The sequence below is a fragment of the Flavobacterium aquidurense genome, assembly GCF_002217195.1.
Taxonomy (GTDB): Bacteria; Bacteroidota; Bacteroidia; order Flavobacteriales; family Flavobacteriaceae; genus Flavobacterium; species Flavobacterium frigidimaris.
Genome location: NZ_MUGR01000034.1, coordinates 57,672 through 115,342, shown reverse-complemented (window position 1 = coordinate 115,342; position 57,671 = coordinate 57,672). Strand labels below are relative to the sequence as shown.

General features: G+C 34.0%; 45 protein-coding genes and 2 riboswitches (2 of these 47 cut by a window edge). Of the genes, 31 read left to right on the top strand and 14 right to left on the bottom strand.

Annotation, left to right across the window (positions count from 1 at the left end):
* A protein-coding gene (tamL, locus tag B0A67_RS17045) for a translocation and assembly module lipoprotein TamL (RefSeq protein WP_072954801.1) crosses the window boundary here: on the bottom strand, positions 1 to 1,758 show its 5' portion. It extends 816 nt beyond the left edge of the window; only the first 1,758 of its 2,574 coding nucleotides appear in the window; it begins with the start codon at positions 1,756 to 1,758; its stop codon lies off the left edge, out of view.
* 37 nt (positions 1,759 to 1,795) lie between these two features.
* On the opposite strand from tamL, the gene B0A67_RS17040 reads away from it, so the two are divergent.
* Complete coding sequence (locus B0A67_RS17040) at positions 1,796 to 2,524, top strand: TrmH family RNA methyltransferase (RefSeq protein ID WP_072954799.1); 729 nt, start codon at positions 1,796 to 1,798, stop codon at positions 2,522 to 2,524.
* A gap of 9 nt (positions 2,525 to 2,533) precedes the next feature.
* On the opposite strand, the gene porT is transcribed toward B0A67_RS17040, so the two are convergent.
* From porT to B0A67_RS17020, 4 genes are all read right to left on the bottom strand, one after another.
* Positions 2,534 to 3,244 (bottom strand): type IX secretion/gliding motility protein PorT/SprT, encoded by a 711-nt coding sequence (gene porT, locus B0A67_RS17035; RefSeq protein WP_072954795.1) that lies wholly within the window; start codon positions 3,242 to 3,244, stop codon positions 2,534 to 2,536.
* 1 nt (position 3,245) lies between these two features.
* On the bottom strand, positions 3,246 to 3,977 hold the full coding sequence (gene ubiE / locus B0A67_RS17030) for a bifunctional demethylmenaquinone methyltransferase/2-methoxy-6-polyprenyl-1,4-benzoquinol methylase UbiE (protein WP_072954792.1): 732 nt from the start codon (positions 3,975 to 3,977) through the stop codon (positions 3,246 to 3,248).
* A gap of 579 nt (positions 3,978 to 4,556) precedes the next feature.
* On the bottom strand, positions 4,557 to 5,039 hold the full coding sequence (locus B0A67_RS17025; RefSeq protein WP_072954789.1) for a dihydrofolate reductase: 483 nt from the start codon (positions 5,037 to 5,039) through the stop codon (positions 4,557 to 4,559).
* Between the two features lie 13 nt (positions 5,040 to 5,052).
* Complete coding sequence (locus tag B0A67_RS17020; protein WP_072954786.1) at positions 5,053 to 5,397, bottom strand: 2TM domain-containing protein; 345 nt, start codon at positions 5,395 to 5,397, stop codon at positions 5,053 to 5,055.
* A gap of 237 nt (positions 5,398 to 5,634) precedes the next feature.
* Between B0A67_RS17020 and B0A67_RS17015 the strand changes: the two genes are divergently transcribed.
* Positions 5,635 to 5,931: an isoamylase early set domain-containing protein gene (locus B0A67_RS17015; RefSeq protein ID WP_072954782.1), complete on the top strand. Its 297-nt coding sequence runs from the start codon at positions 5,635 to 5,637 to the stop codon at positions 5,929 to 5,931.
* A 60-nt stretch (positions 5,932 to 5,991) separates the two neighbouring features.
* Here B0A67_RS17015 and B0A67_RS17010 read toward each other — a convergent pair whose 3' ends face one another.
* From B0A67_RS17010 to B0A67_RS16995, 4 genes are all read right to left on the bottom strand, one after another.
* Positions 5,992 to 6,843, bottom strand: a complete 852-nt coding sequence (locus tag B0A67_RS17010; RefSeq protein ID WP_072954780.1) for a thymidylate synthase — start codon at positions 6,841 to 6,843, stop codon at positions 5,992 to 5,994.
* A gap of 117 nt (positions 6,844 to 6,960) precedes the next feature.
* A complete protein-coding gene (locus B0A67_RS17005; protein WP_072954777.1) occupies positions 6,961 to 7,584 on the bottom strand; it encodes a bifunctional nuclease family protein in 624 nt (207 codons plus the stop codon).
* A 166-nt stretch (positions 7,585 to 7,750) separates the two neighbouring features.
* Positions 7,751 to 8,719 (bottom strand): electron transfer flavoprotein subunit alpha/FixB family protein, encoded by a 969-nt coding sequence (locus tag B0A67_RS17000; RefSeq protein ID WP_072954773.1) that lies wholly within the window; start codon positions 8,717 to 8,719, stop codon positions 7,751 to 7,753.
* A 136-nt stretch (positions 8,720 to 8,855) separates the two neighbouring features.
* Positions 8,856 to 9,602, bottom strand: a complete 747-nt coding sequence (locus B0A67_RS16995; protein WP_072954770.1) for an electron transfer flavoprotein subunit beta/FixA family protein — start codon at positions 9,600 to 9,602, stop codon at positions 8,856 to 8,858.
* A 492-nt stretch (positions 9,603 to 10,094) separates the two neighbouring features.
* Between B0A67_RS16995 and B0A67_RS16990 the strand changes: the two genes are divergently transcribed.
* Positions 10,095 to 11,072, top strand: coding sequence for a pyruvate dehydrogenase complex E1 component subunit beta (locus B0A67_RS16990; protein WP_072954767.1), 978 nt, complete (start codon positions 10,095 to 10,097; stop codon positions 11,070 to 11,072).
* 70 nt (positions 11,073 to 11,142) lie between these two features.
* On the top strand, positions 11,143 to 13,644 hold the full coding sequence (locus B0A67_RS16985; protein WP_072955561.1) for a DUF5686 and carboxypeptidase-like regulatory domain-containing protein: 2,502 nt from the start codon (positions 11,143 to 11,145) through the stop codon (positions 13,642 to 13,644).
* A 348-nt stretch (positions 13,645 to 13,992) separates the two neighbouring features.
* On the opposite strand, the gene B0A67_RS16980 is transcribed toward B0A67_RS16985, so the two are convergent.
* Positions 13,993 to 15,654 (bottom strand): hypothetical protein, encoded by a 1,662-nt coding sequence (locus tag B0A67_RS16980; RefSeq protein ID WP_072954764.1) that lies wholly within the window; start codon positions 15,652 to 15,654, stop codon positions 13,993 to 13,995.
* 437 nt (positions 15,655 to 16,091) lie between these two features.
* Here B0A67_RS16980 and B0A67_RS16975 point away from each other — a divergent pair, with 437 nt between their 5' ends.
* The 3 genes from B0A67_RS16975 (at position 16,092) to B0A67_RS16965 (ending at position 20,017) form a co-directional block, all read left to right on the top strand.
* Positions 16,092 to 16,691, top strand: coding sequence for a DNA-3-methyladenine glycosylase family protein (locus tag B0A67_RS16975; RefSeq protein WP_072954760.1), 600 nt, complete (start codon positions 16,092 to 16,094; stop codon positions 16,689 to 16,691).
* A 131-nt stretch (positions 16,692 to 16,822) separates the two neighbouring features.
* Positions 16,823 to 17,353: an inorganic diphosphatase gene (locus B0A67_RS16970; protein WP_056207787.1), complete on the top strand. Its 531-nt coding sequence runs from the start codon at positions 16,823 to 16,825 to the stop codon at positions 17,351 to 17,353.
* A gap of 114 nt (positions 17,354 to 17,467) precedes the next feature.
* Positions 17,468 to 20,017, top strand: coding sequence for a sodium-translocating pyrophosphatase (locus B0A67_RS16965; RefSeq protein WP_072954757.1), 2,550 nt, complete (start codon positions 17,468 to 17,470; stop codon positions 20,015 to 20,017).
* A gap of 114 nt (positions 20,018 to 20,131) precedes the next feature.
* Here the strand turns inward: B0A67_RS16965 and B0A67_RS16960 are convergent, their stop codons facing one another.
* Complete coding sequence (locus B0A67_RS16960; protein ID WP_072954754.1) at positions 20,132 to 20,746, bottom strand: deoxynucleoside kinase; 615 nt, start codon at positions 20,744 to 20,746, stop codon at positions 20,132 to 20,134.
* Positions 20,747 to 21,160: 414 nt separating this feature from the next.
* On the opposite strand from B0A67_RS16960, the gene B0A67_RS16955 reads away from it, so the two are divergent.
* The 3 genes from B0A67_RS16955 to B0A67_RS16945 all read left to right on the top strand — a co-directional run bounded on the left by B0A67_RS16955 (position 21,161) and on the right by B0A67_RS16945 (position 27,094).
* Positions 21,161 to 22,048 (top strand): GLPGLI family protein, encoded by an 888-nt coding sequence (locus tag B0A67_RS16955; RefSeq protein ID WP_072954751.1) that lies wholly within the window; start codon positions 21,161 to 21,163, stop codon positions 22,046 to 22,048.
* Between the two features lie 46 nt (positions 22,049 to 22,094).
* A complete protein-coding gene (locus B0A67_RS16950) occupies positions 22,095 to 24,782 on the top strand; it encodes a carboxypeptidase-like regulatory domain-containing protein (RefSeq protein ID WP_072954748.1) in 2,688 nt (895 codons plus the stop codon).
* A 92-nt stretch (positions 24,783 to 24,874) separates the two neighbouring features.
* On the top strand, positions 24,875 to 27,094 hold the full coding sequence (locus B0A67_RS16945) for a hypothetical protein (RefSeq protein ID WP_072955558.1): 2,220 nt from the start codon (positions 24,875 to 24,877) through the stop codon (positions 27,092 to 27,094).
* A gap of 39 nt (positions 27,095 to 27,133) precedes the next feature.
* Here the strand turns inward: B0A67_RS16945 and B0A67_RS16940 are convergent, their stop codons facing one another.
* Complete coding sequence (locus tag B0A67_RS16940; protein WP_072954744.1) at positions 27,134 to 28,915, bottom strand: DUF4153 domain-containing protein; 1,782 nt, start codon at positions 28,913 to 28,915, stop codon at positions 27,134 to 27,136.
* A gap of 181 nt (positions 28,916 to 29,096) precedes the next feature.
* On the opposite strand from B0A67_RS16940, the gene B0A67_RS16935 reads away from it, so the two are divergent.
* Positions 29,097 to 30,563, top strand: a complete 1,467-nt coding sequence (locus B0A67_RS16935; protein WP_072954741.1) for a M28 family metallopeptidase — start codon at positions 29,097 to 29,099, stop codon at positions 30,561 to 30,563.
* 259 nt (positions 30,564 to 30,822) lie between these two features.
* Here B0A67_RS16935 and metK read toward each other — a convergent pair whose 3' ends face one another.
* On the bottom strand, positions 30,823 to 32,073 hold the full coding sequence (gene metK, locus B0A67_RS16930) for a methionine adenosyltransferase (RefSeq protein WP_072954738.1): 1,251 nt from the start codon (positions 32,071 to 32,073) through the stop codon (positions 30,823 to 30,825).
* Between the two features lie 534 nt (positions 32,074 to 32,607).
* On the opposite strand from metK, the gene B0A67_RS16925 reads away from it, so the two are divergent.
* From B0A67_RS16925 to B0A67_RS16875, 11 genes are all read left to right on the top strand, one after another.
* Entirely contained in the window at positions 32,608 to 35,454 is a 2,847-nt protein-coding gene (locus B0A67_RS16925; RefSeq protein WP_072954734.1) for a TonB-dependent receptor plug domain-containing protein, read from the top strand.
* Between the two features lie 583 nt (positions 35,455 to 36,037).
* On the top strand, positions 36,038 to 36,235 hold the full coding sequence (locus tag B0A67_RS16920) for a hypothetical protein (protein WP_072954731.1): 198 nt from the start codon (positions 36,038 to 36,040) through the stop codon (positions 36,233 to 36,235).
* A 60-nt stretch (positions 36,236 to 36,295) separates the two neighbouring features.
* Positions 36,296 to 37,600, top strand: coding sequence for an O-acetylhomoserine aminocarboxypropyltransferase/cysteine synthase family protein (locus B0A67_RS16915; protein WP_072954728.1), 1,305 nt, complete (start codon positions 36,296 to 36,298; stop codon positions 37,598 to 37,600).
* Between the two features lie 207 nt (positions 37,601 to 37,807).
* The gene (locus tag B0A67_RS16910; protein WP_072954725.1) at positions 37,808 to 38,896 is read left to right on the top strand and encodes a homoserine dehydrogenase family protein; all 1,089 of its coding nucleotides are present in this window, start codon (positions 37,808 to 37,810) and stop codon (positions 38,894 to 38,896) included.
* 612 nt (positions 38,897 to 39,508) lie between these two features.
* Positions 39,509 to 39,712 (top strand): hypothetical protein, encoded by a 204-nt coding sequence (locus B0A67_RS16905; protein WP_072954723.1) that lies wholly within the window; start codon positions 39,509 to 39,511, stop codon positions 39,710 to 39,712.
* Positions 39,713 to 39,900: 188 nt separating this feature from the next.
* Positions 39,901 to 40,009, top strand: a riboswitch (SAM riboswitch).
* A 71-nt stretch (positions 40,010 to 40,080) separates the two neighbouring features.
* Positions 40,081 to 41,070 (top strand): alpha/beta fold hydrolase, encoded by a 990-nt coding sequence (locus tag B0A67_RS16900; RefSeq protein ID WP_072954720.1) that lies wholly within the window; start codon positions 40,081 to 40,083, stop codon positions 41,068 to 41,070.
* Position 41,071: 1 nt separating this feature from the next.
* A complete protein-coding gene (thrA, locus tag B0A67_RS16895) occupies positions 41,072 to 43,486 on the top strand; it encodes a bifunctional aspartate kinase/homoserine dehydrogenase I (RefSeq protein ID WP_072954718.1) in 2,415 nt (804 codons plus the stop codon).
* Positions 43,487 to 43,511: 25 nt separating this feature from the next.
* Positions 43,512 to 44,069, top strand: a complete 558-nt coding sequence (locus B0A67_RS16890) for a hypothetical protein (protein ID WP_072954715.1) — start codon at positions 43,512 to 43,514, stop codon at positions 44,067 to 44,069.
* A gap of 18 nt (positions 44,070 to 44,087) precedes the next feature.
* The gene (locus tag B0A67_RS16885) at positions 44,088 to 44,513 is read left to right on the top strand and encodes an OsmC family protein (protein WP_072954712.1); all 426 of its coding nucleotides are present in this window, start codon (positions 44,088 to 44,090) and stop codon (positions 44,511 to 44,513) included.
* 150 nt (positions 44,514 to 44,663) lie between these two features.
* Complete coding sequence (locus B0A67_RS16880; RefSeq protein ID WP_072954709.1) at positions 44,664 to 45,836, top strand: trans-sulfuration enzyme family protein; 1,173 nt, start codon at positions 44,664 to 44,666, stop codon at positions 45,834 to 45,836.
* A gap of 254 nt (positions 45,837 to 46,090) precedes the next feature.
* Positions 46,091 to 46,501 carry an RrF2 family transcriptional regulator gene (locus B0A67_RS16875; protein WP_055097114.1) on the top strand — a complete coding sequence of 137 codons (411 nt, stop codon included), beginning with the start codon at positions 46,091 to 46,093 and terminating at the stop codon, positions 46,499 to 46,501.
* Between the two features lie 110 nt (positions 46,502 to 46,611).
* Here B0A67_RS16875 and B0A67_RS16870 read toward each other — a convergent pair whose 3' ends face one another.
* A complete protein-coding gene (locus tag B0A67_RS16870) occupies positions 46,612 to 47,394 on the bottom strand; it encodes a sulfite exporter TauE/SafE family protein (protein WP_072954705.1) in 783 nt (260 codons plus the stop codon).
* A 308-nt stretch (positions 47,395 to 47,702) separates the two neighbouring features.
* Here B0A67_RS16870 and B0A67_RS16865 point away from each other — a divergent pair, with 308 nt between their 5' ends.
* The 9 genes from B0A67_RS16865 to B0A67_RS16825 form a co-directional block, all read left to right on the top strand.
* Positions 47,703 to 48,623: a sulfite exporter TauE/SafE family protein gene (locus B0A67_RS16865; protein ID WP_242670980.1), complete on the top strand. Its 921-nt coding sequence runs from the start codon at positions 47,703 to 47,705 to the stop codon at positions 48,621 to 48,623.
* Positions 48,624 to 48,642: 19 nt separating this feature from the next.
* On the top strand, positions 48,643 to 49,353 hold the full coding sequence (locus B0A67_RS16860; RefSeq protein ID WP_072954702.1) for a phosphoadenylyl-sulfate reductase: 711 nt from the start codon (positions 48,643 to 48,645) through the stop codon (positions 49,351 to 49,353).
* Positions 49,354 to 49,641: 288 nt separating this feature from the next.
* Complete coding sequence (gene cysD, locus B0A67_RS16855; protein WP_072954699.1) at positions 49,642 to 50,547, top strand: sulfate adenylyltransferase subunit CysD; 906 nt, start codon at positions 49,642 to 49,644, stop codon at positions 50,545 to 50,547.
* Positions 50,548 to 50,660: 113 nt separating this feature from the next.
* Positions 50,661 to 51,905 carry a sulfate adenylyltransferase subunit 1 gene (locus tag B0A67_RS16850; RefSeq protein ID WP_072955552.1) on the top strand — a complete coding sequence of 415 codons (1,245 nt, stop codon included), beginning with the start codon at positions 50,661 to 50,663 and terminating at the stop codon, positions 51,903 to 51,905.
* 167 nt (positions 51,906 to 52,072) lie between these two features.
* On the top strand, positions 52,073 to 54,163 hold the full coding sequence (locus B0A67_RS16845) for a HEPN domain-containing protein (RefSeq protein WP_072954696.1): 2,091 nt from the start codon (positions 52,073 to 52,075) through the stop codon (positions 54,161 to 54,163).
* Positions 54,156 to 54,932 carry a uroporphyrinogen-III C-methyltransferase gene (cobA, locus tag B0A67_RS16840; RefSeq protein ID WP_072954693.1) on the top strand — a complete coding sequence of 259 codons (777 nt, stop codon included), beginning with the start codon at positions 54,156 to 54,158 and terminating at the stop codon, positions 54,930 to 54,932. Before B0A67_RS16845 ends, cobA begins: the two co-directional genes overlap by 8 nt.
* A 68-nt stretch (positions 54,933 to 55,000) precedes the next feature.
* Entirely contained in the window at positions 55,001 to 55,582 is a 582-nt protein-coding gene (locus tag B0A67_RS16835) for a precorrin-2 dehydrogenase/sirohydrochlorin ferrochelatase family protein (protein ID WP_072954690.1), read from the top strand.
* Positions 55,583 to 55,679: 97 nt separating this feature from the next.
* Positions 55,680 to 56,732: an NAD(P)/FAD-dependent oxidoreductase gene (locus B0A67_RS16830; RefSeq protein ID WP_072954686.1), complete on the top strand. Its 1,053-nt coding sequence runs from the start codon at positions 55,680 to 55,682 to the stop codon at positions 56,730 to 56,732.
* A 421-nt stretch (positions 56,733 to 57,153) separates the two neighbouring features.
* Positions 57,154 to 57,268, top strand: a riboswitch (SAM riboswitch).
* Between the two features lie 361 nt (positions 57,269 to 57,629).
* Positions 57,630 to 57,671: the 5' portion of a homocysteine S-methyltransferase family protein gene (locus B0A67_RS16825; protein ID WP_072954683.1), read on the top strand. It continues 963 nt past the right edge of the window; only the first 42 of its 1,005 coding nucleotides appear in the window; the start codon lies at positions 57,630 to 57,632; its stop codon lies beyond the right edge, outside the window.

Sequence of the window (57,671 nt, the reverse complement as noted above, 5' to 3'; positions counted from 1 at the left end):
ATTTGTTAATACATTATTAGTGAATCCTGTAGTTCCTGTAGGGATAGCTAGATCTTCTCTCGCTTGTTCTTCAGGTGTTTTTCCCCAATTGAGAGGGTCAAGATTATATTCTTTACCAATGCCATTTAACTCATTGTAAGAAGAAGTATAAACTTTGAAATAGTTGTCCGGATTTAAATTGCGTACAAATTGTACGTTAAGCAATTCAAGTTTTGCAGTGTTATTTCGTTTAGGAGACCAGTTATAAGCAAGTCCGCCGGTGAAGTTTTCCTTGTCTAAACCAATATTCCTTTGTTTAGAAAAACCTGCTGTAATGCTGGTAGAAGGGATCATTCTTTTCGGAATAATTTTTTCAGTTCCAAATGGCATCAGGATTCTCGGGAAATTTAGTTTTAAATCGACACCATATTCTGAAACGTTAAAGAAATTATCATTGGGATTGGCCATATCTTTAGAAGAACCCAGATTCAGACGGGTAGAAATTTCAAGCGTTTCTGCTCTGTTAAATACGTTTCTGATGGTTTCAGAAATACTTGCTCCAATACCAAAATCCTGAATGTTAGAATGGGTTACGTCGAAAGTAGTACCAAAACTATATTTTTTTCTTGGTGTCAGATAAATATTGGCAATTAAGGATTGCGCAGTTGAGTCGCGTTTGTCGACCTGATATTGAATCGAAGGATAATTGAAAATCTTCAGATTATTCAAATACCTTGAAGAAAGAGTTGTTCTCGTGTCAGAGAAAGTACTTCCTTTGTTGATAAAGATAGCATCAGTAATAGCACGGGGTTTGTATTTTAGTTTTTTGTAACTGTACAGATTGAAGTTGTTATAAGTGATACTATCTGTTATTTTACTTTTTGCATTTGCGGCAGAATAATCAGTATAGATGTTAACATCGCTTATTTTGTATAATTTAAAAGGCTCTGTTCTGCTGGAGTCTCTTTCCTGGATGTTGTTATTGTTGATAATTAAAGTAACATCAGCTTTGTGTTTTTTCCCAATTGTATCAATGTCAAAAGTAACATAAGTAGGCTGGAAAAAATAGGCACCGTGGTTTCTGAAATAAGTAGTAAGTCTGTTTTTTTCTTCTTCAAAATCGGCCGTTTTATATTGATTTCCGGATTTTAAAAGCGAAGGGTCATTGTTGGTTCTGTATAATGAATCTAAGGCCGGAGTCATGATGTTAGTTTTGATAGTGTCTAACTTATATGCTGGTCCGGTAGTAATAAGGTAATTTATTTTTGCCTTTTTTCTGGCAACACTATCAATGCTATAATCTGTTGCAACATTAAAATAGCCACTGTTGAAATAATAGAATTTTAAACGCAAAAGAGATTTTTTTGTTTTTGCGGTATCAATAACAACAGGTGGTTCTCCTGTATTTTTCAGGAATTCATTAAGACCTTTGTTCAAAAAAGATTGTCCAAGCCGGTCAACTTGTTTTGCTGATAATAATTTTGCCTGACGTTCATATAAACCCGGGTGTTTTTTGAATTTTGCCTGATAAGTAGAATCCGGATTCAGGTTGGCTAAATTGTATAAATTTAAGCGTAAACGATATCCCAGCAAGGTACCATTTGGTTTTTGATACATTTGGTTAGAGGCTATTTCGTCATTCGTTGCCTTTCCGTTTACGAGAATAGTATTTTTTACAAGAAGGTTTTTTCCATCAGGAACTCTTTTTACAGCATTACAACCGCAAATAAATGTTGCTATTAGAATAAATGCTGTTATTTTTGTGGAATTATTTTTCAAGTGTTTTTAAATATTTAATTCAAAAGTACATTATTTTATGGTTAGTAAAAACCAAATAAAGCTTATCTCAGGCTTACATCAAAAAAAGCAACGTTTTGCAAATCAATTATTTTTCGCCGAAGGAGTAAAAGTAATTCAAGAATTGTTGCTTTCCAATTTTGAATTAGAACATTTATATACGACTTTAAATGATTTTGAGGAAGTTTCTTCTTCAAAACGTACGCTTATTAATGAGCAGGAACTTAAAAAGATTAGTGCTTTATCAACTCCAAATTCATGTCTGGCGGTTTTTAAAATGCCAGCCGAAAATAAAATTATTACTTCAGGTCTGATCCTGGCTTTAGACGATATTCGTGACCCCGGAAATTTAGGGACGATTTTACGTCTTTGTGACTGGTTTGGTATCAAACAAATTATTTGCTCAAAAGAAACCGTTGATATTTATAATCCAAAAGTAGTACAGGCAACGATGGGGTCTATTGCGAGAGTAAATGTGAATTATATTGATTTGAAAACTTTTATTACAGCAACCGATCTCCCTGTTTTTGGAACTTTTATGGATGGCGAAAATATTTATCAATCAAATTTACCTCAAAACGGAATCATTATCATGGGCAATGAAGCCAATGGAATTTCGCCAGAGATTGAAAAAAAAGTTTCCAGCCGACTCACAATTCCCAGATTTGGAGAACTACAAAAAACCGAAAGTTTAAATGTAGCTACTGCAACAGCAATTATTCTTAGTGAATTTAAACGAAATAGTTAAGTTTTTGTTTTAATGAAAAGTAAAATTAATTAAAATAGCTCTTGATTTCATTGAATCGATATTGTCTGTCCACGGGCTAGGTCCGTTTGCAGGATTGTCGCGAATCAATTCATTAGTGATACCAAACATACCTCTGATCGAAGGAGAGAAAATAAAATATTCCGAGAAAATATCTATTCCAAAACCAACCTCGTAGGCAGCAGTCCATTGTTTAACCCTGAATTTCCCTTCGAAGTTATCGTCTTTCGATTTTGCGTTGCTGGATAGGTTTAATGTAGTCGACATTCCACCAACTAAATAAGGGCGGACGTTTCCGGTGCGTAATGCAGAGAATTTTAATAATAAAGGGAAGTGAATATAAGTGCTGTTTACTTCTCTTAAATAGTCTTTTTCTAAAGGTTGATTCGGATAATACAAGTCACGTTTTGTGTAGTACAAACCTGGTTCGAAACGTAAGTTGATATATTCCTGCAATCTTAAATCAGCAACAACACCAACATTAAAACCGGTAGTTTTTTTTACCTGAATATCAGGGCCCGGAGTTTTGTAGTCAAATTTAAAATCAAAACTGTTGAAGCCCAGATAATATCCAAAATAAAGGCGTTGTTTTTGCCAGTTTTCGAGATTGATAATAGGATCTTTACTAAACATGCTTTTGGCAAATTGAGAATATCCGTTTGTCGTTAAGACTAATAAAAGTAAGACTACAATTTTTTTCATACTATTTTTTAGAGGCAGAATAAATGGTGGCAACGCCAAAAGTTTGAGGCATAGCTACAACATCTATAAACCCGATTTTTCTCAAAATATTGTTTAAGGCTTCTCCGTACGGAAAAGCAGCTGCAGATTCAGACAAATAACCATAAGCAGAATTGTCTTTAGAAAACAGCTTTCCGATGATTGGAAGTATGTTTTTGCTATAAAATTTATAGCCTTGTTTGTAAGGCGTTTTGTCAGGAACCGAAGTTTCTAAAATTACAAACACACCATTTGGTTTTAAAACCCTTAAAATTTCAGCAAAACCTTTCTCCAGATTCTCAAAGTTTCGAACACCAAAACCTACAGTTATAGCATCAAAATAATTATCTTCAAACGGTATTTTTTCAGAGTCTCCTAAAACTAAATCAATAATGTTGGATAGTTTTTTTTCTTCAACCTTCTTTTTTCCAACTTCAAGCATTCCGGCAGAGATATCAAGGCCAATTATTTTTTCGGCATTCGTTTGTGCCATTAAAATAGCCAAGTCACCAGTTCCAGTTGCAATATCAAGAATAATTTTTGGTTGTTTGTCCGAAACTATTTTTAAAACCTTTTTGCGCCACTTAATATCGATTCCAAATGAGATGACACGATTCAAATTATCGTAGTTCCCCGAGATGTTATCAAACATTTGGGCAACTTGCTCTTTTTTACCTAAAGAAGAGTCTTTATATGGGGTTATTTTTTCAGACATTTTTTTTATTTACGCAAATATAATACAATCTGACTTAACTGTAATTGAGTTTTTTTATTTGTAAAATAAATGTTTTGGAAGACGGCTTTTTAATTGGTGTTTGCCCTGTAATTTTTGGCTATCACTAAAAGTGGGTATTTTGAAAAAATCACTAAAAGTGGGTATTGTGGAGTAGGTATTTTATGGCCAACTTTGCTACAGTTAAAAGATAAGATTTTAATGATTGATAGTAAAATAATGACTGAAATCAAATGAATGCTTTTTTTGCACTGGTGTTCGTTTGTTCTTGTAAGCAGTTTTGAAAGTATTGTTCTTGGGGACCAATACTCTTTTAAAGTGCGAAGTACGTTCTTAGGATTAAATTTGTTTTTGGAAATTTTAATTTTCTTGCCTTTAATATCTTAGTGGTATTTGTTATTAAAGGCTCTTTGAGATTCGTTCTCATTTAACATTATGTTATTCAGTTATTCAAATGTTTCTTAACATTTGAGATTTTTTTTACCAAAACTATTACCTGAATTAGTCAGATTTAAAAATCAATCGTTTTTTAAAAAACATCCTTCACAAGAGGATGTTTTTTTATTTCCTGATGTATGTTTCGTAAGTGTAGTTGTAAAGATGTTTCTCATCTTTCAGGTTTTCTTCAGATTCTACAAGTTGCCATTCGCTTTTGTTGATTTTCGGAAAAAAAGTATCCGCTTCAAAAGTGTGATGCACTTTTGTAATTTCTATGATATCTGTATAAGGTAAAGCCAGATTGTAAATTTCACCTCCTCCAATAACATAAGAATCTTCATTTTCGGGACATGCAGCAATGGCTTTTTCGATACTGTCCACTACAATACAACCTTCCGGATGATAGTCTTTTTGACGCGTTATTACAACATGAACTCTATTGGGAAGCGGTTTCGGAAAGCTCTCGAAGGTTTTTCGCCCCATAATAATGTGATGATTCGTAGTAAGCGATTTGAATCTTTTAAAATCATTTGGTAAATGCCAAACCAATTCATTGTCTTTACCAAGTGCATTGTTTTCGGCTACTGCCGCTATCATTATAATCATAGCAATTTAATAACTAAATTTTATTTTCAGTATCGTCATTTATTCTGGACTCTAATTGACTAATTCTTTTTTGCTGCAAACCAACAAGTCTGTCAATTTGTTCTCTTTCCCATTTTTTATTCATAAAACGATCTGTTATATACACTTTTATAAAGTGTAGAATAAAGATAAAGAACCATATGGTGATTCCCCAAATGCACCAGTTTTGTTCTGTGTTAGCACCAAGACCAAAAAACCTGTTGGCAATAAATAAAAATAAACTTCCTAGTAGAAAAAGTACAAAATGAAAATATAGAATTTTTTTTTGTCTAAGTCTTCTTCTGGCGTATTCATATTGTTCGTGCACTTCTTTTTCCATAAGATATAAATGAGGTTATAAAGTTAAAATTTATTTTGTAACCACCCTATTTAGATTCTGGAATATTTCTGCCAAAATAAGCTTAGAGTTTGAATTTCAAAATTTAATTAGGATTTAATTATTGATGTAATCAAAAAAATATTCTGTTTTTGATATTATCGTAAATCGACCGTGAAGGTATCGAAAGTTCGTGTGAATTTGTGTAATTTAGTCTATGAATCTAAAAATTAAATAGTTATGTCTTTGAAGAAACAATTTATCAAAACGAAACCGGTAGTTAAAGTTACATTTTCTATAGATGCTAAAGACGCAAATTCGGCAGCGGTTGTTGGTGATTTTAACAACTGGAATATCGAAGAAGGAACTTTAAGTAAGTTGAAAAATGGCACTTTTAAAGCTACTTACGACTTGGTTAAGGATGCGATTTACGAATTTAAGTATGTAATCGACGGAAGTTATGTTAATGATCCTGAGGCAGATTCATACAAATGGAATGATTTTGCAGGAAGTGAAAATAGTGTTTTGGTAGTATGAAAAAAGATATAAAAAAATCCGCTTAAAAAGAATTAAGCGGATTTTTTTATAATTAATATGTTATACAGCAACACTGCCTTTTATGCCGGCATGCGGTTCGTAATCTACAAGTGTAAAGTCGTTATAGTCAAAATCAAAAATGTTTTTAATCTCAGGATTTAAGATCATTTTTGGTAATGGTTTTGGTTCGCGTGTCAATTGCAATTCTAATTGTTCGAAATGATTGTTGTAAATGTGAGCGTCTCCAAAAGTGTGAATAAAGTCACCGGCGTCAAGGTCGCAAACCTGAGCAATCATCATGGTCAATAATGCGTAAGATGCGATATTAAAAGGAACTCCAAGAAATATATCGGCGCTTCGCTGATACAGCTGGCAGGATAATTTTCCTTTAGTTTCTCCTTTTTCAGGATCAGCACTCGAAACGTAAAACTGAAAAAAAGCGTGACATGGAGGCAAAGCAGCTTTGTTGTTGGCGACATTTTCTTCAAAAGATTTCGAAGTGTCGGGCAAAACAGACGGATTCCATGCTGAAACTAGCATTCTTCGGCTGTTTGGGTTTGTTTTAAGTTCTGTAATCAATTCAGAGATCTGATCGATTTCTTCACTATTCCAATTGCGCCATTGGTGTCCGTATATCGGTCCGAGATTGCCATCAGAATCTGCCCAGGCATCCCAGATTTTTACTCCGTTTTCCTGAAGGTATTTGATATTCGTATCGCCTTTTAAAAACCAAAGCAATTCATAAATAATAGATTTTAAATGTAGCTTTTTGGTGGTAACCATTGGGAAACCTTCACTTAAATCAAAACGCATCTGGTAGCCAAAAACACTTTTGGTTCCCGTTCCTGTTCTGTCTCCTTTTTGACAGCCGTTTTCTAAAACGTGCTGTACTAAATCTAAGTATTGTTTCATGATTGCTTTAAGCTTTAGGCTATAAGCTTTAGGCTTTTTCCTAATTGCTTATAGCTTGTTTTTTATGTTTTGCGCTTTAAGCTTACAGCCTAAAGCTTACGGCTTACTGCCTTAAAATTATCTTTTCGAGATTTCGTCTCTGATTTTAGCTGCTTTTTCATAATCTTCCTGAGAAACTGCCTGATCTAAAAGCTCGTTTAGTTCTTGCAGGCTATGTTTGGCATAAAGATCACCGGACTGATTGCTTTCTTCTTCCTGACCAAAAGTTTCCGGATTAGAAAGTACATCATCAATTTCCTGAGAACCCTGATCTGTTTCTGCAGTATTTGATTTTAAATAGATTCCGGCTTTGTCTAAAATGTTTTTATAAGTAAAAATAGGAGCATTAAAACGCAAAGCTAAAGCAATTGCGTCAGAAGTTCTGGCGTCAATAATCTCTTCGATTTTGTCTCTTTCGCAAATTAAACTCGAATAAAAAACACCATCAACAAGTTTGTGAATAATCACTTGTTTTACGACAATATCAAACCTTTCTGCAAAGTTTTTAAATAAATCATGCGTTAATGGGCGCGGAGGTTTAATTTCTTTTTCTAATGCAATAGCGATTGATTGGGCTTCGAAAGCGCCAATAACTATTGGTAATTTTCTTTCGCCATCAACTTCATTCAAAATTAAGGCGTAAGCGCCATTTTGAGTTTGACTGTATGAAATTCCTTTTATGGATAATTTTACTAGACTCATATATGTGGGTAAAAAAGGGCAATTAATGCCTCATTTTAATACTTTTTTTGATTGGAAAATAAAGGTGCAATTTTAATCAAAAAATATGGAACAAAAAAGCCACCTAAAACAAAGATACGATTATCTTGTTTTTAGGCAGCTATATTTTTATAGAGAATTTTTAATTCTAAGAATGTTGCGCTTTGAAAGCTTTTAATTTCTCAGTTAATTTAGGCACAATTTCAAAGGCGTCTCCAACGATACCGTAATCAGCAACTTTAAAGAAAGGAGCTTCTGGGTCGCTATTGATAACTAATTTTACTTTTGATGAGTTGATACCCGCAATATGCTGAATTGCACCGGAGATTCCGATAGCAATATATAAGTTGGTTGCAACTGGTTTTCCTGTTTGTCCAACGTGTTCGCTGTGAGGTCTCCATCCCAAATCAGAAACTGGTTTAGAACATGCTGTTGCAGCACCTAAAACTGCAGCAAGGTCTTCAACTAATCCCCAGTTTTCAGGACCTTTTAGTCCGCGTCCGCCAGAAACTACGATATCAGCATCAGCAATAGATACTTTTCCGCTTACTTTTTCTACAGATTCTACTTTTACTCCAAAATCATTGTCTCCAATTGATGGATTAAAATCTTCTTCGGTTGCAGATCCTGCACTTTCGAAAATTCCGTAAGAGTTTTTAGCTAAGCCAAGAACTTTTACATCGGTATTAATTTCTGTAATGTTGAAAGCTTTGTTTGAGAAAGCATTTCTTTTTACCTGAAAAGGTGAAGTGCTAACTGGTAATCCAACAACATTTGATGCGAAACCGGCATTTAAAGCCACGGCAACTAATGATGAAAGATAAATACTGTCTGTAGTCGAAGAAAGTAAAACTACTTTTGTTCCTTCTTTTTCGGCAGCTTGTTTGATAACATCGGCGTAAGCCTTTGCTGTAAAACCAGCTAATTTATCGTTGTTTACTTTTAATACTTTATCAACTCCGTATTTAGCCAATTCGCTAATGTCACTCGTGTTTACAGTTAAAGCTGTAACGGTTGTTCCTAGTGATTCTGCTACTTTTTTAGCGTAAGAAGCTAATTCAAAAGCAACTTTTTTAAATTTTCCTTCTGCAGATTCTGCATATATTAATATTGACATAATAATTTTAGATTTTAGATTTTAGATTTCAGGTTTTTAAAATTGAAATCTAAAAGGATTATTGATTTAGATTTTGAAGTGAATCAAATTTTGAATTTTAGATTTTATTGCAATCAGCAATCTAAACTCTACAATCTTAAATCACCTTAGCTTCGTTGTGTAATAAATTGATTAGCTCGTCTAAATTATCAGGAGAAATTAATTTTACTGCTGATTTTGGAGCTGGTTTTTCAAATTTCACCGCTTTTGTATTTACAGGAGCATCAACTGGCTCAAGAATAGTAAGAGCTTTTGTTCTTGCTGTCATGATTCCTCTCATGTTCGGGATACGAAGATCTTTTTCTTCAACAAGACCTTTTTGACCACCAATGATTAAAGGTAAAGAAGTGCTTACAGTTTCTTTTCCTCCATCAATTTCACGAACTGCTTTTACGTTATTTCCGTCAACAGTAATTGCTGTACAAGAGTTTAAAAAGTTAGAACCTAAAATTCCGGCAATCATTCCCGGAACCATTCCGCCATTATAATCAAGAGATTCTTTTCCTGCAATTACAAGATCATAACCTCCGTTTTTAATTACTTCGGCTAATTGTTTTGCAACAAAGAAACCATCAGTTGGGTTAGCATTTACACGAATTGCTTCGTTTGCGCCAATTGCCAATGCTTTACGTAAAGTAGGCTCAGTATCCGGTCCTCCAACATTTACTACAGTTACAGTAGCGCCTTGTTGTTCCTGGAACCAAATTGCACGTGTCAGACCAAACTCGTCATTAGGATTAATTACATATTGTACACCATTGGTATCGAATTCTGAGTCACCATTGGAGAAGTTGATTTTTGAAGTAGTATCAGGCACGTGGCTGATGCAAACTAATATTTTCATAAGTATATATTTTATATTTATAATATGCTTCTACAAATTTAGAATTTAATTTGGAATAATTATACTATGCACGCATAATATTTTTGAAAAACTATTACGATTTCGCAGATTATGAAATTTATAAGTGATTTGATCGTGTCAGAAGAGAGATAATGCATTCAATACTGTTGATTGTTAGGGATTTTGCAAAGTGTCGGATTGGGTTAAGTGTTAAAATTTGAGCTGCGCCATACTACTTTTTGATTTATTGCGTTCTAGAGAAAGTATTTTGAAAATACAGAATTAAACAAAAAGAGTTGAATTTGTATGATAAGTGTTTTTATAAGTGAAATAATTGCTATTATATCGATTTCGTAAATGTCACAAATTTTTTTAAAAAGTTAAAAGCGCAGGGCAGGAAGAAGATCATGTGATTTTAAATTCAATTTATGCTTTTAAGTTATTTAAAATAATTATTTTTGCTCTTCAGAAAATTCAACATACAATATAAATATGAGAACAATACAATTTAGAGAGGCCATTTGCGAAGCGATGAGCGAAGAGATGCGTCACGATGAATCCATATATTTAATGGGCGAAGAAGTTGCAGAATACAACGGAGCATACAAGGCTTCAAAAGGAATGCTTGCTGAGTTTGGCGAAAAAAGAGTAATTGATACTCCAATTGCTGAGCTTGGTTTTACAGGAATAGCAGTAGGATCAGCTATGAACGGTTGTCGTCCTATTGTCGAGTACATGACTTTCAACTTCTGTTTAGTAGGTATTGATCAAATTATAAATAATGCTGCTAAAATGCGTCAGATGACAGGTGGACAGTTTAATGTGCCTATCGTTTTTCGCGGACCAACTGCTTCTGCAGGTCAATTAGGAGCTACACACTCACAAGCTTTAGAAAACTGGTTTGCTAATACTCCTGGTCTTAAAGTAGTCGTGCCTTCAACTCCTTACGATGCAAAAGGACTTTTGAAATCTGCAATTCGTGATAACGATCCTGTAATTTTTATGGAGTCTGAGCAAATGTACGGTGACAAAGGTGAAGTGCCGGACGGAGAATACACAATTCCATTAGGAGTCGCTGATATTAAACGTGAAGGAACAGATGTTACTATCGTTTCTTTTGGAAAAATCATCAAAGAAGCTTTTATCGCTGCTGATGAATTAGCGAAAGAAGGTATTTCTTGTGAAATTATTGATTTAAGAACAGTTCGTCCAATGGACAAAGACGCGATCTTAAAATCTGTTAAGAAAACAAATCGTTTAGTAATTTTAGAAGAAGCATGGCCATTTGCAAGTATTTCTTCTGAAATCACTTATATCGTTCAGGAACAAGCATTCGATTTCCTTGATGCGCCAATACAACGTATTACAACTGCAGATACTCCTGCGCCTTACTCTCCGGTGTTGTTAAAAGACTGGTTGCCAAATGCAGGTGATGTAGTAAAAGCAGTTAAAAAAGTGTTATACAAATAATACACATTTAAAATACTCACAAAACTTCATCATTCATAGTTAATTGATGAAGTTTTTTTTTGCTCAGACAATGAAAAAAATAATTTTACTCAGCCTGTTTTTTGTATTTGCCTTCGCGAGTATCGTTACTGCACAAACTAAAGTGAGCGGAATTGTTTTGGATAAATCAAATCAGCCAGTTCCGTTTGCGAATGTTGTTTTTAAAGGATCAAATATAGGGATCGTTTCAAATGAAGATGGTCGTTTTTATCTGGAATCTCCAACTACTTATACCGCTTTATTGGTAAGCTCAGCAGGATTTTCAGATCGGGAAGTTCCTTTGGAAAAAACGGTGAATTATGATTTCAAAATTGTTTTAAGCGAAGCCGAAGCATTGAATGAAGTGGTAATTTTTACCGGAAAAACTTCTAAAAAAAATAATCCGGCATTAGATATATTGAGAAAAATTTGGGAACGAAAGCGTAAAAACGGTTTGTACCAGTTCAATCAATATCAAATGCAAAAGTACGAGAAAGTTGAGTTTGATATGAACACGATCGACAGTGCTTTTATGAAAAACAAACTCTTCAAAGGAATGGAGTTTGTGTTTAAACATGTTGACACCTCTGATGTTACAGGTAAAACCTATCTTCCCATTTTTATCAACGAATCAGTTTATGATGTTTACGGTGATAATAAATTAAAGAAGGTAAAAGAAAATATAACCGGGAATAAAATGTCTGGTTTCAACGGAAATCAACAGATTTTATCCTTTGTAAAAGACCTTTATTCAGATTATAATATTTACGACAATCACCTTAAATTTTTCGATAAAAGTTTTACAAGTCCGCTTTCAAGAACCGGAATTGACGTTTACAATTATGTCTTAAAAGACAGTGCTTTTATTGATAAAAAATGGTGTTATAATATTGTTTTTTATCCAAGACGTAAAAACGAATTAACCTTCAAAGGAGATTTTTGGGTAAACGATACCACTTTTGCCATCAAAAAAATTAATATGGGTGTTACTAAAAGTGCCAATATTAACTGGGTAAAAGATATCTATATCGAACAGGAATTTGAAGTAGAGAATGATTCGACTTTTTTGTTGACGAGGGATTATATGATGTCTGATTTTGCTTTAAATAAAAAAGAAAAATCAAAAGGAGTTTACGGTAAAAGAACTACTTTATATCGAGATCATAAATTTAATATTCCAAAACCTGAGAAGTTTTATAAAGAGGAAGTCAATTTTATTGATAACGCTGTTTATGACCGACCGCCTGAATTTTGGGAGGAAAATCGTTTTGAAAAACTAAATAAAGATGAAGCGGGTATTTATAAAATGCTCGACACGCTGCAAACGGTCAAAAGATTCAAACAGCTTTATAGTCTGGTTTCTATCTTAGGAAGTGGTTATGTAGAATTTAAGAATTTTGATTTCGGGCCAATATTCTCGACATTTGGTTATAATGAAGTCGAAGGTTTGCGACTTCGTGCAGGAGGAAGGACTTATTTTGGCCCTAATGATCCCTGGCGTATACAAGCGTATACCGCTTATGGATTTGATGATAATAAATTCAAATACGGAGTTTCAGGAAAATGGATGGTCGACAAGAAAAAACGAATCATTATCTCCGGAGGAAACAGGCGTGACATCGAGCAAATTGGTGCCAGTTTAACCACAACAAATGATATTTTAGGACGAAGTTTTGCATCCTCAGCATTATTTACAACAGGAAGCAACGGAAAACTGACAAACATTAATTTAAGTAATGTTTCGGTAGAAATGGAGCCAATGAAGAACTTTGTTGTTCAGGCAGGAGTTTCGTATAGAACGTTAGAATCAGCTTCGCCAACGTTTAGTTTAGATTATTATACCACTATGCCAACCGCCGCGAATCCTGCCGGTGTTGTTGCAAGTGCAGTAAAACAATCAGAAGCAAATATTCAGTTCGAATACATGCCCAATCGTAAAACAATTGGTTTTGGTGTAGAGCGCGATCTTGTAGACAGCCCGTTCAGCCATTTCTTTGTGAATTTTAGTTATGGACTAAAAGGAGTTTTAGACAGTGATTTTGCTTACGAAAAAATACAATTATTCTACAAACAGCCTATTATAATTGGACCATTAGGAAGATCGAATATTATTCTTGAAACCGGAAAAACTTTTGGTACAATTCCGTTAGGATTAATGAGTGTAATTCCGGGTAACCAGACTTATTTTACCATCGAAAATACCTTTAGTAATTTGAATTTCTACGAATTTGTAACAGATCAGTATACTACTTTGCAATGGAATCATGATTTTGGAGGAAGATTATTCGCCAGAATTCCATTTATGAGAAAACTAAACTGGAGAGAATTTGTGGGTGTAAAAGGAGTTTACGGAACAATTTCAGATGCAAACAGAGCAATCAATGCATCGGGACAACCTTATAATGCACCAGAAAATGTATATTGGGAATACAACGCCGGAATCGGAAATATCTTCAAAGTATTCCGTATCGACTTCTCCTGGAGGGGAAGTTACCTGAATACACCTGATGCTAATAAATTTGCAGTAAAAGGATCGTTCGGATTCTATTTTTAAGATAAAATAAATTGCCACAAAGACGCCAAGTCGCTAAGTTTAATTTCTAGCAACTTGGCGTTTTTTATTGATTAAAATTATTTAATACAATTGAAAAAATCTACTCAATCTGCGGGTAAAAAAATTATAACTTTGAGATATTTTTTATCTAATTTTAGAAGCTATTTCCCGCACCCAAGCCTGAAAGTGCGAATTGGCGAAGCAATCCGTTACAATCTTTTGTTTTTTAAGAAAAAAACAAAAGGATTTCCACTGCTATCGGGGCTAAAAATTACGTTATGCAAGTAGCCATCGATTTTTATCTTGGTACCTCTATTGCTTAATTGTATCCAGCTTAAAAGAATACCATTACTTTACTTCAAAATCATTAAATTTAAATAGCTTATTGTTTACTGTTTTTACAGTTATATAATATTTTCCCTGAGGTAAATTGAGTTGAATTTTGCCGCCTTTTGGTTTTTCAAGCCATAATAAGACAGGAACTAATAAGTTGGCACTTTTTGTTTTGTTATACTCTTCCCAATCAAAAACGCTGACCAATAGTTCTTCATTTTTATAAGAATTAAAATTGGGGTGTGAAAGCGTAACTGTTTTTATACTTTTGTCCGGATACACATTGGCTAATGTGGCTTCAAGATTATTTATCAGGAAATAATCAGCACTTGATTGCATTAAAGTATCCTTTGCAAAGAACGATCTCGGAATCAAAACAAGTTTCTCTTTTGTTTTCATGATTACTTTTTCCTGATTTATTGTGATAGGGTCAATACCAGAATATTCTTTAAGATAGCTAGCCATAAGGCGTTTCTTGGTATTGCTTTTTTCTAAATGGCCATGTCCTACGTAAATGAAAATTTTTGCATGCGGATCTTTTTCAAGAATCTTTAAAATGTTTTTTGCCTGCCCAATTTCACGATCAATAGTATTGTCATAATTTTCATGCCCTAAAATTGTAAAACCCAAAGCATTTGCTTTTCGTAAAAAATGTCCAAAATAGGGTTCCTTGGTGTACAATCCATTTTTAGAGTTTGGAATTATAATTTTATTGTCTTCAGTATTGGGTGTAAATGCTTCAATAGAAATATATTGAAATCCATTTTGCTTTAGAGTTTCTAAAAGCTGCATCGCAAATAAGCGATGCTTAGGATAATAATGATCTTCGTTGAGCATTATGATTTGATTTTTACTTGCCAGCTCTGAAATTGCTTTAAAAACATCATTGTCCTTTTTTATCTCTGATTGTGAAAAAGCAGGCCATATTGTTTTTTCGAAATTAATTTTTTTCTTTTCAGAATCTTTTATAATGCTGTCATACTCTTTATTATTAGACATAAATGAGTTGAGAGTTGTTATAAAACCATTTTTCCAAAGTTTTTTCCTGGAGTCTTTTATTGGTGCGGTTTTTAGTTTTTCCCTTCCCTGAAGATAGTTGGAGTAGACATTTGTATAATAATTGAAGATTTTTAGATAGGACAATTTCTTCACATTGCTTGAATCTAAATATATCCTTTTCATATTGGATTTGGTAATTTCTAAAACATTTACGCTGTCAGTGAAAGCTTGTGTAACCGTGGTTATTTTTTTTATTCCTTTTTGTTTTTCACCAATTGCGATTCTGTTATTTTCAGTCAAAATGCATTTTTCATGCAATAAAGTATCTACAGGATTATTTATTTTTTCATAGAAATAGTACATGGAGTATTTTTCATTGGGTTGGCAACTTACTATTAGATTGTTGACAGATATTCCTTTGATATTATGTAGTTTCCTCTCTATTTTTTTTCTGTTGATTTCAGACAGATCTTCAAAACCGGCATTTCCTAAAAAGTCTATAGAAACATCTATAGAATCGTTATAGAATATATCGGGCTGATCTTTTTCTCCAGTAATAAAATTGTGTTTAACAATATCATTTTTAATAGGTTTACAGCTAAAAATAGTAAAGACAACAAATGCCATAATATAAAGTGAGTAATAACTATTGTTTCCAAACGCCTTGATACGGATCATAATTGCAATTGGTATTAAATGTGTAATTGAAGTTTTCTTGTGTAATTCATGAAAATAATACGGCTCTAAATAGTTTTACTATTTATTATTTTAAAAAAAATATGATTCATTTTTTTTAGTTTATTCTCTAAATAATCATTTATGAGCTTAGTTTTTGTTATTGTAAATATTAGGAATTTAATTACAATAAAAAAAATAAGTCAGAATTATTTTGTAGTAATATGCCAATAATTTATAAATTGTATAAGAAATATCTTAAATACTATATTGTTGATTATTAACGGTTTGCGGACTGTGTTGTGGATGTTGAATGATGTTGAAACATCAATACTGAAAAATGCATATTTTTGATGTACAGAGTTTAAAGCATAATTATTTTGATGTTTTAAAAAAGGAAAAATTCTCAAGTACCACTATTTCGTTTAAATTTTGAATTTATGCAGGAAGCTATCGATTTTCTATCCGCTAAAAATCCGATATTTCAGGAAATCATTGATAAATACGGATTACCCCCAATCCCGAAACGGCCACAAGGTTTTGAAACTCTGGTATTATTGATACTTGAGCAGCAGGTTTCTATAGATTCGGCGAAAGCCACGTTCTTAAAAATTAAATCCTATACCACTTGCAATCCCGAAACAATGTCTGTCTTGCCAGACGAAGAATTTCGTGCTTTGGGAGTAAGCCGACAGAAAACTAAGTACATCAAAATTCTTGCTGATGCAGTTTTAGATAAAGAATTAAACATTGAAAGTTTAGCCACAAAATCAGCAAAAGAAGTTCGGGAAGAGTTAATTAAATTAAAAGGGATTGGAAACTGGACAATCGATATTTATTTAATGTTCTGCCTTCAGGAACCGGATTTGATTCCGTTAGGTGATATTGCAGTTATAAATACCATTAAGGAATTACTCGATATTCATGATAAATCGGAAATGGAAATCCATGTGCAGCAATGGAGTCCGTACCGATCTTATGCAACATATTTGCTGTGGCATTACTATTTAAACAAGCGAAATCGTAAGGTTACTTATTAACTCTCTGTTTCTTAAACGCAAAGTTCATTAATTAATGCATAAAGTGCATAGATTAATGTCGTTTTTTATTGTGAAAAAGGATTCTTTAGTTACTTTTGCAATCGAAATTATAGAAATAATAAAAAACGAAAATGACCGCAGACAAATTAACAACTTTCGATGTATTAATCGAAATACCACGTGGAAGTAGAAACAAATACGAGTACGATTTTGAAATCAAAAGAATGCGTTTCGACAGAATGTTATTCTCTTCAATGATGTATCCGGCTGATTATGGATTTATTCCTGAAACTTTAGCACTTGACGGAGATCCTCTTGATGTATTGGTTTTGGTAAATGAGCCAACTTTTCCTGGATGTGTTATGGAAGTAAAACCAATTGGTGTTTTCCATATGGCAGATGATAAAGGACCGGACGAAAAAATTATTTGTGTACCTGTTTCTGACCCAATCTGGAATTCTTTGACAGATCTTTCAGATATGAATCCACACTTAGTAAAAGAAATCGAACATTTCTTCCAGGTTTATAAAGATCTTGAAAACAAAAAAGTAGATGTTGAAGGTTGGGGAGACGTAAACGAAGCATTTGCAATTATTGCTGAGTGTACAAAACGTTTTGATGATATCGAAAACAAACCGGAGGGATTATTTAGTATTAAATAATTTTAACCCTGTTCTATTATAAAAAAAGCAATACTGCCGTCAGGAGTATTGCTTTTTTGTTTAAATTCGTTTTAGTTAGCTTATTGAATATTAACCAATAACCATTAAAATATTATGAACGAATTTATGATTTACTTGCCAATTGTTATGGCAATTATAGGATTACTTTTCATGGCAATAAAAAGGACTTGGGTTTTAAAGCAAGATGCCGGAGATGGCAAGATGAAAGAGATTTCAGATTACATTTATGAAGGCGCATTAGCATTCTTAAAAGCGGAATACCGATTACTTACTTTTTTTGTAATTGGAGCAAGTATAGTTCTGGCCGGAATTTCTTTTATTGTTCCTACTACACATATATTAATAGTGGTGGCATTTATTTTTGGTGCATTTTTCTCTGCTTTAGCCGGAAATATGGGAATGAAAATAGCTACTAAGACAAATGTCAGAACAACTCAGGCTGCGCGTACAAGTTTACCACAGGCTTTAAAAGTTTCTTTTGGCGGGGGAACCGTAATGGGACTTGGAGTTGCAGGTTTGGCAGTTTTAGGACTAACAGGATTTTTTATTGTTTTCTTTCAGATATTCATGCACGGGGTTTGGACTTCCTCTGAGGATATGACTAAAGTTTTAGAGACTTTGGCTGGATTTTCATTGGGGGCAGAGTCAATTGCTTTGTTTGCCAGAGTTGGTGGCGGAATCTACACAAAAGCGGCTGATGTTGGAGCAGATTTAGTAGGGAAAGTCGAAGCCGGAATTCCGGAAGATGATCCTCGTAATCCGGCCACAATTGCAGATAACGTAGGAGATAATGTTGGAGACGTTGCCGGAATGGGAGCTGATTTATTTGGTTCTTATGTAGCGACGGTTTTGGCAGCAATGGTTTTAGGAAACTATGTGATCAAAGATATGGGTGGAAACATTCAGGATATTTTTGGCGGTATTGGACCAATTTTATTACCAATGGCAATTGCCGGTTTTGGAATTTTATTTTCGATTATCGGAACTACATTAGTAAAGATATCTGATGATAATGCCAAAGAAGCACAAGTACAAAAAGCATTAAATATAGGAAACTGGGTTTCGATTGTTTTGACTGCAATTGCGTGTTTCTTTTTAGTACGATATATGTTGCCGGAAACTATGCAAATGAGCTTTTTTGGAGAAGGATCTAAAGATATTTCATCAATGCGTGTTTTTTATGCGACTTTAGTTGGTTTAGTAGTAGGCGGCGCTATTTCATCTGTGACAGAATATTATACGGGATTAGGTACAAAACCCGTTATGGCAATTGTGCAAAAATCTTCGACTGGAGCAGGAACAAACGTTATTGCAGGTTTGGCAACAGGAATGATTTCTACTTTTCCAACCGTATTATTATTCGCAGCAGCCATTTGGATTTCGTATGCCTTAGCAGGTTTTTACGGAGTGGCGCTGGCAGCTTCAGCTATGATGGCAACTACTGCTATGCAATTGGCAATTGATGCCTTTGGACCAATCTCAGACAATGCAGGAGGAATTGCCGAAATGAGCGAATTACCAAAAGAAGTTCGTACCAGAACTGATATTTTAGATTCAGTAGGAAACACAACGGCAGCAACCGGAAAAGGATTTGCAATTGCATCTGCAGCTTTAACCTCTTTGGCCTTATTTGCTGCTTATGTAACGTTTACTGGAATTGATGGAATCAATATCTTTAAAGCGCCTGTTTTAGCCATGTTATTTGTGGGTGGAATGATTCCAGTAGTATTCTCAGCTTTGGCTATGAATTCTGTTGGAAAAGCCGCTATGGATATGGTGTATGAAGTACGCCGTCAGTTTAAGGAAATTCCTGGAATTATGGAAGGAACCGGAAAACCGGAATACGGAAAATGTGTAGAGATTTCTACAAAAGCCGCTTTACGCGAAATGATGTTGCCAGGAATCTTAACGATTGGTTTCCCGATTGCAATTGTGCTTTTAGGAAAATTAGTTTACGCAGACAACAATCAGTTAATTGCTGAAATGTTAGGGGGCTATATGGCAGGAGTTACTGTTTCAGGAGTTCTTTGGGCAGTTTTTCAAAATAATGCCGGAGGTGCCTGGGACAACGCTAAAAAATCTTTTGAAGCAGGAGTTTTAATCAACGGAGAGATGACTTACAAAGGTTCTGATGCTCATAAAGCTGCTGTAACCGGAGATACAGTTGGAGATCCGTTTAAAGATACTTCAGGGCCATCAATGAATATCTTAATTAAGTTAACTTGTTTGATAGGTTTGGTAATTGCCCCTATTTTAGGTGAAGGACATGCTACAGCTGGTTTGGCTGAAAAAGGTTCCTGTTGTGCCAAAACTGAAATGCATGCAGGAGGAGTTTCTAAATGTGGAGATTTATCTGGCATGACCAAAGAAGAATGTATTAAAATGTGTAAAGAAAAAGGCTGCACGGCTGAAGAAACAGCGAAATGTCTGGCACATTATGATGCAAAAGGAAAATATGCATACCAAAAAACAGATTGTTTTGATACTACTAAATACAGTAAAAACAGACTTGAGGTGAATTTGTCTACTGTAAATGGAGTCACAACGGGAACCGTAACGAAAACAGAAAATGGCAAAACAACTACAGAAGTTTATGAAGGTACAGAAGCTGAAGTAAAAGCAAAAATTGAAGCTGCGAAATAAAGATAGCCGGATAGCTTTGTCAAAGTTTTAAACTTTGATAAAGTTTTGGAAAATAAAAAATGCCTCTAAAATATAAATTAGAGGCATTTTTTTATTTTGTGTAAATCCGTGTTTCTAAAACAACCCGTTCAATTCAGCATCAATTCTATTAATGATGTTTCCTAAATCTTCCGGATTATCTACAAAGTTTATATTATCAACGTCAATAATTAATAATTTTCCTTTAGTATACGTTTGTACCCAGGCTTCGTATCTTTCGTTTAGGCGGCTTAAATAATCAATAGAAATAGAGTTTTCGTAATCACGTCCGCGTTTGTGAATTTGTCCCACTAAATTAGGGATAGAACTTCTTAGATAAATTAATAAATCAGGCGCTTTTACTAATCCTTCCATTAATTCAAAAAGTGAAGTATAGTTTTCGAAATCGCGACTCGTCATTAATCCCATCGAATATAAATTGGGAGCAAAAATATAGGCATCTTCATAAATCGTTCTGTCCTGAATGATTTTCTTCCCGCTTTCGCGAATTTGTAATACCTGACGAAAACGACTGTTCAAGAAATAAATTTGCAAATTAAAAGACCAACGTTCCATTTGGTGGTAGAAATCATCTAAATACGGATTATCAACTACATCTTCATAATGAGGTTCCCATTTGAAATGTTTAGCTAATAATTTAGTTAAAGTTGTTTTTCCTGCTCCTATATTTCCTGCTATTGCTATGTGCATTACCGTCTTACGATTTTATAATTTGTTATTTCTTTAGCTGTAAAAATAGATAAAATTTGGTCTTAGTAGCAGAATTTGTCAAACGTTTTTTTTAAAATTTAAATTTCAGAAAATGTATCTGAATTTATACCTGTAATGTCTTTAAGATACAACAAATTAGCTTTGCCCAAAAGATATTGATCGATTGTTGATTATTTCGACTGAATCAAAATCAGAGACTTGTAGTAAGTCAGTTGACTCTCTGTAAATAATAGAGATTGAATCTATAGTCCTTATTTATTGTAATAGTCTAATTAATAGTCGGTTTTGTCTATAGCTTATCGGTATTGATATATTTAATTTTCTGTATTTTAAAATAAACAATACATTTGAGTATAGGTTTTCTATGATTTATCCAAATTAAAAAAAAATGTAATGAAAAAAACAATCTATTATATGTTCATGATGCTTGTATGTACTCAAATACAGGCTCAGAAAGATTTTCAGGGAATGGCCGTTTATGAATCTAAAACTCAAGCGCCAAAGTTTGAAGGAATGCGTGGCAATCGTGATATCACACCGGAAATGAAAAAGAACATGGAAGAGGGAATGAAAAAAATACTGGAAAAAACTTTTATTCTGAATTTTGACAAATCGGCTTCTATTTATAAAGAAGAAGAGAAACTCGAAGCTCCGGGACAGCAAAATGGTTTTCGTATAATGGTGGGGTCGATGATGGGAGGCGGAGGCACTTTTTATAAAGATGTAAAAACGAAATCGTATACGGTTGATAAAGAATTTATGGGCAAGGAATTTTTGGTGATAGATTCACTGCCAAAATTAAACTGGAAATTAGAGCAGGAAACTAAACAAATTGGCGGATATACTTGCTACAAAGCTACTGTGGTCAAAGAACCAAGCAAAACTGATTTTAGAAATTTCAGACCTAAAAAAACCGACGATAAAAAAGAGGAAGCTAAAAAAACGTCCGGAGAAACGAAGACCAATTTTGCAGACAATTTTGAGATGCCAAAAGAAATTCTTGTAACCGCTTGGTATACACCTGAAATTCCTGTAAACCAGGGTCCTGAAAATTATTGGGGACTTCCTGGTTTGATTTTAGAAATAAATGACGGAACCACTACAATTTTATGTTCAAAAATTGTTTTGAATGCAAAAGACAAAGCAGAAATAAAACCCTCTAAAAAAGGAAAAGTAATTTCTCAGAAAGATTACGATGAAACGGTTATTAAAAAAATGGAAGAATTTAGAGAAATGAATCGTGGTCGTTCAAGCGGACCGGCACAAACTATTGGAAGGTAGATCTTCTGCTTCAAAGTTTTATTTATTCTAATTTATTCATTTATCAATGAACAAAACACTTTTTATATTCGCCTTTTTATTTACTTCTATATGCTTTTCTCAAAGTGTTCGTTTTGAAGGATTTATTCAGGATGAGCAAAAAAATTCGTTAGAAATGGCCAATATTATGGCGGTAAATACTGCTACAAAAGCAATGGATTCTTACGGAATTACCAATGACAAAGGAAAGTTTCAGCTCACATTGAAGCCTAATACTTCGTACTCAATCAAAGTAAGTTATCTTGGAATGAAGTCGAAAGAGATTTCCGTTGCAACTCAAAGTACAAACATCGTTCAGAACATTGTTATGGATGGTGCGGGAATCGAACTTCAGGGTGTTGAGATTGTGCGCGAAATGCCAGTTTCTATAAAAGGAGATACGATTGTATATAACGCCGATTCGTTTAAATCGGGAACCGAAAAGAAACTGGAAGATGTATTGAAAAAACTGCCCGGAGTTGAGGTAAATGCTGATGGAGAAATTGAAGTGGAAGGCAAAAAAGTCACCAAATTAATGGTCGAGGGAAAAGATTTTTTTGACGGAGATACAAAGCTTGGCGTTAAAAATATTCCTGCCGATGCCATTGATAAAATTCAGGTTTTAAGAAATTACAATGAAGTAAAAGCACTAAAAGGTTTAGAAAATGATCAGGATAATGTAGCGATGAATATTAAGCTGAAAGAAGGTAAAAAGAACTTTTGGTTTGGTGATGTAACCGCCGGAACAGGAGTTGGAGAACTCGATAGTCGGTATATTATAAATCCGAAACTGTTTTATTACAGTCCAAAGTACAGTATTAACCTAATTACCAATTTTAATAATATTGGGGAATTACCGCTCACAGCTCAGGATTATTTTAAGTTTACAGGCGGATTTAAAAACCTGATGAAAAAAGGCGGAAGCAATTTTAATGTTTCCTCAAACGACTTGGGGATTTCGATTTTAAGAAACAATCGCGCAAAAGAAATTGAAACGAAATTTGGAGCGACAAATTTCGCTTATTCCGTTACTAAAAAATGGAATATTAGCGGTTTCGGAATATTGTCGACCTCAAAAACAGATCTTGAAACGAAATCTCAAACTACCATTTTAGATTCTGGAGATCAGCAAAAAAGAGACGAAGAAACGCATCAGAAAAATAATCTGGGACTTTTTAAACTGAGTTCAACTTATAAGCCAAGTGATAAATTTCAGTTTGATTATGATATTTTAACGAAGTTGTCCAAACAAAATGAAGACACAGACGTATTGCGTGAATCGGTGGTGAATACTGTTTCATCCTTAGAGACTATTTTGACCAATAAAAAGCAAGATCCCACATCAATAAATCAAAATTTGAGTTTGTATTATACGCAAAGCGACAAGAATATTTTTGCTTTTGAAATGCAGCATCTATATCAGGACGAAAACCCGTTTTATAATGCCAACCTAAGAACACAACCTTTTGATTTATCCGGCTATATTTCGGGACAAAACAGAAACGATCTGAATCAGGACCGTTATGTAAAAACAAATAAAGTAGATGCCAAACTGGATTACTATTATATGGTAACACCAAAAAGCAATATCAACATCACGTTGGGAAATACCTATTCGTATCAGGATTTTAATTCCCATATTTTTCAAATGTTGGACAATGGAGATAAAAACGACCTGAACAGTGCCGAAAATAATAATCAGGTAAACTATAATTTTAATGATGTGTTTTTGGCATTTCATTATAAAATTCTGGCCGGCAAATTTACCTTAACACCCGGTGTCAGCGTACATTCGTACAATATGAAAAATGGACAATTAGGAACGGATTATTCACAAAATTTCGTAAAAGTATTGCCTGACTTTTTCGCTTTGTATCAAATCAAAAAATCAGAAACCCTGACTTACAATTTCTCTTTGTCAAATGATTTTACAGATATCAACCAATTGGCCGCGGGTTATGTTTTGTCTGATTACAGCAGTTTGTTCCGCGGAAACCGTTTTTTAGAAAATGCTACGTCGCAAGTACATTCCCTGCGTTATTTTAAATACAATATGTTCAATTTCGAAAACATATTTGCCAATGCAACCTATACTAAAAAAGTAGATGCGATTAAAACCAGCGCAGATTTTACAGGAATCAACCAATCGTCATCGCCATATAATTCAAATTTAGCGGATGAATCTTTTAGCGGAATGGGAAATTATGGACGTTCATTCTTAAAGAATTACAAAGCCTCAGTGAATGCCTCTTTCAATTGGGCTAAATTCAATAATATTCAGAATAACGAATTGACAACTACAGAAAGTTTTAGTCAAAGTTATACCGTAAAAGCTTCAACAAATTATAAAAACTTTCCTAATATCGAATTTGGTTATAATGCCCTGATTAATAAATACAGCGGTTCTACTTATTATACGGACAAACCTTTTGCAAGGTTGGATTATTATTTTTTAGACAGTTTTTCGTTTGTTTCAGAGTATGAGTTTTATCATTATTACAATAGCAATAAAACAGTCAATAACGAATATGATTTTTTGAGTGCTAGTTTGACCTATCAAAAAAAGAACAGTAAATGGGAATATAAAATATCAGCTACCAACTTATTAAATACTAAATACCTTAATGATGACAGCTTCTCGCAGTTTTCTACAAGAGTTTCACAATACACAGTACAACCTCGCTACATCATCTTTTCGATGAAATATAATTTATAGTATTTCGATTACAAAACTTTGTGCTTTTTGGTGTTTTTTTAAATAAGAAAGAAATATCTTTGTCTGAAATTGTAACAACTAAAATTTTAAGCATGCGTAATTTTATATGGAGTTCCTTAGCGTTCTTTTGTTTAATATCCGTCTCTTTTTCTCAAACAAAAAAAATTGAGAAAGGATCTTATTTGTCTACCAATAACGGGCAAAAGATCAAGTTGAATTTATTAGAAAATAATAAATACGAATTGGTTTTCTATTCGGGTGATTATGTAGTCAAAGGCGATTCGTTATTGTTTACTCCAAATATAAAAGAAGAAAATGGATTTGAACTCGAATTTAAAAATGATAAAAAAGCAAAAAAAGTCAAAGTAACCTTTTTAGACCCCTCTTACTATTCTTTTTATATAGGAACACAAAAAGGTTCAGGTGATGTTCAATATCAGAGATTATCGGATATTAGAGATAAAGTGAATCCGGAAGGTGACAGACTTAATATAGATTTCGAAATTGACCCGGCAGATTTCCTGTATCTGGTTTATGAAGAATATGGGGGAGAAAGTAAGGTTTCGAAATTTGCTTTACCAAAAGATGTTTCAGAGATTACGATCAAGTATCAGTTGGATGTTGTAGGAGATTTAAAAATTACCGGATTTTTTGATCAGAAAACAAATGAGCTGATGATTGCAGAGCAGTCAGGAAAGAATCCGTTAGTTTTTCGTAATGTCAAAGATAATCAGCCTGAAAAAACGTCAAAAGTACTTCCGCTGGAAAATAAGACAGTTACAAATTGGACTTATCCGGGAAAAGAACCTTTGGTAAGTGATGATTTTGGTGTAGCAATGGATTCTGCCGTTGCAGGAGTGGAAGTTTATGATTTTAAATTAAAAATAGAAAACAATCTCAAAAGTGCTCTTTTGTCAAATAATAATGACAAGAATAAGTTTTTAGTCGTGGTAGCTGACAGCAAAAATCCTTCGGCAAAAGCTGATTTTGATGCTTCTGTTAAAGATCAGGAAACACAGCTTGGTTACAGCATGTATGATTCATATCATCCTGAATATGATTTATACAATTATTATCTGGCTACAGATGATGATAAGAAATGGCTTAAAGCAAATAAGATAACAGATGCTCCAAGTCTTATTATTTTGAATAATAACGGAGAAATTTTAGCGACGGTAAAATCTAATTTAAAAGAGAAACAATATCAGTTTAATTATTATGACGCTATCTATTCAAAGTTGCAGAGAGTGGACAAATTAGCTGCTTTTAGTAAAACAATAAAGAATAAAAAAGCAAGTGATGCTGATTTGATTGCTGCTTTTAATAAAGTTGCAATTCTTGAAATACCATATGATTATAATACAGACTATGAGGAAACAACTGATGAAAGTCAGGCTGAGTTTAAGTTTGTAAAGAATACCGTAGATAAAAAAGAGGTGGTGCAAATATGGAAAAAGTTAATTGAAGCGCATCAAAAAGATACAAAACCCAATATGTATCTGGTAGAAACGATTATAAAAGAAATTAAAAACCAAGGATTCTCGAAACAGTTTTTTAAAGACGATAAAATACTAACAGATACTGATTTTCTTTCTATAGATTATTTGATAAAACATTATGATGCCATCGATTCAGAACGTTTGGCATTTACTGAAAGAGAAGGAGAAACACATATAATAGGCAGTATTAATACTGAAATTGCGACAGCTTTACAACAAAATAAGTATGTTGCCGATAATAATGTTACTGCTGAAAAAGATGATAGTAAAACGATTGCAGTTTATAAAAAACTAATTGCTGCAGGTAAAGGAAATTTTGAGTGTTATCAAAACTATTTTACTTATTTGGCTGAGGTACAGGATAAAGACGGTTCCAGTACGAATTACTTAAAAGAATTCAGTATTTATTTTAATGCTAATCTGGCTGTAGATAAAGGAAGTATTATTGAAAAATTAGACACCATGTTTACTTCGATAGATTCTAGCTCTGAATATTCGTATAACGGATGGAATGCTTTTAAGGAATACCACTCGAACTTATGCAATGAAGCTGCCTGGACAGTAGTTTCTAAACCTGGTAATACTGCTTTTATAAAGTCAGCAATTACATGGTCAGAATATAGTTTGGTGATCAGCAAAAACAATACTTATTACCTGGATACTCTGGCGCAGCTGTATTATAAAGACGGACAGAAAGAAAAAGCAATCGCAACACAAACTCTCGCGGTTAAGTATTTAACCGATTATGTAGAAGAAGAAACTGCTGCAGACATTCGACAAACATTAAGTAAAATGCAAAACGGAATGTATTAAAATGACAAAGCCTTTGAATTATTTTCAAAGGCTTTTTTTTTAGTTCTTAATTTTTACCAGCACTTTTATAGTATAGCTGTTTAATATTTTTTTATTGTTTTTGATCTTGCCATTTGCACTGAGATAAGTAATCAAAATTTTATACTTTGGAGTTTCTGTTACCTGAGTTATTCTTTTATTTGAATTGTAATCGTAATTTTCAAATTCCGGATTTTTATTTACAAAAGCACTTATTTCCAGCGGAACAATATCCTGGTTAATCTGTAGTTTAAAGCCATAATTTTCAACTTTAGAGCTAACAGAATAGTTTTTGTTATCAATTTTTATGCAATCCTTACATTCGAAATTTTTATCATAAGAAGACATATTGAATGCCATATCATATCCCCTAATATTTTCGATCACATTTTGGTCATTGTCATAATAGTAATAATAAAAATCATCATTTTTACTGTCTTTTTTATCATAAGGAGATTTATATTCGTATCCTAAAGCTTTCATTATTGCGGAATCACTTGGAGTTTTTTCTTTTTTAAGAAGCGCTTCAAGTTTTGTTTTGGCGTACGGAACCATAACTTCTATACCATAATTGCTTTCCAGAAAAGAAACAATGCTGCTCAAATCCTGTTCTTGTTCAAAAGTTAGTTTTTTGTGATCTGGGTTTTGCATGTACGTTTCAAATCGGGATAACTGACTGTATTTTGAAATAGAATTGGCACTTTGCGGACCGGCAATAGAAAACAATCCGGCCAGACACATGCTTATTGGAATAAACTTAATTTTAGGATTTTTTTGAATTAGAAAATACGCCACAACAATAGAAAGCCAGATCGATAATAAGAGAACATAATAGCGTTCATGCGTAAATCCGTAAAGATTGATTCGGTATAAAATCGCCCAAAAAAGTAATGCAAGCAGCGGAATCAGCAGAAAGTAAAACCAACGATTGAATGTTCGCATCCATAGATTGCCAGTTTCGGTTGCAATGGGATGCACCAGTAAAAAAGAGAGAATCCCGAAAATAGCAAATACCAAAACAAGATACGAAACCCAGCCAACCGGCAAGGAAAGCGTAACAAGAATTTTAGCCTCGTAACATATTAAAATTACCAGATAAAGACTTATTAAGGGTAACAAAACATATTGTGTAAAGTTTTTAAGTCCTTTTGGATAATTCAGAACCAATGGAGCCTGGCTGTTATTCGTTTCCGGAACTCCGCTTAAAAAGAATATGGTATTAAAGACCCCCGCAATGACAAAAAAGATGTGAAAGTAAATATGATCATAGAATTCGACCGTAAACAATTTATCAACGGCTAATATGGCCAGTGCCAAACCGGAATAAAGTACAATACTGTACAATCCGGCAGTTAAAATTCTAAGAAAAAGCTGCTTGTTGAACTCCCAGAATTCATCCTGATTATAAGTCCTTGGCAAGAAACCTGCAAAAGAAACTAATAGATGCAAAGCAATATTAAGTACCAAAAATTGCTGTATTTCTATTTCTGTAATGTATTCATGAAAATTAAAAACAAAAAGAACGATAAGACCGCCAAAAACAAAACTGGTTATGAAGCGCAGGATAGTATTCTTTTTTGAAGCCAGGAAAAATAAACTGACAGAAAGAAATAAAACAAGACATAGAGAACAGCTCATTAATGCCTTTCGATAAAGCTCGTTGTCAGGATCATTATATTCTTTCTCATTAAGAATTATTGCCAGAATAGTGCCTAAAATGGCAGTTATGGTTTCTAACGGAAATCTAAGAACTGTTTTTAGTGTTGCGTTTAAAACATTTTGTAACGAAGGAAGTCTGCCCATTTTTTTAATCAGTTATTTTATATAAAGTAAGCTAAATTGTAAGGGATAAGCAAATAAAAATAATAATGACAAAAAAAAGGCAGGATCATTTTGTTGAATTTGCATTTCAGTACTATTTCAAATACAAATAAGCTTTTTTTTCTTTGTAAATTACTAAGTTTGGGTTACTAAATAATAACGTATGAAAAATAAAATGATCCTCGTTTTGATTGCCTGTGGAGGAGTAGCTTTTTCGCAAGCAATAAAAAAACCACTCGTTTCAGCAATTACAGATAAAGACCTTAGAACTGATATGTACCAGATGGCCGGTGATCATTTTAATGGTCGTGAAGCCGGAACTTTAGATGAGTTAAAGGTATCGATGTGGCTGGCCAATAAGGCTAAAGAAGCAGGAATGGCTCCTGCCGGTGATGATGGAACGTATTTTCAGTTTTTTGATATGTACAGGCATCAGGTGACTCCAAATACAAAATTCAAAATTGGACAAAAAGAATATAAATTGTGGAAAGATGTTCTGGTAGCTGAAACCACAAATGTTAAAGTCGATGCGCCTTTAGTATATTTAGGAGCTGCAACAAAAGAAGAAATCGAAAAAGCAGATATCAAAGGAAAAGCAGTTGTTTTATTAGCTTCGAAAGAAGGAATTGCAGATGATATTTCGCTTTTTGAAAGACGTTATCCGGGACTTGTTCGAAGTAAATACTATGAGCTTGTATCAAAAAAAGGAGCGTCAGCACTTATTTTCGTAGCAGATGCCTTGGCAGAAGAAAGCTGGTCTCAGGTCGAACCACAAATGACAAGAGGTATTTACGGAATTGAAGGAGTTCGCGATAAAATTGGATCAACTATGCCGGTTTTCTGGGTACATAATGATCAGTTGGCTTATTTGAAAAGCACCAAAGACCTTTTGTCTACAGAAGTAATTTCTGAAACTTATAAGTATCCTTCAGTAAACGTAGTAGGTAAAATTGAAGGAACTGACGCTAAATTAAAAAACGAATACGTACTTTTTAGCGGACATCAGGATCATGATGGAGTAAGACAAAAATACGGTCAGGATTCTATTTATAACGGAGCAGATGACAATGCAAGTACTTGTGTCGCAATGTTAGCAATTGCAAGAGCGTATAAGAAACAACCCGGAAAAAGAACTTCTCTGTTTGTATTTCACGGTGCAGAAGAAAGAGGCCTGTTAGGATCAAGATGGTACGCATCGCACCCAACAGTTCCGGAAAAGGATATTATTGCAGTATTAAACGGAGATATGATTGGCAGAAACAATGTAAATCAGGCAGCTCTTTTAGGTTCCAGTTCTCCTCACGAAAACTCATCAGATTTAGTGGCGATTGCCAAGAAAGCAAATGATGAAGGTCCTAAATTCGATTTGGATAAACTTTGGGACAGACCGGAACATCCGGAATATTTTTATTTCCGTTCAGATCATTTGCCTTATGCAAAAAGAGGAATTCCATCTGTTTTCTATACCAGTGTTTTACACAGTCAATACCATACTCCAATGGATGAATCTGAAAATATTGACTTCGTGAAATTGCATAAAATGACAGAGTGGATGTACCGTACAGGATGGATTTTATCAAATGATGCCAATCGTCCTAAAACATTACCCAATGTACAATTAGAGCGATAATTTTGTAGGTTTAAAAGACGCAGATAAAAACTGATTTTTTTCTTAAGCTATAGAATCAATCTTCTATTTTAATTTTTAGAACTGAGATAATATTTACATTAAATAAAATCCGTAAAATCAGCGTCGAATTAATACACAGATATAAATTACTGAAAATAAAAGAGGCTTTCTAAAATTTTAGAAAGCCTCTTTTTTATGTTTAAGAATAACTAGTTGTCAAAAAAAATCTAACAATCTAAGTTAGTCTAATAATCTAAATTTACAATCCAAATTCTGCTTTTACTTTGTCTACGAAATCAAGTTTCTCCCAGGTAAACAATTCAACAGTAACAGTTTTTACATTTCCTCCCGGAGCAGAAAAAGTTTTAGTTACCACTTCCGGTTTACGTCCCATGTGTCCGTAAGCAGCAGTTTCGCTATAAATAGGGTTTCTTAATTTCAAACGTTGCTCGATAAAGTAAGGACGCATATCAAAGATAGCTTCTACTTTTTTAGCGATTTCACCGTTAGTTAAATTTACTTTAGAAGTTCCGTAAGTATCGATAAAAATACCCATTGGTTCAGCAACTCCAATTGCATAAGAAACCTGAACTAAGATTTCGTCAGCAACACCTGCAGCCACTAAGTTTTTAGCGATATGACGTGTAGCATAAGCAGCACTTCTGTCTACTTTACTCGGATCTTTTCCAGAGAATGCACCACCACCGTGAGCACCTTTTCCACCGTAAGTATCCACAATGATTTTTCTTCCTGTAAGACCAGTATCTCCGTGAGGTCCTCCAATAACGAATTTTCCTGTTGGGTTAATATGGTAGTTGATTTTATTGTTGAATAAATGTGCGTGAGCAGGATTTTTAGCAATGATTCTAGGGATCAAAATATCGATAATATCTTTTTTGATTTTAGCAAGCATAGTAGCTTCCTCATCAAAATCATCATGTTGAGTCGAGATTACAATCGCATCAATACGAGTTGGTTTGTTATCATCGCTATATTCTAAAGTTACCTGAGATTTTGCATCCGGACGTAAATAAGTAATTTCACTATTCTCACGTCTTAAAATTGCTAATTCCTGTAATAATTTATGAGATAAATCAAGTGCCAATGGCATGAAGTTTTCAGTTTCGTTAGTTGCGTAACCAAACATCATTCCCTGGTCTCCTGCACCTTGCTCTTCTGGCTTAGCTCTGTCAACACCTTGATTAATATCTGCTGATTGCTCATGAATTGCAGAAAGAATCCCGCAAGAATTTGCTTCAAACATATATTCGCTCTTAGTATATCCAATTTTACGGATTACGTCACGAGCAATTTGCTGAACATCAAGATAGGTATTCGATTTTACTTCACCAGCTAAAATTACCTGACCTGTAGTAACAAGAGTTTCACAAGCTACTTTTGAGTCAGCATCAAATGCCAAAAAGTTATCAATTAATGCATCCGAAATTTGATCTGCAACTTTGTCTGGATGCCCTTCACTAACAGATTCTGACGTAAATAAATAAGCCATAATAATTTATTAAATTAAAATTAAGTGAGGAAAAAAATTGCTAAAAAGAGCTAAAGGAGAATGTCTGCTTTAGCATTTTTTACTACTGAAATTAAAATCTTTCAGTATTCATAACGAACCATTTCATTATGAAGAGGTTGCAATCAGTTCAAATTTTTCCTCTGTATTCGCGTGCAAAGGTATAAAACCATTTTGATTTGCAAATCAAAGTTTTGATTTTTTTGATTTTATAAGAAGAAATTTAACATAACATACTATTTTGATAGGGTAATAGAAATTATTTCAGTTTTTATTTGGCTGATTAAAAAATAGTTTGCAAATTTGCCTCATCAAAACAACAGAAAAGATGAAATTAACAGTATGCAATATGTCTTGTAAGATGCCGGAGCCTTCCGCAGAGATACTATTGTAGTTTTTGTTCAAAAACATATATATAGAAACCTCTGCAAAACCGCAGGGGTTTTTTTGTTTCAAAAAGAAATTAAATTGTAAATCACTTTTCAAACCAAAATAATAATAAATCAGAAAAAAGTAATGAAAAAAAATGTAGCACTCGCATTAGGTCTTTTAACATTTTCTGGAATCTATGCTCAGGATAATAAAAAAGAGCAGGATACTCTAAAGAATAATGAACTGTCTGAAATAACGATAGTAGGATCCAGAAGTAAAAACCGCGTAAAAACTGATGTTCCCGTTCCTGTAGATGTTTTTAATATCTCAGAGATCACGAAAGGTTCTCCGCAAACAAGCGTTACTCAGATCTTAAATTATGTCGCGCCCTCTTTTACCAGTAATGCGACTTCTACGGCGGATGCTACAGATCATGTCGATCCGGCACAACTAAGAGGTTTGGGACCGGATCAGGTTTTGATATTGGTAAACGGAAAACGAAGACATTCAAGCGCATTAGTAAATATAAACGGATCTCCGGGAAGAGGATCTGTTGGAACAGATCTAAATGCAATCCCGTCATTTGCTATCGAAAGAATCGAAGTTTTGCGTGACGGTGCAGCAGCTCAATACGGTTCAGATGCCATCGCCGGCGTTATTAATATTGTATTAAAAAAAGATGCTAAGTATATTTCAGGAGGTATTCAGTATGGTACCAACTTATCTTCAGGATCTAATAATTTTAAAGGAGGCGCTGACGGACAGAACTTACAGGTAGATTTAAATTACGGAACATCATTAGGTAAAGCAGGAAGTTTTCTGAATATTACCGGAAGCGCCGTAACCAGACAAGCAACAAGCAGAGCCGGAATTAGAAATAACGGTATTTTTAATGCTTATAATGCTGTCGAAAACAGAGCGGCTCAAAATGGAGTTAATATCAATTCATTGTATAGTAATATTAATAACACGCCAAATTCCGCACAAATTATAAGTTCATTACAGCAATATGCACCGCAGGTAAGTTATTTTACACCGGCACAGCAAACTGCAATTTCATCTGCTACTACATTAGCGCAAATGCAGACTGCTTTGAATTTTGATGTAACCAATAATGAAATTGCCTATAGAGGCCAGGAAAGAAGTGATTATAATATGAGTGTTGGTCAGTCAGAACTGGCTTCAGGACAGCTGTATTACAATGCTAAATATCCTGTGTCAGAGATTACATCTTTATATTCTTTTGGTGGTGTTTCGTATAGAAATGGTAAATCGTATGCATTTAACAGACTTCCTAATGGTTCCGGAACTTTTACGCAAGTATATGAAAACGGGTTCCTGCCGGAAATACAATCTAATATTTTAGATGCGTCTTCTGCTGTTGGAGTAACAACTGAATTATTTGGTTTTGATACCGATCTTAGTACAAACCTCGGAACAAACTCTTTTCAATATGATGTCAACAATACCATCAATGCTACTTTAGGAACTAATTCGGGTACCAGTTTTGATGCCGGTAAAGTTTCATTTTTGCAAAGTACAACCAATTTAGATTTCAGTAAAAAGTTAGATGTTTTAGAAGGATTAAACGTTGCTTTTGGTGGAGAGTTCAGATATGAAAATTACCAGATCAAACAAGGAGAAGAAGCTTCTTATGGATTATATGATACAAACGGAAACATAGTTCCGGGAATTCTGCCAAGTAATTCGCCATTAATTGTTACGGACTTTTTCGGAAACAAACGTGGAGCAGGAGCACAGGGATTCTCAGGATTTCAACCATCTGATGCTAAAGAAAAAGACAGACAAAGTGGTGCAGCTTATCTTGATTTAGAATTGAATGCCACTAAAAACTGGCTTTTGAACGGAGCGGTTCGTTACGAGAATTATTCTGATTTTGGAAGTACGGTGATTTTTAAACTGGCTTCTCTTGTAAAATTAAACGATAACATCAATTGGAGAATTTCCGGCCAAACTGGTTTTAGAGCGCCATCATTACAGCAAAAATATTTTGAGGCAAGTTCAACTCAGTTCATAAATGGTTCGCCTTATCAGGTAGGTTATTTTACAAACGATTCCCAGGCGGCAAAAAGTATTGGAGTTGAAAGCCTGAAACCGGAAAAATCTAAAAGTATCAGTACAGGATTTACATTCAAGATTCCTGAAGCAAATATTACCATTGCAACAGATGCTTATTTTACAAGAATCAATGAAAGAGTAGTGTTAACAGGGCAATATGCCAGACCTACAGATGCGCAAATAAATGCAGCAACAACGCCACAGCAAAAAGATGCATTGACTTTGTTTCAACAGGCATTTGATTTAAAAGGTGTTGAAAGAGCTTCGTTCTGGACGAACGGAATTGATTCTGAAACTAAAGGTATAGATGTTGTAATCTCTCAAAAATATGATGTAATTCAGGATTTTACCATCAGAAATGATTTTGCTTTAAGTTATAATACTACCAAAAGAGTAGGAAAGCTAAATGTTCCTCAATCTATCATTGATGCAGGTGGAGATCCTTATATATATTCTTTTTTCCCGGAATCAAGCAGAATTTATTTAGAAGAAGCAATTCCTAAATTGAAAGCAAATTTAATGACCACTTTCAATATCAAAAAACTGGATATTTATTTAAGAAACAGTTATTTCGGAAAAGTGACCGATCCGGGAGCAACAGATGTAAATTTAGATGGTTCATCATCAGTGTACGAACATCCTGAATACAGCTCAAAAATTGTTACTGATTTATCTTTCGGATATCAGATCAATGAGAAATTCAGATTGACACTTGGGTTTAATAATATAGGAGATGTTTATCCGGACAGAAACAATCCGTCAACTCCTGCATTTACCAATACAACGCCAACATTGTCTCCTGCGCCAAGCACTGATTTAACAAATGCCAATCAGTTTGCATATTCAAGAGCAGTATCCCAATTTGGATTGAACGGAAGATTTGGTTTCGCCAGATTAAGTTTCAAATTCTAAAACAGAAGATTGGCCACGGGTTTTACGGATTAAACGGGTTTACGCGGATTTTTTTTGTAATCATTTAAACTGTGGCTTAACTTTTTTTATTTTGGCTTCAATTAAACATGTCACAGATTAAAAATATTTACTCAGATTTTTTAATCATTTTAAACCTTTATCCCGATAGCTATCGGGAGAGGCTAAATTTTTTGAGACAATAGAAGAGGATAAAAAGAATCTGTGTAAACCCGTTTAATCCGTACAATCCGTGGGCTAATTTATAAAGAGAAACACCAGTATTTACAAGGCTTCTAAAAAAAATGTGTTAATTATCAATTTTTAATTTGGTAGTTCTGAAAATAGTTTCTATATTTACTCTATCAAATTAGTCGAGTTTAAAAAAGAATTAATATTTAAATAAAATAAAATGAAAACAATAGCGGATAATATGATGATATGTTGTGAGATGATGCAAATGTGCATCCCAAATCCCTGTTGCCAAAAGTAAAAGAGTAAATCTTTGTTATAGTTAGAACTATAAGCCCTTTTGGTAGCCATCCGAAAGGGCTTTTTTTAATTCAACACTTTTAAATTTTAAATTATGAAAACATTAAATTCAATCGCAATAGAATATTTATTGAGAAACGATTCTCAAAAAAACAATAATAAATCAGAAGATATAACAAGAGAAGTTATAAGAATAAATGCAGAGCAGAATATAAAAGGTCAGAAATCATTACTGTTTTACATGTATGATCTTGAAGAAGAAGCGGAAAATCTTTTGTTTAAATCAAATTAAAAATTATTTTTAAATAACAATATATATAAGTATTAACAATACCTAAAAAACTAAGAAATTATGAGCACACAAAAATTCGCAACAAACGCATTGCATGCAGGACACGATGTTACTAAAAATGCAGGAACCAGAGCAGTGCCAATTTATCAGACATCCTCCTATGTCTTTAATGATTCAGATCATGCAGCCAATTTATTTGGTCTTGCCGAGACCGGATTTATTTATACGCGATTAAACAACCCAACAAACGATATTTTAGAACAACGTCTTGCGGCACTTGAAGGTGGAATTGGAGCTGTCGTTACAGCATCCGGAGCATCTGCAATTTCAACAGCTTTACTGACACTTCTAAAGGCCGGAGATCATATTGTGGCTTCGAATAGCTTATACGGAGGAACTTATAATCTTCTAAATGTAACTTTACCTCGTTTAGGAATTACGACAACGTTTGTAGATCCGTCTCAACCGGAAAACTTTACTAAAGCCGCTAAAGAAAATACAAGAGCCTTTTTTGTAGAATCTTTAGGAAATCCAAAATTAGATGTATTAGACCTGAAAGGAATTTCGGCAGAAGCCAAAAACTTTAAAGTGCCTTTTATTGTAGACAATACAGTTGCTACACCTTATTTATTGAGACCAATTGAATATGGAGCAGATATCGTAATTCACTCCTTAACCAAATACATTTCAGGAAACGGAACTTCATTAGGAGGCGTTATTATAGATGCCGGAAAATTTGACTGGTCAAACGGAAAATTTCCTGAATTTACAGAACCTTCTGCAGGATATCACGGATTAGTATATCATGAAGCGTTAGGAAATGCAGCTTTCATCGCAAAAGCCAGAATTGAGGGATTACGTGATTTTGGTGCAGCTTTAAGCCCCTTCAATGCTTTTCAGATTATTCAGGGATTAGAAACTTTACCAATCCGAATCCAGAAGCATAGCGAAAATGCTTTGGCTCTGGCCTCCTGGTTAGAAAAACAAGATGAGGTAGTCTGGGTAAATTATCCGGGTCTTAAAAACAATAAATATTATGATTTAGCCCAGCAATATTTACCAAAAGGACAAAGTGGCGTAATCACTTTTGGACTAAAAGGTGGTTTTGATGCCGCTAAAAAAGTGGTTGATCAAACGAAATTGTTCTCGCTTTTGGCCAATATTGGTGATACAAAATCATTAATTATTCATCCGGCAAGTACCACGCACCAACAATTGTCAGATGCGGACCAATTAGAAACAGGAGTTTCAAAAGATTTAGTCCGACTTTCTGTCGGAATTGAAGATATCGAGGATTTAATAGCTGATTTGCAGACTGCTTTCGCAAGCGTTACTCAGTCGCAATACACTATTAATAAAAATTAGGTTTTTTTGTTTTTTGTTTGAAAAATTGCCTTTAGTAGCGTGAGTTCTGCTAGAGGTGATTTTTTATAAAAAACTAATCAATATAAAAGTTTTTTTACCATATAAGTGATATAAGTTCATATTAAGCGGTGTGCAAAGTTTCAGCTCTTTCTTAAGTTTACTTATATCACTTATATGGTTTAATTAACCCCCAATAAATTAAAAATTATGTCAAAGCTTAAAATAAATATCATCCTTTTTGGAATTGGGAATATCGGAAGTACTTTGATCAATCAAATTATAGAAAGTCAGGAGTTTTTTCTCGAAAGTAAAAATGTCGACTTTCACTTTCCAATAATTACAAATTCAACAGTAGCTTTTTTCGAGAAAGAAGGCGTAGGATATGCGTGGGAAACTAATTTTCTTGAATTGGCAGTTCCGTTTAAAGTCCAGGATATTATTGAATTTGCCAAAGAAAACGAATTTGAAAATTTGATCGCAGTTGATGCAACGGCAAGTGACGAGTTAATTCATCATTATAATACGCTCATCGAGAACGGATTTAATATTGTGGCGGTAAATAAAAAAGCCAATACATTGCCTATTGATTTGTATAAAGAAATTAGGGTAAATCTTAAAAAATACGATAAAGAGTTTTTATACGAAACATCAGTAGATACAGGTTTTCCGGTGTTACAGACCTTAAGGGATTTGTACTATTCCGGCGAGAAAATAACAAAAATACGAGGCGTTTTTTCAGATAACCTGAGTTACGTATTTAATAGATTCGCGACTGAAGATGCTACTTTCTCCTCTCTTTTAAAAGATGCAAGTTTACTCGGATTAATGCGCTCTACTTTTAAAGAAGATTTATCCGGAAATGATACAGCAAGAAAACTATTGATTTTGACGAGAGAGATAGGGAAAGATTTCGATTTTTCGGATATAAAAATTAATTCTCTTATTACTGAAGAACATCTGGAGAAAAACGGAATTCTTAATAAAGACGCGATCGATAAATCGTTTAAAATTGCCAAAATAGCCCAGGCAGATAATCATGTACTGAGATATGTAGGTGAATTTGATTTACAGAAAAATACTTTAGAAGTAAAATTAGTTTCAGAACCGGTTTGGTCAGCCATTGGTCAGCTAAAAGGATCAGATACCATTTTTGAAATTTATACACAATCTTACGCAGATGTTCCAATCGCGATTCAAAGTGCTTCAGCATGTAAACAAGCTATTTCAAGAGGGATAATAACTGACATTCTGAAAGTCGCTGAGAAAATTAAAAATAAAGAAGCAGTTTGGCTGTAAGTGGTTTCAAATAGTAGTTAGTTGTTCTTTGATATAATGAAACAGGAAAATTCATTAGTAATATTTTTGTAAGTTTTTACATTGTTTTTTTGAAATCTTAAATTTGTAAGATGTTTTTTAACGATAAAAAGATGTTTTTTAACGTTTTTTAAGATTAATTTGCTGATTTTCACTTGTGTAATTGAAAAAATATTCGCACATTTGTAATACCTCAAAACTACCAAAAGTAGATTTGCAATTCTAAGTAATAGTTATGTCGATTGGAACAAAAGTGGAATGACTTTATTTCTTATTGATTTAAATGAAAAGAAGAATAAAGTAAAAATATTCAATAGTTTCGAGAAGTTTATAAAATAAAAAAAATGCAGGAATTTTTTAAAATAGCAAGTAAATCACAGATGAATAAGTCCCTACAGATGAATAAGATGTTTAATGTCGCACGTATTTGTGTACGCGTCTGTTGATACTAAAAGTATATATAAGTTGTATAAAACTTAAACCCTTTTGGTATTCAAATCCAAAAGGGTTTTTTTATTCCATTTGGTTGCCATAACAAAAAATTAAACAAATAATAAAGATTAAAAAACGCAAACTAACATAAACTTAAATATCATGAGCAAATTAAACTACATAACAAAGACTTTTTCTACATTGAAAAACTTAAGAGCAAGAAGAAACAATCCGCCGCCGCCAATAAATGAATTAGTTCATCCTAGATTTGGAATCACGGAAGCAGATAAGGCAGCAGAGAAAAAAGAGCCAAACTCATTATTGTTTTTGATGTACTCAAAAGAAAATGAAACACTTTTTATCTAAATCAAAAAGTATCATAAAATAGGGGAATACCTGCTTAATTTTACTGGGCAAAATGTTCGGTAATTTTTTGCGTACAATAGTTTTTGTTTGAATTATATTTAAGAAATTGATCAATCAGTTTCGATAAAATTTGTTTGTTTAAGAAATTAGTAGTTAATTTGCACCTTTAAGTTCAAAAACGTATTGAAATGTTATAAAGAAAGGACGAGGGATTAGACCCGATGAATCCTTAGCAACCCTTCGTTAAATCGAAGAAGGTGCTGCATTCTACCACGCCCAAACGTGGAAAGATAACAACAAGAATTTTCTAGTTTCACTCTAGTACTTTCTTTCTAATATTTCCACATACAAATCAAAAATAAAAAGATTTGAAATTGGAAAATATACCAAGTCCCATTATAATTCAGGAATTCATCACAGAAAGTGGTGCATCATATCCTTCATTACCATTAAGTTTTACCCTTTCTGGCTTACCACTGTATAGCGCGCCTATCGTTTTGGTCAATCATGCTTTGACCGGAAATGCTCAGGTTACGGGTGAGAATGGCTGGTGGAATGACCTTATTGGTGACGAAAAAACGATCGATACCCAAAGATATACCGTATTGGCATTTGATGTTCCTGGTAACGGGAATAATTCGTTTTTAATAGAAAATTATCAGGACTTTACCACAAGAGATATTGCCAGAATATTTATAAAAGGTTTAGAAGCTTTCAATATTTCACAAGTACACACCATCATCGGAGGCTCTGTTGGCGGCGGAATTGCCTGGGAAATACTCGCATTAGAGCCCAACATTACCCAAAACTTAATTCCGATAGCAACAGACTGGAAATCGACAGACTGGATGATTGCGAATTGTTATTTACAAGAGCAAATTCTCAACAATTCTTCAAAACCTATAGAAGATGCCAGAATTCATGCGATGTTGTGTTACCGCTCTCCTGAATCATTCAAAGAAAAATTTCAACGCACGATCAATAATGACCTCTCTATTTTTAATATAGAAAGCTGGTTAGCACATCACGGCCAAAAATTGCAAAAGAGATACCAATTGGCATCGTATAAATTGATGAACCAATTGCTTAAAACCATAGATATTACAAGAAATAGTGAGAATTTCGAAACGTTATTGTCCAGAACAAATGCAGCGATTCATATTATCGGAATCAATTCTGATTTGTTTTTTACACCAAAAGAAAATCGCGAAACTTTTCAGGAATTAAAGAAGTTTAAAGACAATGTTTTTTACAGCGAAATAGATTCGGTTCACGGACATGACGCTTTTTTAATCGAGTACAAACAATTAGATCATTTACTTGCCGATATTTTTAAGGCAGAAACAATAGAAAAATAAAATGAAAATATTAAAATTTGGAGGCAAATCGTTATCAAACGGAGAAGGACTTAACAAAGTAGTTTCAATCATTTCGGATAAAGTAAAGCAGGGAGAGCAAATTGCTGTTGTTGTTTCGGCTCGCGGAAACGCAACAGATGAATTGGATTACATTTTGAAACTTGCCGCTAAAAATGGAAATTACAAACCATTATTTGAGAATTTTAAAACCTATCAGGTATCTGATTACCCACAAGTAGATTTATCTGAAGAATTTAATGTTTTAGAGAAACTTTTTGAAGGCGTTAGTTTAATTGGAGATTACAGCAATAAAATCAAAGATCAGATTTTGTCTAAAGGCGAATTGCTTTCAGCTAAATTATTAACCGCCATATTAAAAGAAAAAGGAGTTCCGGCTAATTTCGTTGATTCAAGAGAATTGCTCAAAACCGATTCAAAATTTGGTGATGCACAGCCTTTAGAGCAGCTTTCGAAGAAAAATGTCATCAATTATTTCAAAGAGCATAACGGTTCAACCGTAAATATCGTGACCGGTTTTATTGGTTCAAATAATAATAATGATACAACAACTTTAGGCAGAAACGGAAGTAATTATACAGCATCATTAATTGCTAATTATTTAAATGCCGAAGAACTTCAGAACTTCACCCACGTTGACGGAATTTATACGGCAAATCCTGATTTGGTGGCTGATGCTAAAAAAATCGAATTTTTATCTTTTAATGAAGCGAACGAATTAGCGAATTTTGGCGCAACAATTCTGCATGCCAAAACGATAATTCCTTTACTGGAAAAAAATATCCCGCTTCGTATTTTAAATACATTCAATCACGAAAATCGCGGAACGTTAATCACTTCAGATTCAGCTAAAGAAGGAATCAAAACCCTTTCGGTTTTAGAGAATCTGTCATTAGTAAATCTTGAAGGGCGCGGATTGCTTGGGAAATCGGGTGTTGATGCCAGAATTTTTAAAGTAATGGGCGATCATAATATCAGTGTAAGCATCATTTCGCAAGGTTCTTCAGAAAGAGGAATCGGATTGGTTGTGGCTACAGATAAAGCAACTACGGCCATGATCGAATTAGAAAAAGAGTTCGAAAATGATTTTTATTCTAAAGATGTAAACCAGATTACGGTAACAGATAATGTTTCGGTTATTTCGATTATTGGTCAGGATTTAAGCACTTTTCATAAACCTTATACTGCGTTAATCAAGAATAAAATTGTTCCAATTTTGTTTAACAATACCGTTACGGGTAAAAACGTGAGTTTGGTCGTTAAAAAATCAGAACTTAATAAAGCGTTAAATGTAATTCACGGGGAGATTTTTGGAGTTTCCAAGAAAATCAATATTGCCATTTTCGGTCACGGATTAGTGGGAGGAACTTTAATCAATCAGATTTTAGAATCGGCTGCTGCAATCGAAAAACGTAAAGACATTAAATTGAATGTTTTCGCAATTGCAAATTCTAAAAAAGTGCTTTTAAACAAAAATGGCGTAACTTCAAGCTGGAAAAATGACATTCAGAAAGACGGTCTTGAATATACCATCAATGATGTGATTGCTTATGCGAACCAACATCATTTAGAAAATTTAATTGCGATAGATAATACAGCAAGTGCCACTTTCGTAGAAAATTATATTTCTTTGATTGAGAGCAGTTTCGACTTGATTTCATCTAATAAAGTGGCCAACACATTAAGCTACGGTTTTTATAAAGAACTGAGAAAATCTTTAGCAGAAAATCAGAAAAATTATTTATACGAAACTAATGTTGGTGCAGGTTTACCATTGATTGACACGATAAAATTATTGCACCTTTCGGGCGAAAACATCACAAAAATAAAAGGAGTTTTCTCAGGAACATTAAGTTATTTATTCAATAATTTCTCTGCAAAAGATGCTCCGTTTAGTGAGATCCTGCAAGAAGCAATTGACAACGGATACACAGAACCGGATCCGCGTGAGGATTTATGCGGAAATGATGTGGGAAGAAAATTATTGATTTTAGCCAGAGAATTAGATTTGCAGAATGAGTTTGAGGAAATTTCAATTCAGAATTTAATTCCGGAACATTTACGTGAAGGAAACGTATCTGATTTCTTAACGAAACTAAAAGAATTCGACCCGATTTACGATAAAATAAAAGCAGATCAAAAGCCTAATCATGTATTAAGATACATTGGTGAATTGTCCGGAGATTTACAAAATGACAAAGGAATACTGGAAGTAAAATTAGTTTCGGTTCCTTCAGATACTGCTTTAGGAGGATTAAAAGGATCTGATTCTTTCTTCGAAATTTATACAGAATCTTACGGAGACAGGCCAATCGTAATACAAGGTGCAGGAGCAGGTTCTGCGGTAACGGCAAGAGGAGTTTTTGGAGATATATTGAGATTGTCAGATAAAGGGTAAAAATCAATTAATCAAGATTTAAAGAATGAAAAAATTACTGATTTTATTACTGTTCTCGAATATTATTACTGCTCAGATTTCTAACGTTATTAGAAATAAAGACAGTTATACGCAAGATGTTTTTCCTTATAAAGGAATTAGAGCGATTCAGATAGACGAAGTGAGTGCTGTTGGAAATGAGGATAATGTATTTATTTTTTCGAAGATTGAAAAAAATGCGAATCCTGATAAAATGTATTTTCAGCGGTTTACAAAAGTCAATGATAAATGGATCGTAAAATCTATTCTTGAAGTCAATCATAACGGAATCATTTCGGCCTGGGGAAGCAGAAAAGCTTTTGGTGATTATAATAAAGACAAGAGTGTTGATGCTCTTTTTATTTACGGATTATATGATTCAGATTTCAAACAGCAGTCCGTTCATTTGATTTTTTCGCAAAAAGATCAATTTTACACGATTGAATCAAGTGTTTCTGATGATTTTAAAACAGATAAATTTTCTCCTAATTTTAAATCTTTAGATGCAGCATCTAAAAAGCAGGTTTTAGAATATTGGAATAAATTAGACAAAAAAGACAAATAACTTAGGAAAACAAAAAACATGAAAGTAACCTTAAACAGAGTAAACGACGCGTTTCATTTTAAACTCAAAAATGAACGTGGACATGTAGTTGATGTTGATAGCAGAGCCGAATTTGGCGGAAGCGATTTAGGTGCAAGTCCAATGGAATTGGTGTTAATGGGTGTTGCGGGATGCAGCGCGATTGATATGATTTCGATATTAAAGAAACAACGTCAGGAAATAAAGGCATTTAATGCTGAGGTAGAAGGAGAACGCGTAAAAGTTGGAGAGGCAACACCTTTTAAAGAAATCAATGTGGTTTTTTATTTAGAAGGTGACATCAATCCGGAAAAGGCAAAAAAAGCAGCACAGCTTTCTTTCGAAAAATATTGTTCAGTAGCCAAAACGGTTGAGCCAACGGCTACAATAAAGTATAAAGTTGTTCTGAACAACGAAGAATTATAAATTAGAAAATGAGTCAATTTGAGAATTAGATAATGCTCAGATCGGGTATAAATGACATTGACTCGTTTTAGTTTAGATTTTAAGTTTTGTTTTTGCTAACCGTAAGACGCAAAACTTGAAACCTGAAACAAAAAAACAAAAAAACACACAATGAACGAAGAAGAATTTGGCTTTGAAACTTTAGCCATAAGAACACATTTAGAAAAAACCCAATTTCAGGAACATTCTACTCCATTATATTTATCATCAAGTTTTGTATTTGAGGATGCAGAGGATATGAGAGCTTCTTTTACAGAAGAAAAAGTACGTAATATTTATTCCCGTTTCAGCAACCCGAATACAACCGAGTTTGTAGATAAAGTTTGTGCTATGGAAGGTGCTGAATCTGGTTATGCTTTTGCAACCGGAATGGCTGCGATATATTCGACTTTTGCAGCATTGCTGGAATCAGGAGATCATATTGTTTCTGCAGGAAGCGTTTTTGGATCTACACACGCGTTGTTTATGACTTATTTTCCAAAATGGAATATCGAAACAACGTATTTTGACATTAATAAACCGGAAACGATTGAGAGTTTTATTAAACCCAATACCAAAATTTTATACGCTGAAACACCAACAAATCCTGGTGTAGATGTAATTGATTTAGAGTTGTTAGGTCAAATAGCAAAAAAGCACAATTTAATTTTAATTATCGACAATTGTTTTGCTACACCATATATTCAGCAGCCAATTAAATACGGCGCTGATATAGTAATTCACTCTGCAACAAAATTAATAGACGGACAAGGCCGTGTTTTAGGAGGAGTTGCAGTTGGAAATGCAGAGTTGATTCGTAAAATATATTTATTTTCAAGAAATACGGGACCGGCAATGTCGCCATTTAACGCTTGGGTTTTGTCGAAAAGTTTAGAGACTTTGGCAGTTCGTGTAGACAAACATTGCGAAAATGCTCTAAAAGTGGCTGAGTTTTTAGAAAGTCACCCAAATGTAAACAGTGTGAAATATCCATTCTTAAAATCACATCCAAAGTATGAAATCGCCAAAAAACAAATGCTTTTAGGCGGTAACATTATTGCAATTGAAATTAAAGGCGGAATTGAAGCGGGAAGGAAATTTTTGGATAAGATAAAATTATGTTCACTTTCGGCAAATATTGGAGACGTAAAAACGATTGTAACACACCCGGCATCAACAACACACAGTAAATTATCTGTTGAAGAAAAGTTGGCTGTTGGAATTACGGAAGGTTTAGTGCGTGTTTCTGTAGGTCTGGAAACCGTAAAAGATATTATCGCCGATTTAGATCAGGCACTTTCTTAAATAAATTAGATATTTGATTTTTAGATCAAATGTTGGTAATAGATTAGAAAAAGGCTTTTTGACTGTAGTTTGTCTACAGTTAAAAAGCCTTTTTTATTTGGATTTATTTAAACTATACTAATTTAGTAGAACTTAGTTTTTGATTGTGTTATTTTTCTCATTCAAAAAGCTTATTTTTGTTGCAGAAAAATATGAAGTTTGTAATTTTAGAAATAAATCTAAAATCTGCATGCTACAATCTAAAATATATATAAGTGCTTTCAAAGAAAACAAAATACGGAATTAAAGCTTTAACTTATTTAGCCAGACGTGAAAATAATGAACCTGTACAGATTGCCGAAATTGCTAAAAGCGAACATATTTCGATAAAATTCTTAGAAAGCATATTGTTATTGCTTAGAAATTCCGGTTTCCTGGGAGCCAAAAAAGGAAAAGGCGGAGGTTATTATTTGATAAAAGACCCAAAGGATATTAGTATGGCAAAAGTCTACCGTATTCTTGAAGGTCCAATTGCATTGTTGCCATGTGCCAGTCATAATTTTTATGAAAGATGCGATGATTGCGATGACGAAACTACTTGTGCAGCAAGACGTCTAATGATGGAAGTTCGTGACAATACTTTAAAAATATTAGAAAGTAATTCTTTGGCAGATATTGCGTTTTAAAGAAAATTTAAAAACATATTAGTCATATAAGGCAATATAATTTTTGCTTTATACAGGTAGTTTTATAAGCTTATATTAAATGAACTTATATAACTTATATGGTGGAGAAATTAAAAAATCAATTTATATCCCGCTAAGAAAAGCATTATCGCAATAGCGTTTCTAAGGAAAGCATCAGGTACTTTTCCGCTTAACATGCTCCCAACAAAAATTCCCGGAAGCGATCCTAATAATAGCTGACCTAATAAAATTAAATCTAAATTTCCCATTGAGGCGTGTCCAATTCCTGCAACAAGAGTCAAAGGAACGGCATGTGCGATCTCAGTTCCCACCAAACGAGGTGTTGGTAAAAGCGGATACAGGAAAAATAAAGTAACGGTACCTAATGCTCCGGCACCAATAGAAGTTAATGTTACGGTTGCACCCAACAACACACCAATCCCGATAGTCAGCATGTTTTGAGTATGGCTTTCGCTATGAAATTTATCGCCGGCATGTTTTTGAGAGTATACTAATAATCTCTTTTTGAATAAAATGGCAATTGAGGTAAAAAGCAATGCCCATCCCAGGCTGTATTTTATAACCGCATTGATGGTCGAGATATCCGTTTTGATGCTGTTTAATATCCATAAAGTCAACAAGGCTGCAGGGACACTTCCTAAAGTAAGCCAGCCGGTAATTTTCCAATTGATATTGCCTTTTTTATGATGTACAAATACGCCTCCCATTTTCGTAAAAGCAGCATATAGTAAATCGGTGCCAACCGCGGTTGTTGGAGAAATGCCAAACCATAACAAAATAGGAGTCATTAATGATCCGCCGCCAACACCTGTTAATCCAACCACGAAACCTACTACTAAACCGGCAATTACAAGACCTATGTGAAAATCCATGAATAAAAATTTGCTGTAAAAATAAGAACAATTTTATAATAATCCTATGGATTTGGTAGACTTTAAAATGTTATATTTGCAAATGAATATCATTATAGTTTTTATCTTGTTGGAATACAGTCTGATACGATTTTTAACTTCAGAAGCCAATTTGTTATATTATTTGAAGTTGGTATTTGCTTGATCAAAAGAGGATTAGAGTTGTAAAAAAATGGAATAATGTTTTGATATTTAGAAATAAGTACTAATTTTGCATAGTAATCTATTAAGCCGATAGGGTAATAGTTTTCTAAGCTAAAAACCAAGCCATGAATATGGAAAAAGAATTAAAAATAAATAATATTGGTATTAAGGCTTATACCGCAATAAATGCAAAGTTATGGGTTGTAATTCCTGTTATTTTATTAGCAGGTTTGTTAGTTACACTAATGTATAATCATCATGCAGATTTTTCCTGGAATGGGTTTGTTGAGGGATTTGATCAGAATTTTTTAGTGTTTTTTGCAATTGGAGCTTTTGCTCAACTGGTAGACGGGACTTTAGGAATGGGTTATGGGGCGACTTCAACTTCGTTTTTATTGGCTTACGGAGTTCCGCCAGTAATCAGTAGCACAGGAGTTCACGTTGCAGAAATGTTTACTACAGGAGCTTCAGCGATATCGCATCATAAATTTGGAAATATCAATAAAAAGCTCGTAAAGAATTTATTAATTCCGGGAGTTTTAGGTTCAGTTGCCGGCGCTTATTTATTGTCTGATGTTATTAATGGAGATGTTATAAAGCCATTTATTGCAGTTTATATGATTGTGTTGGCAGTTGTCATTATTAAAAAAGCATTAACAAAAACAATCGTTAAAAAGAAAACTAAGAAATTAGGTATTCTGGCAACTTTCGGAGGTTTTATGGATGCTGTTGGCGGTGGTGGCTGGGGACCAATTGTAACTTCTACATTATTAGGAAGAGGCAGAAACCCAAGATATACAATAGGTTCTGTAAATGCGGCAGAATTTGCGATTTCGTTTGCAAGTGGAATTACTTTTATGCTTTTTGGAGGAATTCACGGTTGGCAGGTTATTATAGGTTTGATTTTAGGAGGAGTAATTGCAGCGCCATTAGGAGCTTATCTGGTAAATAGAATCAAGAGAAAACCAATGATGGTGGCAGTTGGAGTATTAATTATATTATTGAGTTTGAAAACATTGTCTAAAATTATTGTAAATATTTTTTAGAAAAGGAAAGAAAGAGATTATGAGTGCGACGATTATAGAATCATTATTAGATAAAACAAAAGATTTTTCGCTGGAAGAAACGCTGGCTTTTATAGCAAATGAATATCCGGGAAAAGTAATCTTCTCGACTTCTTTTGGTCAGGAAGATCAGGTAATCACTGATTTTATTGCAAAAAGTAATCAGGATATAAGCATTTTTACATTAGACACGGGGAGATTGTTTCAGGAGACTTATGATGTTTTTCACAAGACATTAAAAAAATACAAAAAACAAATAGAAGTTTATTTTCCTGAAGCAGCGTCAGTAGAAAACCTATTGAAACAAAAAGGACCAAACAGCTTTTATGATTCAGTCGAAAATAGAAAAGAATGCTGTTTTATTCGTAAAGTGGTTCCATTAAGAAAAGCTTTGGCAGGAAATTCAGTTTGGATTACAGGTTTACGAGCTGAACAATCTGAGAATCGAAACGACTTGCAGTTGTTTGAATACGACGGAGGTTTCGAAATTATAAAGTTCAACCCGTTATTAAAATGGACTTTAGAAGAAGTTGAAACCTATTTATCAGAAAACAATGTTCCTCAAAATGCATTGCACAAACAAGGCTTCGTCAGTATAGGTTGTGCACCATGTACAAGAGCGATTTTCCCTGGTGAAGATATTAGAGCCGGAAGATGGTGGTGGGAATCAAGTCATAAAGAATGTGGTTTGCACAGCGCGAAGAAAGAATAAAGAGCAAAGAGAATAGAGTAAAGGAAATAGAATCAAGAAAAAAGAATATAGATTTAAAGTTCCGGCGGAACGGTTCATATTGTAGCGTTGGGTTTTAACCCGATGGTGGTGATAAAGAGACGACAAGGTTTCGGGATTAACCCTATCGAGATTGATGATAACAACGGATTGAAATCCGTTGAAAAAGACAGAAACAAAAAACACAGAATAACGATAGTTTAGAGGTTTTAGATCAAACTCACAGCGATTTGAAACTAAAAAACTGTCAAGCATTAAATAAAATATCAAATGAGTTCAAGTTCAGTATTAAAAACAAACGCTTTAGAGAGTGAAGCGATATACATTTTCAGAGAAGTAATCTCGCAATTTGACAAGCCTGTTTTACTTTTTTCCGGAGGAAAAGATTCTATAACATTGGTGCGTTTGGCACAAAAAGCATTTTTTCCTGCAAAAATTCCGTTTCCTCTTTTACACGTTGATACGGGACACAATTTTCCTGAAACAATTGCTTTCAGAGATAAACTGGTTGAGGAATTAGGATTAGAACTAATTGTTCGTAATGTTCAGGACGCTATTGATGAAGGAAAAGTAGTTGAAGAAACCGGAAAATATTCCAGTAGAAACAGCTTGCAGACAATCACACTTTTAGATGCTATCGAAGAATTTAAGTTTGATGCTTGTATTGGTGGTGCGCGTCGTGATGAAGAAAAAGCAAGAGCTAAGGAACGTATTTTTTCAGTTCGTGATGATTTCGGTCAATGGGATGAAAAAAATCAGCGTCCGGAGTTATTTGATATTTTGAACGGAAAAATAGAAAATGGTCAAAATGTTCGTGTTTTCCCAATTTCAAACTGGACAGAATTAGATGTTTGGAGTTATATCGAAAAAGAACACATCGAGATTCCATCGATCTATTTTTCACATAAAAGAAAAGTTTTTTTGAGAGACGGTTTGATCTGGTCGCATTCTCCTTTTGTGTATCAGGAAGAAGACGAACAAATCGAAGAAAGAATTGTTCGTTTCAGAACCGTTGGAGATATGACTTGTACTGCTGCTGTTGATTCTTATGCTGCAACAATTAAAGAAGTTGTTGGAGAAATCAGAGAATCAACTATTTCTGAAAGAGGAGCCAGAATCGACGACAAACGTTCTGAAGCCGCAATGGAGAAAAGAAAACAACAAGGGTACTTTTAAGCCCCCTAACCCCCGAAGGGGGAATAATGGGAAAATTAGGAAAAACGAAAACTAGTAATAATTTAAAATATATCTCAGCTCCCTTCCTTTTGGGGAGGGCTGGGGAGGGGCTTATGGAAGTTTTAAAAATAGCAACAGCAGGAAGTGTAGATGACGGGAAAAGTACTTTGATCGGAAGATTATTGTACGATACAAAATCATTGACAACGGACAAAATAGAAGCAATCGAAAAAAGCAGCAAACAAAAAGGATATGATTACCTTGATTTCTCGCTGGCGACTGACGGATTGGTAGCAGAAAGAGAGCAGGGAATCACGATTGATGTTGCACATATTTATTTTTCGACTGCAAAGAAAAGTTACATTATTGCCGATACACCGGGTCACGTAGAATATACCAGAAACATGGTTACAGGAGCTTCGACTTCTCAGGTTTCTATTATTTTAATTGATGCCAGAAAAGGGGTAATTGAGCAAACATACCGTCACTTTTTTATCAATAATTTATTGAGAGTAAAAGAGGTAATTGTTGCGATCAATAAAATGGATTTAGTTGATTATTCTGAAGAAGTTTACAATAAAATCAAAGCAGATTTTCAGGCTTTAAATGCTAAAAGTACTTTTAAAGAACAAAACGTAAGTTATATTCCGTTAAGTGCAATCAATGGCGGAAACGTAGTAGATCAGTCAAAAGATATGCCTTGGTACACTGGTCAAACCGTTTTAGAACATTTAGAAGGATTAGACGCTGATGATGTTTTCGAAACAGGAAAAGCACGTTTTCCGGTTCAGACTGTTATCCGTCCAAAGACAGAAGAATATCATGACTTTAGAGGTTACGCAGGAAAATTATACGGAAACTCAATTAAAGTGGGAGATGCAGTAACAGTTTTACCTTCTTTAACCGAATCAAAAGTATCAAAAATTCACTTTTTCGATAAAACATTTGATGAAGCTGTTGCAGGTTCTTCGATCACAATCGAATTAGAAAATGACATCAATGTAACGAGAGGCGATATGATTGTGAAATCATCAGAACTTCCGAAAATTGAAAAAGAAATCAATACAACCGTTTGCTGGATGGACAGTAAAAAACTGGTTGCAGGAACAAAATATATAGTACAGCATAATACCAATTCAGTTTTGGCAAAAGTTGAAAGCATCAAAAATACGATCTCAACTGATTATTCAGGAACGACAGAAGCTTCGCAATTAGCCATAAACGAAATAGGAGAAGTAAGCATCAAATTAAGCAAGCCATTATATTTTGATGCCTATAATGATAATAAATCAAACGGAGCTTTTATCTTAATTGATGCAGCAACCAATACCACCGCTGGAGTTGGATTTATTAGGTAGTTTTACTGCTGTAAGCAATAAGCAATAAGCTGTAAGCTTTTAGCAAAAAACGTATAAAAAGGCATGCAAGAAGCTTAGAGCCTATTGCCTAAAGCCTGAAGCAAGAAAAATACAAAGTTTAAAAAGCTTATAGCCTAAAGCTTAAAGCCTAAAGCATCAAAAAAAAAATGGAAAGTTTTAGAACAGAAATAGAAAATCCGATCGTTCAGAAAGAGATCATCGATTTAGAAAAAAAGATTCATTTATTCCGTGGAGGAAAAATTGATGATGAACGTTTTCGTAGCCTTCGTTTAGCGCGTGGAATTTACGGACAACGTCAGGAAGGCGTTCAGATGATTCGTATCAAGTTACCTTACGGTAAAGTAACGAGCGAGCAATTAGTACGTATTACTAAAGTTTCTGATGAGTATTCTACAGGACGTTTGCACATTACAACACGTCAGGACATTCAGATTCACTATGTAAGTTTAGACAGAACTCCGGAACTTTGGGCAAATTTGGCTAAAGACGATGTTACCTTGCGTGAAGCATGTGGTAATACCGTAAGAAATATTACAGGAAGCGAATTGGCAGGTGTAGATGTAAACGAACCATTTGATGTTTCGCCTTATGCACATGCTTTATTTCAATATTTATTAAGAAACCCAATTTGTCAGGAAATGGGACGTAAATTCAAAATTTCGTTCTCGTCATCTGATGAAGATACTGCTTTGAGTTATTTGCACGATTTAGGATTTATTCCAAAAGTGGTAGATGGCGTTCGTGGTTTCAAAATCATGCTAGGCGGAGGTTTAGGATCTCAGCCGGCACATGCAGAATTGTTAGCAGAATTCGTACCGGTAAACCAAATCATTCCAACTGCAGAAGGTGTGATTCGTATTTTTGACAGATACGGAGAACGTGCAAAAAGAATGAAAGCGCGTATGAAATTTTTAATCAAAGAAATGGGAAGAGATGTTTTCATGGATTTGGTAGAAAAAGAGAAAAAAGCAATCGCTTTTGAAACTTATGAAATTGATACGACTGCTTTTGATGCGCCAATTCCGGAACCATTATTAACAGCTCCTTCAGTAACTATTGAAGATGCTGCAGCTTATGAAGCATGGAAAAAATCAAACGTAATTGCACAAAAACAAACAGGTTATTATGCTATTGGTATTAAAGTTTTATTAGGGGATTTTTATACTGATAAAGCAAGATTATTGGCTGATTTAATTAAAAATTATGCAGCGAATGAACTGCGTTTTTCATTGCGTCAGAATATTGTAATCCGTCACGTAAAAGAAGAAAATCTACCTTTCTTTTATCAGGAATTAGCCAAGTTGAACTTTGTTGATTTAGGATACAATTCAACAGCAGATATTACAGCTTGTCCGGGAACAGATACCTGTAATTTAGGAATTGCGAGCAGTACGGGAATAGCCGAAGAATTAGAAAAAGTACTGAATGCAGAATACCCTCAATATTTGAACAACCGCGAAATCGAAATCAAAATTAGTGGTTGTATGAATGCGTGTGGACAACACAATATGTCTGCAATTGGTTTTCAGGGAATGTCAATTAATTCAGGGAAATTAGTAGCTCCGGCATTACAGGTTTTATTAGGCGGAGGAAGATTAGGAAACGGATCAGGACGTTTTGCAGATAAAGTAATCAAAATCCCAAGTCGTAGAGGGCCGGATGCGTTACGTACTATCTTAAATGATTTTGATGCCAATGCAAACGGCGAAAAATTCCTTAATTATTATGATCTGAAAGGAGAGAAATATTTCTATGAAATTTTAAAACCTTTCGCAGACGTAACTAATCTGACAGAAGCTGATTTTGTAGATTGGGGTAATGCTGATAACTACGTAAAAGCAGTTGGAGTTGGAGAATGTGCAGGTGTTGTGATTGATTTGGTTGCTACTTTACTATTAGAAGCCAAAGACAAATTGACATTCGCACAAGAATCTTTCGACGAAGGAAAATGGTCAGATGCTATTTACCATGCTTATGCAGGATTTGTAAATGGTGCAAAAGCGTTATTGCTTTCTGAAAACGAAAAAACAAATAATCACGCAGGAATTGTTGATTTATTTGATACTGTTTTCATTACAACTGATAAAATTCAATTGCCGGTAACATTCAAAGAATTAGTATATCAAATCAATAAAACTGAGCCTTCAGAAGCATTTGCAAAACAATACATTCAGGAAGGAATTTCATTTTTTGATACCATAGAAAAATACAGAGCTCAAGAATTAGCAAATGCTTAATACAATACAACCCAAAGTAACTTTAGTTGGCGCAGGTCCCGGAGATCCGGATTTGATTACGCTCAAAGCCGTAAAAGCACTAGCTGAAGCGAATGTTGTTTTGTACGATGCATTGGCGAATGACGAAATATTAGCACACGCTCCTAAAAATGCCATCCGGATTTTTGTTGGAAAAAAAATAGGAAACCACGCTTATACACAAGACCAAATCAATCAGTTGATTGTTGATAATGCATTGACTTATGGAAATGTGGTGCGTTTAAAAGGTGGAGACCCATTTATTTTTGGACGTGGAAGTGAAGAAATAGAGTTTATAGAAAGTTTCGGAATCCCAACAGTTGTAGTTCCGGGAATATCTTCGGTAGTGGCAGTTCCGGCAAGTCAGGGAATTTCGATTACCAAAAGAGGAGTTTCAGAAAGTTTTTGGGCTATTACAGGGACAACTTCAGATAGAAAATTATCTTCAGATGTGGCGCTGGCTGCTCAATCTTCTGCAACGATTGTTATTTTGATGGGAATGCACAAATTGCCTCAAATTATCGATTTGTTTCAAAAAGAAAATAAAGGAAATTTACCTGTCGCTATCATTCAAAACGGAACAACAGCCGAAGAAAAAGTAGGCGTAGGAACAGTAGATTCAATTTTAGAGATTGTAAAAGAAAAGCAATTAAGTTCTCCAGCAATTATTGTTCTGGGAGAAGTTGTTCGCGAAAGCAATAAATTAAAAGGTTTTTACGAAGAATTTCTATCAACGGAAATCGCAAGATAAAGATCCGTAAGAACTATATATTGGTAATGAAAAATCATCTAATTTTGATTAGATGAAAATAAATTAAAATGGAACAGAATGAATTATATCCAATATTCTTAAAACTTCACAATCTAAATGTTCTGATTGTGGGTGGGGGAAATGTTGGATTAGAAAAGCTCTCTTTTTTGCTAAAGTCGAGTCCAAATGCAAATGTTGAGGTTGTAGCGCCAAATTTCCATTTAGAAATAAAGGTCCTGGCAGAAAAACATCCTTCTATTCAATTGACAAAATCGAAGTTTAAGAAAAAGATGCTCAAAAAACGGCACATGGTAATCGCTTGTACTGATGATTTAAAAGTCAATAAAAAGGTATACGATTTGTCCCGAAAGCGTTATTTGATTTGCAATATTGCCGATACGCCAGACTTATGTGATTACTATTTAGGTGGAATCGTAACGAAAGGAAATGTAAAAATCGCCATTTCGACTAACGGAAAATCACCCACAACCGCCAAAAGATTACGGGAGTTTTTTGAAGAAGTAATTCCGGAGGATATCAACAAAATGGTCGAAAACCTCAATGAATACAGGAAGACACTCAAAGGTAATTTTGAAGATAAAGTTAAAAAGATGAACGAGATTACGGCTTCATTAAAAAATAAAGAGTAAAAAAATCCACCAAAGAAATCAATGATAAAAATCATTGGCAGAAGAATAAATTATTCGTTTCTTTGCATTATTAAGAATGATTATAAACAACAACATAATGATTAAAACAGATATACTTATAATTGGAGCAGGACCAACAGGTTTATTTGCCGTTTTCGAGGCAGGATTATTAAAATTAAAATGTCATATTTTAGATGCTTTACCACAAGCAGGAGGACAACTTTCAGAATTGTATCCCAAAAAACCTATTTATGATATTCCTGGATTCCCGGAAGTTTTAGCAGGAGATTTGATTGATAACCTACAAGAGCAAATTAAACAATTTGAGCCAGGTTATACATTAGGAGAACGCGCTGAAACGATCGAAAAACAAGAAGACGGAAGTTTCATTGTAACATCAAATAAAGGAACTAAATTTCACGCACCGGTTATCGCTATTGCGGGAGGTTTAGGAAGTTTTGAGCCACGCAAGCCACTTATTGAGGATATCGAGTTTTATGAAAATAAAGGAGTAAAATACTTCATCAAAAATCCGGAAAAATTCAGAGACAAAAGAGTTGTAATTGCCGGAGGAGGAGATTCAGCATTAGACTGGAGTATTTTCCTTGCAAATGTAGCTTCAGAAGTAACTTTGATTCACCGTAGAAATGAATTTAGAGGAGCTTTAGATTCTGTAGAAAAAGTACAGGAACTAAAAACATCCGGTAAAATTAAATTAATTACACCGGCAGAAGTAATCGGAATCAATGGTGCTGAACACATTGAGTCATTAGATATCGAAGAAAACGGTGCACACCGTAAAATCGAAACAGATTATTTTATTCCACTTTTCGGATTAACGCCAAAGTTAGGTCCAATTGGAGACTGGGGATTAGAGATTGAGAAAAATGCGATTAAAGTAAACAACGCATTAGATTACCAGACTAATATTCCGGGAATCTTTGCTATTGGGGATGTTAATACTTATCCAGGAAAATTAAAGTTGATCCTTTGTGGTTTCCACGAAGCAACTTTGATGTGTCAGGCAGCCTACCAAATCATCAATCCGGGTAAAAAATATGTATTAAAATATACAACAGTTTCTGGAGTAGATGGTTTCGACGGAACTCGTAAAGAAGCTCCAAAAGCGGTAGTTAAGGCTATTATTTAAGGTTCTGAGTTTCTAAGGAACTAAGATTCTAAGATTTTTATATAGAAAGCCCAAACTTTTATAGTTTGGGTTTTTTTTAGTGCTATATTTAAATCCCAGAGGGATGTTACATTTATAGAAGTTAAAATAATGATGCGGAAAAATCCCATCGGGGTGGCATATTGATATTATGATAATAAGATATCGCTCCTCTGGAGCTCTCTTTAACTGATGTAATTATTGGCTATAAATATTACGCTCCGCTGGAGTTTTTAATGTAAGCAAAACATTAAACTCAGTCTCTTAGTCCCGAAGCCTCGGGATAGCCTCTTTTTTTTTTAATCTTAGAACCTTAGCAACACAGAACCTCAGAAACTTAAAAAAAAACACTTGCAAATCGAATGTTGATTTCATACCTTTGCCCTGTTCTTAAAATTATTGAAAGTTATCACGAAAGGCGGAGGGATAGACCCGATGAAACCTTAGCAACCCTTTATCTTAAAGAAGGTGCTAAATTCTACTTAATACTAATTCATAGTATTTAAGATAGATAACACAAATACATAAAGTATTTCCCAAAACTCTTCCTGACAACCATACAATATTATTTTACTGAATTCAGTATTATGAGCGAATCATTGACGCATTTTTTGCAGTCATCGTTCCCGCTTTTGCCTATATCTCTCCGTTTCACTACGAGGATACCGGCTTAAACAAAGTTCACTGAACTCCTATGAAAATAGAAGCTAAGTGAAGTAATCGGGGCTAATTAGCTTACAATAGTGATTTTTTGGAATTAATGTGAATCAAAAATACGTATCCTAACAGGTTTTCAAAACCTGTTAGGTATGTTTATAATAGAATAAAAAACTTAGCATCTTAGTGTCTCAGCACCTTAGCAGCTAAAAGATAAAAGACATGGCAATAACAATTCAGGAAGCAATAAAAAAAAATATCCTA

Excerpts from the sequence above, each read along its gene's own strand:
- B0A67_RS16970 (WP_056207787.1), top strand. The coding sequence starts at position 16,823 with ATGACCGCAGACAAATTAACAACTTTCGATGTATTAATCGAAATACCA.
- B0A67_RS16865 (WP_242670980.1), top strand. The coding sequence starts at position 47,703 with ATGAATATGGAAAAAGAATTAAAAATAAATAATATTGGTATTAAGGCT.
- B0A67_RS17015 (WP_072954782.1), top strand. The coding sequence starts at position 5,635 with ATGTCTTTGAAGAAACAATTTATCAAAACGAAACCGGTAGTTAAAGTT.
- B0A67_RS16885 (WP_072954712.1), top strand. The coding sequence starts at position 44,088 with ATGAAAGTAACCTTAAACAGAGTAAACGACGCGTTTCATTTTAAACTC.
- B0A67_RS16910 (WP_072954725.1), top strand. The coding sequence starts at position 37,808 with ATGTCAAAGCTTAAAATAAATATCATCCTTTTTGGAATTGGGAATATC.
- porT (WP_072954795.1), bottom strand. The coding sequence starts at position 3,244 with ATGAAAAAAATTGTAGTCTTACTTTTATTAGTCTTAACGACAAACGGA.
- B0A67_RS17020 (WP_072954786.1), bottom strand. The coding sequence starts at position 5,397 with ATGGAAAAAGAAGTGCACGAACAATATGAATACGCCAGAAGAAGACTT.
- B0A67_RS16870 (WP_072954705.1), bottom strand. The coding sequence starts at position 47,394 with ATGGATTTTCACATAGGTCTTGTAATTGCCGGTTTAGTAGTAGGTTTC.
- B0A67_RS16995 (WP_072954770.1), bottom strand. The coding sequence starts at position 9,602 with ATGAAAATATTAGTTTGCATCAGCCACGTGCCTGATACTACTTCAAAA.
- cobA (WP_072954693.1), top strand. The coding sequence starts at position 54,156 with ATGCTTAATACAATACAACCCAAAGTAACTTTAGTTGGCGCAGGTCCC.
- B0A67_RS16905 (WP_072954723.1), top strand. The coding sequence starts at position 39,509 with ATGAGCAAATTAAACTACATAACAAAGACTTTTTCTACATTGAAAAAC.
- B0A67_RS16955 (WP_072954751.1), top strand. The coding sequence starts at position 21,161 with ATGAAAAAAACAATCTATTATATGTTCATGATGCTTGTATGTACTCAA.
- cysD (WP_072954699.1), top strand. The coding sequence starts at position 49,642 with ATGAGTTCAAGTTCAGTATTAAAAACAAACGCTTTAGAGAGTGAAGCG.
- B0A67_RS16845 (WP_072954696.1), top strand. The coding sequence starts at position 52,073 with ATGGAAAGTTTTAGAACAGAAATAGAAAATCCGATCGTTCAGAAAGAG.
- B0A67_RS16960 (WP_072954754.1), bottom strand. The coding sequence starts at position 20,746 with ATGCACATAGCAATAGCAGGAAATATAGGAGCAGGAAAAACAACTTTA.
- B0A67_RS16950 (WP_072954748.1), top strand. The coding sequence starts at position 22,095 with ATGAACAAAACACTTTTTATATTCGCCTTTTTATTTACTTCTATATGC.
- B0A67_RS16920 (WP_072954731.1), top strand. The coding sequence starts at position 36,038 with ATGAAAACATTAAATTCAATCGCAATAGAATATTTATTGAGAAACGAT.
- B0A67_RS16940 (WP_072954744.1), bottom strand. The coding sequence starts at position 28,915 with ATGGGCAGACTTCCTTCGTTACAAAATGTTTTAAACGCAACACTAAAA.
- B0A67_RS16835 (WP_072954690.1), top strand. The coding sequence starts at position 55,001 with ATGGAACAGAATGAATTATATCCAATATTCTTAAAACTTCACAATCTA.
- B0A67_RS17005 (WP_072954777.1), bottom strand. The coding sequence starts at position 7,584 with ATGAGTCTAGTAAAATTATCCATAAAAGGAATTTCATACAGTCAAACT.
- B0A67_RS16935 (WP_072954741.1), top strand. The coding sequence starts at position 29,097 with ATGAAAAATAAAATGATCCTCGTTTTGATTGCCTGTGGAGGAGTAGCT.
- B0A67_RS16880 (WP_072954709.1), top strand. The coding sequence starts at position 44,664 with ATGAACGAAGAAGAATTTGGCTTTGAAACTTTAGCCATAAGAACACAT.
- B0A67_RS16975 (WP_072954760.1), top strand. The coding sequence starts at position 16,092 with ATGCAGGAAGCTATCGATTTTCTATCCGCTAAAAATCCGATATTTCAG.
- B0A67_RS16925 (WP_072954734.1), top strand. The coding sequence starts at position 32,608 with ATGAAAAAAAATGTAGCACTCGCATTAGGTCTTTTAACATTTTCTGGA.
- B0A67_RS16990 (WP_072954767.1), top strand. The coding sequence starts at position 10,095 with ATGAGAACAATACAATTTAGAGAGGCCATTTGCGAAGCGATGAGCGAA.
- B0A67_RS17025 (WP_072954789.1), bottom strand. The coding sequence starts at position 5,039 with ATGATTATAATGATAGCGGCAGTAGCCGAAAACAATGCACTTGGTAAA.
- B0A67_RS17010 (WP_072954780.1), bottom strand. The coding sequence starts at position 6,843 with ATGAAACAATACTTAGATTTAGTACAGCACGTTTTAGAAAACGGCTGT.
- B0A67_RS16945 (WP_072955558.1), top strand. The coding sequence starts at position 24,875 with ATGCGTAATTTTATATGGAGTTCCTTAGCGTTCTTTTGTTTAATATCC.
- B0A67_RS16980 (WP_072954764.1), bottom strand. The coding sequence starts at position 15,654 with ATGATCCGTATCAAGGCGTTTGGAAACAATAGTTATTACTCACTTTAT.
- B0A67_RS16830 (WP_072954686.1), top strand. The coding sequence starts at position 55,680 with ATGATTAAAACAGATATACTTATAATTGGAGCAGGACCAACAGGTTTA.
- ubiE (WP_072954792.1), bottom strand. The coding sequence starts at position 3,977 with ATGTCTGAAAAAATAACCCCATATAAAGACTCTTCTTTAGGTAAAAAA.
- B0A67_RS17040 (WP_072954799.1), top strand. The coding sequence starts at position 1,796 with ATGGTTAGTAAAAACCAAATAAAGCTTATCTCAGGCTTACATCAAAAA.
- B0A67_RS16965 (WP_072954757.1), top strand. The coding sequence starts at position 17,468 with ATGAACGAATTTATGATTTACTTGCCAATTGTTATGGCAATTATAGGA.
- metK (WP_072954738.1), bottom strand. The coding sequence starts at position 32,073 with ATGGCTTATTTATTTACGTCAGAATCTGTTAGTGAAGGGCATCCAGAC.
- thrA (WP_072954718.1), top strand. The coding sequence starts at position 41,072 with ATGAAAATATTAAAATTTGGAGGCAAATCGTTATCAAACGGAGAAGGA.
- B0A67_RS16915 (WP_072954728.1), top strand. The coding sequence starts at position 36,296 with ATGAGCACACAAAAATTCGCAACAAACGCATTGCATGCAGGACACGAT.
- B0A67_RS16850 (WP_072955552.1), top strand. The coding sequence starts at position 50,661 with ATGGAAGTTTTAAAAATAGCAACAGCAGGAAGTGTAGATGACGGGAAA.
- B0A67_RS17000 (WP_072954773.1), bottom strand. The coding sequence starts at position 8,719 with ATGTCAATATTAATATATGCAGAATCTGCAGAAGGAAAATTTAAAAAA.
- B0A67_RS16890 (WP_072954715.1), top strand. The coding sequence starts at position 43,512 with ATGAAAAAATTACTGATTTTATTACTGTTCTCGAATATTATTACTGCT.
- B0A67_RS16985 (WP_072955561.1), top strand. The coding sequence starts at position 11,143 with ATGAAAAAAATAATTTTACTCAGCCTGTTTTTTGTATTTGCCTTCGCG.
- B0A67_RS16860 (WP_072954702.1), top strand. The coding sequence starts at position 48,643 with ATGAGTGCGACGATTATAGAATCATTATTAGATAAAACAAAAGATTTT.